Consider the following 57671-nt stretch of genomic DNA (forward strand, 5'->3'; position numbering starts at 1 on the left):
AAATAAAAATGTATATACATTTTTTTAGTACAAAGCACACAAAAAAGCACTCACAACGCCTTTGACGTTTAAGTGCTTTTTAGGAAGTAAGTAAGGCGTGATTTAATTGATCATTTAATGACTCATTTGGGACTTATTCGGCATCATCAAGATTTAAATTACGATCTATCTGCCAAATCAAAAAGCAACCAAGACTCATTAAAGAAAACATAGCAATACCGATTTTAAGTACTGGATTGACCGGAAATAGATTCAACAATAAACCGCCAAAAATACCCACGGAGAACATAAGCGAACCTTGCAATGCACTTGCCATACCTGCGCGGCGTTTTTGGAAGGCTAAAGCAATCGCAGAAGCATTCGGCTGCGTCAAACCAAGACCCGCAATACAAAAGAAAATACAGACCAATACTAGTGGTAGCCAGGCATCAGTACCCAAAAACAGACCTATCACGAATAGCACGCCTGCAGAAATAACCTGCATCATCGCACCAAAACGCAGAATACTCAGGATACGAAAGCGATTGGTGAGCCATTGGTTCAGCTGCGTTAAAGCGACAAAACCAGCCGCATTCATGCCAAAGAGCCAGCCAAAATGGGTCGCCGATACCCCATACGTATCCATGATCAATTCAGAAGCCGAGCTGATATAAACAAACATCGCTCCCATCAACAGACCGCCACCAATCGCAGGATAGCTAAAGGTGCGATCTTTCAGTAAGTCCCAGTATTGACTCAGGACTTCTTTGGCGGGACGCACATTACGGTTTTCTTCAGTCAATGTTTCAAAAAAGAAAAATTTGGTGAGTAATAAGTTGAGCGTGCCAAAAGCGGCTAAAAACCAAAAAATAGAGTGCCATGTAAAAAAACGCAAAAATACTGCACCAAGTGATGGCGCTAATATCGGCGCTAAACCCATCACCAATATCATGATAGAAAAGGCTTTGGCAGTTTGTTTGGCTGTTAGGCGATCGCGAATCGCGGCACGGGTAACCACAGCCCCCACGCAAGCCCCCAGTGCCTGAAGGGTGCGTCCCACAAACAATACATATTCATCATTTGTGGTTGCACAGATGATGGATGCGATGACATACAACGTCATACCTATATATAGAGGTTTGACGCGACCAACACGATCACTAAACGGGCCATAAAACAGTTGACCAAACACCAAGCCCAAAAAATACGCTGGCACAGAATTGGCCATAAAGGCAGTGGATACACCAAAGTCATCTGCCATCGAGGGTAATGCTGGCAAATACATATCAATAGACAGCGGCCCTACTGCCACTATGAGTCCGAGCATCATGATCCATGCTACAGGCAAATCGGCAGAGCGCACTCGTTCAGAGGCAAGTGGTTTATTGGGCAAAGAAGACTTTGGAGCAGACATAGTGAGACCGTTTTGTATAATGGTTATTATTTTATTATTCAGGCTTTGCGTGTGGCCAGTTTTTATTCAGGATAAAGGTATTCAAAATAAAAAACTGGCAGCAAATCAATAATGCATATTTATGCACAGATACACAAGCAGACAGTGTTATATCTTACTGTCTGCTTGTATTTCAATAGCCATATGATGTTAATAAAACAAACACTAACAACTTCTCAAGAAATGTCTAATATTCTAACGGAATTGGCGCTTGGCAAATGCAGTGCTGGCTTGCTTAGCTTTTCTGAGCGCAAGCTTACGGTTGCGACCTAACATCATCTTTAGCTGCCAGACTTTTTCTTGATATAACGTCAACGCTGATTGTTCGTACATCGCATTGATGACACGCTTACTGGCCAGTACGGCATCTGGTGAGCGCTCTGCAAATTCAGCAGCGAGCTGTTGTGCTTGTGCTAAGGGTGTCTCGCTACAGTGACTGACGAGACCTAACTCTTTGCCTTCGGTTGCATCAATCGTACGGGCACTCATCGCCAGCTCTTTTAAGACATCGACGCGAACCACGCCCAATGCCGACTGAGTCAATCCCATATCAGGCACGAGCCCCCACTTGGCTTCCATAATAGACAAGTTACAATCAGGATGACTGATGCGCACATCACACGCCAGCGCCAGTTGTAGCCCTGCACCAATACAATACCCTTCTAATACCGCAATCACAGGGACAGGCACATCACGCCAAACCAAACAGACACGCTGAAAGAGGCTCTGCCAAGGTTTCATTAACTCCCAAAGTGCAAAGGCTTTGTTTTTTGGGTGGTTTAAATCGCTCAAATCGATACCTGCACAAAACGTATCTCCAGCACCATTCAAAATCACCGCACGTATCGTTTTATCTTTACCAATGCGACCTGCTACTTTAATCAACTCATCTATCATCTGAAAACTCATGGCATTCTTTTTTTCAGGACGGTTTAAAGTAACGGTTAAAATATGGTCAGTCACACTCACTTGTAACGTTTTATACTGGTACGTGGCAATCGCGTTCATAACAATCCTTATTAATAAATAAAATAAATATGCTGCTAATGATGCCAATATAACAGGGTTATATCTGTCATATCGCATGAATAACTGACTGTCAGGATACCAACCATCTATCTATCAATAAAAACCAGCCAATTTACAGGCAAAACCATTTGATATATTAGCTGCCTCAAATCATCTTCCACGTCATATCATTTTCACTCAGACGATGATAATTCAGCTGCGCATAAGACGATAAATCTAGCGCTTGTAAGTTATTTAATGCCGTTAATAACGCTTCATAATAGGGCTCAAGCATCACAAACTGTGCAGGCGTAGTGTGCTGAATATTCAACAAGCTCTTGTCTTCCAAATCTTGGCTGGCCTGACGTAGCTCTGGTACACCAGTATAGCGACTACCGCCTAAGATACGATGGGCAATTTGTGCAAGAGCACTACGGTCACGGGCATCCCACGCTTGAGTGAGGGCGCGCTTTTCCTCATTGATCGTATCGAGCATCATAATTATAAGCTTGGCTGCGAGATCCGGTTTATTCGCTGAGCGAGTCAGCGCATCTTGCCAGTCTAAGATATGGGAGGTGCTCGTATCATTAGCGCTTAGGTCGAGGTTTATGTGCTCGTCTAATTTATCCTCGGTACTTGCTAGTACCTCAGGGTTGCTGCTGCCTGATATTTGGTACGGAGGGTACAGTAGCGATGCTTGTCTTTGCTGTTGATAGCGCAAGCTTTCATAGCGTGGCTGGCTTTCGCGCAGCGTTCCTTGTCTATAGTCCTCACGAGGCTGGCTATCCTTTAGATAGTCATCACGGATTTTTTTTAATGATAACGGTCGGGTTACTTTTTGCTGATTGACAGCTTCGGACACCTGACCATGATAATCGTCACTACCTTTAACCATCGGATAAGCCGGTGCTGTAGTGCCTACATACGAACCTAAAGGTTTTTCCACAGCGGTATTCGTTAAGGGGTCACTTTGTACATCAAAACCTTTTGCATCAAAATCTTTAGTAGCGATATCAGTACTGACATCAGTACCGATATTTTGAGTACCAGTATTTTGAGTACCAATCTCTTGCTCTGCATTGGCTTCAGTCACAGCAGTTAACTGCGGCACTGTCGTCGTGCGTCCTAGCCATTTTTGTAGCACTTGTAACAACTGTGGTTGGCTAATGGGCTTACCCACATAATCGTTAATGCCACTCGCCATGAGCTTGTCGCGCTCGTCAGCCAATCCATGTGCTGTCAACGCAATAATGGGAATACGATTATCAGCATTCTCGATATTACGAATCTGTCGAGCGGCTTCATGCCCTGACATCCGCGGCATTTGTATGTCCATAAATATCAAGTCGATGCTGTTTTTATCTTGATTACTGGTTTTACTCTGAGCATTGGTTGTACTCTGAGTAGTGCTTTTGTCTTCATTATTGTTATCTTCAGAGTATAGGGAACTGTTGGCGGCTTTACCCACTTCGTCGCGCGTTTCCGCTTTTGAAATTTGGGTCTTTTTCGATAAACTTTGCTTATCAGCTTTGGCTGTTTTGATGTTTTTGGTTTGTTGCTTGCTGATAAGCTCTATGGCTTCAAAACCACTATTCGCCGTAATCACCTGAATGCCAAGCTCACTGAGTAAGGCATCGAGCACCAATAGGTTAGGCAAATGGTCATCAACTGCCAGCACGGTCACCCCTTTCCAGCGCGGTTCTTGCATATTTTTGGGTGCGTTGCGCTTCTGCGTATCAAGCATACCGTAGAGTTGGCGTTTGTCTAACGGCTCATACAATATATTGGCATGATAACGATTTAACAGTGCTTGATCGGCAGCGACCTGATAACCAAACACCGCCAGCTTGCCTTGATAATGCAGACGAATCTGTTTGAGCAGCGCCATCATATCGTCTTGCGTGTCATCATCGACGATGACCCAATCCCAATAATTGCCGCGCTCTTTTAGTGACTCAAGCACGCCTGGCAACGAATTGGCTTGGGTCAGCTTAATCGGTAAGTATTGCAAGCTGGCTTTGAGTACCTGTATCGAAGCAGGATGATTAATCCATACCAACACATTGAACTCATCGGTGGCACTCGCCAGCGGTGCTAACACGGGTAGCGCAATCGTCTGCCCAGTAGCCGCCTCTAGCACATCGACATGGGCTGGCATTCGAAACCAGAACGTCGCGCCTTGATTGGCAATGTTTTCTTGTGCATTATCATAAAAACCAATATCACCGCCCATCAAACGGGTTAGTTGCTTGGAGATAACTAGGCCTAAACCTGTACCACCATACTGGCGGGTAATTGATGGATCGCCTTGGCTAAAGCTTTGGAACAGCATTTTTTGATCGGCTAAAGAAATACCTTTACCACTGTCTTGTACGCTAATCATCAAGTAATTGTCGCGATGGTCATCTAAGCTGACACGCACCACCACATCGCCACTGTCTGTGAACTTAATGGCATTGCCCACAATATTGGTCAGTACTTGTTTGAGGCGCAAGGCATCGCCATTGACGCGCATGGGCACATCATTATAGAACAGCACCGCCATGCGCAGCCCCTTTTCTGAGGATACCGGTGACAGCATGTCGACCACATCATAGATGGTGTCATACAAATCAAACTCATGGCGGTCGAGCACCAATTTGCCCGCTTCGATTTTAGAAAAGTCCAAGACATCATTCACTAAAGCGAGCAAGTGTGCCGACGATTTGCGTATGGTCTGCACATACAAATCTTGTTCAGGATTGAGCTCGCCATGACGCGCCAGCAAATTAATAAAGCCGTCAATACTATTTAATGGTGTGCGCAGTTCATGGCTGATATTGGCCAAAAACGCAGATTTGGCTTGGCTGGTTGAGATGGCGGCATCACGTGCATTTCTAATAGAAATGTTTTGCATTTCCATCTCATCAAAGGCCAAACGCAAGTCATCTTCGGTTTGCTCAGCATGGTCCTTAAGCTCTTGAAAACTACCATGCAAACGTCGTAGAGTCCTAACTAAATCCTGTTGTAATAAATTCAGCTCACCAGTTGACTCGACCGAAGCGGGTTGGTAGAGATTGTCGACATGGGTACGTTGTAATTGCAGGCGCAACTCATAAATTGGTGCAATCCAACGTTTTGAATAAATATTCAAACTTAGCAACAAGATTAAAATAGTAAACAAGCCAGTAATGACCAGTGCCATGGCGATACGGTAACGGGCGATATAGAGCGGCTCGTTGTCCATATCAATCATTAACCACAGCTGCTGACCGTCAAAATCACCCAGCATGCTGCCATAGGCGGTACCGATAGGTGTTGGCTTTTGCGATAAAAACTCCCCTGTCGTGGCGATCAGAGGCCACGCTTCATTCGCCCCATAGCCTACCGTCACCAGTACTTGATTGCCCTCGTCAATAATCGCAATACGCTGTACATGCTGCTCAGACTGCATACGCCCAAGCCTATCTTGGAGGCCGCTGAGTGTAACAGCCGATTTTTGCGGTGTCTCATTTGCCTCACTTGTATTGATCTCATCTATCGCTTGCTGACGCTGCTGCTCTAGTAGTTCGGGAATACGCTCGGCAATCGTGGGTGTATAACGAATAAGCATCGCCTCTGCTAACGCTTCTTGCTCTGAGTTGCTGGCACGCATGGTTTCGTGAAAGACCAAGATACCACCGACCGCTGCTAATAAACAGATCGGCAAAAACACCAATATAATCAGCTGACCATAAGCGCTACTGGTATCAAAACGTTTCTTGTATGCCATACTGGGGTTACTCTCCACTGATATTTTTGCGATAAATACTCATGCTGCTTTCACGTCTTATGCCGCAGCCAATAACTGGTGCTCGATATTATCTTAACAGTATTTTATGAATGGCTGTTAAACATTCATCGCGCGTACCTCAACCTTTATAATCCCTACGAGAGAACCTCTATCCATTGATAATTTTGACAGTATCCATGTTCAAGTATTTAATATCAGTAGCAATGCATTTACCAATAATATCTGATGTCATCAGCGCGGCTGAAAACAAAATGATATAATGACGCAACTTTTTATTTGTCATCATTTATACCTCGTCATATGACCAGATTAACGGCGTAATTATGACCCTCGCACTGATGATTGACTGGCTGACGATTGAGTAACAACCTTTATAGTAGCAGTCTCAGAATTTATAGGAATGGTCTCAAGCGATTGTTGGACGATAACAACAGTGTGTTAATCAGCAAGCCGTTATTTAAAACGCTGTGCTTCAGACGACTGTTAAATGAATAACGCTCTAAAAAATACCTAATATTAAAGAAATTGTCCTCTAAAAAACCAATAAGGATACCTTATGTCCACGACGACCACGTCAAATGCCAACTTTATCACGCAAGTGACTGCCCTTGCCGATTGCGTCGGTCAAACACCATTGGTGAAACTTCAGCGTCTGCCTGAGCAGGAGCACATTACAAACGACGCGGTTTTGCTCGCCAAACTTGAGGGCAATAATCCTGCTGGCTCTGTCAAAGACCGCCCTGCTTTTAATATGATTTACCAAGCAGAACAGCGCGGCGACATAAAGCCTGGAGATATGCTGATTGAAGCCACCAGTGGCAATACAGGCATTGCGTTGGCTATGGTCGCTGCGATGCGTGGCTATCCGATTACCCTACTGATGCCAACCAACTCGACTCAAGAGCGCAAAGACGCCATGATTGCTTATGGTGCGACGTTGATTGAAGTGGACGAAGGTATGGAAGCGGCGCGTGATTTAGCATTACAGATGCAAACGGATGGCAAAGGCATCGTCTTAGATCAATTTAATAATCCTGATAACAGACAAGCCCATTATCTAACGACAGGGCCTGAGTTATGGGCGCAAACAGAAGGTAAAATCACCCATTTTATCAGCTCGATGGGCACGACTGGCACCATTACTGGTGTCTCGCAATACCTAAAAGAACAAAACCCAGCGATTAAAATCATCGGGCTGCAACCTGACGAAGAAGCGTCTATTGCTGGTATCCGCCGTTGGCCTGCCGCTTATATGCCGGGTATTTTTGATGCAGACTTGGTCGATGAAGTGATGGATATTGACCAACATATCGCTGAAGTTTATATGCGCAAACTGGCCAAAACCGAAGGTATCTTCGCGGGTGTATCTTCAGGCGCCGCTGCATGGGCTGCCGTACAGGTGGCTAAAGAAAATCCTGATGCCGTTATCGCCTTTATTGTCTGTGATCGTGGAGACCGTTATTTATCGACGGGGCTGTATAGTGTCGATGATAGCGTAGACAATGCAGCACCATAATCTCGAAATTAATTAGGTTTATCTATGTCACACGCCCTACCCTCCGACCCTATATTGGTCTTTGATATTGAAACTGTCGCGGATACAGCTGCCGCGCGCCGTATTTACCCGCAGCTGACCGATCTAAATGATGCGGACGCACTGAGCGCATTGACAGCGCTACGTACACAAGAGGCTGGGCACGATTTTATGCGTTTGCCGCTGCAACGTATTGTTTGTATTTCGGCGTTATATATAAAAGATGGCAAGTTGTCGTTATTTTCGTTGACTGCAGATAAGTTCAGCGAAAAGGAAATTCTCGTCAAATTCTTTCGAGCGTTTAGTGACATTGAAAAATTGCCACAGCTGATCAGCTGGAATGGTTCAGGTTTTGATATTCCGGTATTGATTTATCGCGCCATGCAGTATGACCTTTCAGCACCATGGCTGTTTGAAGAAGGCGAACGCATCAAAAACATGCGTTTTGATAATTATGTCAATCGCTTCCATACTCGCCATCTTGATTTGATGGACAGATTTAGCCAATACGGTGCCAGTCGCCGCGAAGCGATGGATATCGTCGCAAGCTTGTATGGACTTCCCGGCAAAACCAGTGTCGATGGCAGTATGGTTGGCGATCTTGTCAGCAATGATGATTGGCAGACGCTGTCTATTTATTGCGAGTCTGACGTGATGAACACCTGGCTAATCTATCTGCGCTGGCTGCGTTTAACGGGTCAACTGTCCTCACAAGATTTTGATGCTTGGCAGCAGCAAAGCCATGACTATCTAGCAAAATATACCCAAGCCGATGGCAGTGCACGTCATCAAGAATTTATTGCTGATTGGTCATTTACGCCGTCAGTATAAGCATGATTCTTTGTACCAATCTCTGTACTCACCTTTTCAGTTATTTATTATTTATTTAAGGCAGGTTTATGCAACCCACCGATTCAAAAACATCTACCGAAGCTGATGCAACGCTGCAGGCGAACGAGACCCAAACCATTACCATTCCGCCTAACAAGAAAAAATCCAAACCGTCATCAAAGACCCGTCGCCGTCTAAAAGAGGCTGAACCCTTACCGTTTAATATTGATGGATTGTCGCATGATGGTCGCGGAGTGGCAGTATATGGCAATGGCTTAGGCGAAGCAGAAGGTCATGCCGTAGACAAGCACGGTAAAAAAGTCTTTGTCAGCTTTGCTTTGCCGGGTGAAAGCGCTTTGGTCAAGCTTACCAATAGCCGAACCAGCTTTGAAGAAGGTGACGCGATCAGCATCACTGCCAACCCAAATCCTGAACGTGTGGTACCGCCCTGCCCGCACTTCGGTGTCTGTGGTGGCTGTAACTTGCAGCATTGGCAGCCAGATGCTCAGATTAATTTTAAGCAGTCTGTCCTTGCTGAAATGCTGATGCATCAAGCCAAAGCCGAGCCTGATCATTGGCTAGCACCTGTAATCGGCGATCGCCTCGGTTATCGCACCAAAGCAAGAATGGGTGTGCGTTATGTGACCAAAAAAGAAACCGCCTTGGTGGGCTTTCGTGAACGCTCAAGTAACTTTTTGGCTGAGCTAAATGAGTGTCATATCCTAGATCCCCGTATTGGCTTTGAGCTTGAAAACTTAAAAACCCTTATCAGCACTCTAGAGAGCCGTGACAAGATTGCCCAGCTTGAATTGGCGATGGGTGAAGAGATGCCAGAGCTACCAGATGGCAACCAGCCAGTCGCCCTCATTGTGCGCAACTTAGCGCCGTTATCTGATGCTGATGTAGAGAAGCTAAAGGTGTTTTTTGCCGCGCGCAATTGGCAGCTGTATTTACAATCGAAAGGCGTTGACAGCATCCAGCGTATCGCCTTGACGGATGCTGATGACCTGAGTCAGAAATTTGGACGTTTGTATTACCAACTGCCAGAGTACGACCTTACTTTTGAATTTATCCCAACAGATTTCACCCAAGTTAATCTATCGGTGAACCGTCAGATGACCAAACTTGCTTGTGATTTATTAGACCTAAAAGCCGGCGAACGCGTACTTGATTTATTCAGTGGTTTAGGTAACTTTAGCTTGCCATTGGCACGATTGGTTGGCGAGACTGGCTCTGTCGTCGGTGTTGAAGGTAGCGAAGCGATGACCGCACGCGCCGCTGACAATGCACGTCGTAATGGTATCAATAACACTGAATTCTATAGCCAAGACTTAACGCAAGACTGTACTGATAAGCCTTGGGCCAATCAAGGCTTTGATGCGCTATTGATCGATCCGCCTCGCTCTGGCGCGTGGGAGATTATGCAGTATCTGCCGAAATTTAACGCCGAGCGTATTGTCTATGTCTCTTGCAACCCTGCAACGCTCGCCCGCGATACAAAAGCATTATTAGAGCAAGGCTACCGTCTGACTCATGCTGGCGTAATGGATATGTTTTGCCATACCGGACATGTTGAGTCCATTGCGCGCTTTGAAAAGGTCGCTAATTAACGTTGGTTTTTTTCGCATATGCCATCGTATGAGTTATTAGGCATGCTATAAACACATTTTGCTTACTCATAGATTAGGTCAAAGTATGCTATTAAAGTAGCCGATATGTTAATCGATATGTTAATCGATATGTTAATCATAGTGACATGAGCATTACAGAGCCTCTCTTGATTTGTCCTCTTAAAATGAGATAATAATAGTCGTTCTTTCTATGCTTATTTAATCAGCATACAGCAGTTATTAACACTCATAATCTTACATATTCTACATACAACTCTATGGCTGCTAAAAATGGATTTTTAGCGGCTGTATTGATTTCTAGTTGCCGACTTATATATTGTATAAGTTTGGGTTTCGTACGTAGTAGATGAGGTTATAATCAATTCGAAATAGCTAAGAGGAGTCGGCTATGGTAAAAATTCGTGAAGGATTACCGTTGGTAGATGGACAGACCACACAAGCCGACAGTGCGACGTTAGCGGCACAACTGGTTGCGAGTCAACGCTCTCATCAGTCTGCTAATAGCTATGCTCAAATTCCACTCGATATCAAATACCAACTGGCCACTCACAAGCTGCATACGACTTTTGATCGCTCTGCACAGCATGCTTACCACAGTCATGACCCAAATCTTGAAAATGAGTATTTGGACAATCAGCTTTTAGATGATGCTCATATTCTCTCAGAAGAAGAGCTTGAAGCAATCGATCTAGACAATGCCAATATCGATGTCCCTGCGTGGTTAGATAACGTGGCCAAGCGTATCGGCCAAGAGTCTGTGCCCAACCTCAGCGCTGCCTGTGACTTTATTCGTAGTCATATGAATACCAGCGAATCTGAACGCTCCGGTGCTTATGTCACTGGTATCGGTATGACCGATATATTGACCTACCTCTATCAAGATGAAGATGCGCTGGTTGCTGCGATGCTCTATCGCAGTGCCCGCAAATCAATCATCAGTCTGACTGAAATTGAGCAAAAATTTGGCAAAGACATATCGACCTTGGTCAAAGATACTTTGGCAATGGGTAAACTGTCGGAAATTATCGAAAGTAACAAACGCTTAGAAGATCACTTCGTAAACAATCAGCGTGACCAATTATCAAACATCTATAGCATGCTCATCTCCGTCACCAATGATGTGCGTGTGGTGCTTATTAAGCTGGCTGAACGTACCTTCGCCATGCGCGAATTGACCTTTTCTCACTTAGAGCGGCAAAATCGAGTGGCACGTGAGGTCATGACGATCTATGCGCCACTGGCCCATAGATTGGGTATCGCCCAACTAAAATGGGAGCTTGAAGACCTCGCCTTTCGATATCTCGCCCCTGAACGTTATAAAGAAATAGCCAAGCTGTTGTCAGAAAAACGCAGCGAACGTGAGTCTTATATTCAGCGTGTGCAAGATAAGCTCAATGAAGCCTTAGCAGAAGCGGATATCGCGGGTGAAGTGTCAGGACGCGTCAAGCACATCTATTCTATTTATCGAAAAATGAAGCTCAAAGGCTTATCCTTCGATCAGCTTTACGATATTCGTGCGCTGCGTGTGTTAGTGACCAATACTTCCGACTGTTACCACGTTTTAGGATTGGTACACGGTCTGTGGCGCTATATCCCTGAACAGTTTGATGACTATATTACCAATCCTAAATCAAATGGCTATCGCTCGCTGCATACGGCGGTGATTGCCGAAAACAAATCGCTTGAAGTACAGATTCGTACCCATGAGATGCACTTTGAGGCTGAGCTTGGCATGTGCGCGCATGTCAACTATAAAGAAGGGCTAAAAAACAAAAAAGACAATTATCTCAACCAGAGAATCAGCTCATTGCGTCAACTGCTTTCTATCAATAATGAAACACGCAATCAGCCACGCTCATCCATGTTGACTGGTGATGAGCTAGAAGAAATAGAGTTCGACGAAGAAGAGCAACTGGTTGATTTTGATGAGCTTGAGCGCATTTACATCTTTAGTCGTGACGGTGATATTACCGAACTTCCAAAAGGCGCGACCGTCCTTGATTTTGCCTACTATGTACATACCCAAGTCGGTAACCGTGCGCAAGCCGCTCGGGTCAATCAACGCTATGTGCCTTTGACTTATCAGCTCAAAACTGGTGAGCAAGTTGAGATTATTACCAAAGCTTCTCGCGAGCCCAATCGTGATTGGCTGGTTGCCTCACTTGGTTATATTCATACCAATCGAGCACGCTCAAAACTGCGCCAATGGTTTAACAAGCAAGACCGCGACAAAAATATTGAGATCGGTCGGCACATGCTGAGTAAAGAGCTGGAGCGTTTATCCGTCCACCCCAACAGTATTGATTTAAATGATTACACTCAGTTTTTTCACGTCAATAATACAGACGACGTCATTGTTGGTTTGGTCACAGGTGATATCAGCCTAAACCAGCTCACCAGCCATATCTCTCGTCAGCTACACTTAGAGCCAGAGAGACCTGAGGAAGATTTCACACCCAGTGTCGATGCTAGAGATGCTGGCAAAATTGATGCCTATAAAATTCATATCGACGGTCTGGACAATATCGAAGTCAACTTAGCAGGCTGTTGTCATCCTGTACACGGTGAGCCGATTGCAGGTTACATCACTTTGTCACGCGGCGTTAGTGTACATAATCGGGGCTGTCCAGAATATTTGCGCCTTATTGAACGTGACCCTGAGCGCCAAATAGATGCTGCTTGGCGCGTAAAATCAGGTCGTTACCAACCCGTAGACATTCATGTAGAAGCTTATGATAGACGTGGATTGTTGCGCGACTTAACTCAAATTATTGACAAAGAAAACGTCAATATTCGTCAAGTTGAGACCCTGAGCAATGATGACAATATTGCCTTTTTAAAGTTTCATATTGAGGTGTCAGGATTGGCGCATTTGTCCAAGCTCTTAGCCAAACTTGAACAGCAGCATGGCATATTACATGCACGGCGTGCGGTTGCTTAAGTAAAACGCTAAGGCTTTGCGCAAACCTATCCATTTAATAATCGAGTTATTACCAAAAATACTATGCCTGAATTGCCTGAAGTAGAAACAACCAAAACCAGCTTAACCCCTTTATTGGGGCAACAAGTGATTGATGTAAAAGTATTCCAGCCAAAGCTGCGCTGGTCTATGCCTGACGACTTAGATGCCTTGGATGGTTATACCTTAGGCAGCATCGAGCGACGAGCGAAGTATTTGATATTAGAATTTTTACCGCCCTTATCTAAGCATAACGCTACTGCTGAGCTTGCTACATTGGCACCGCGGCAGCTTCTCATTCATTTGGGTATGTCCGGTAGTTTACAGCAGCATAGTAAAGGTACAGAGAAGCGAAAACATGACCATTTAGTGATGGTATTTGGTAGCACTGATAAAAAGCAAATACAATTACACTATCATGATCCTAGACGCTTTGGCTCGGTGCTGTGGCATGAGGATTATGGTGCTAAGCTGTTAGATCACTTGGGTACTGAGCCTTTATCAGAGGAATTCACTGCTGATTACTTGTATCAGCTCATCCAACGCACGAATCTATCTGATAAAACCGCCATTGAAACTACGGTTGGTAAAAAAACAGTGAGTAAAGCTACATCGAAAAAGCGTCCAATCATGCGAGCCATCAAATCCGTCATTATGGAGCAGCAAGTGGTCGTTGGCGTTGGCAATATATACGCGACCGAAAGCCTGTATCTATCAGGGATTCATCCTGCGACCCCTGCTCATCAATTATCATATGATGATATTTTTATTTTGGTCGATCATATTAAGAGCATTCTACAAAAAGCGATAGCGCTGGGTGGCTCGACCTTACGAGATTTCACGGTCGCTAGCGGGCAAACCGGATATTTTCAACAGACTCTAAATGTCTATGGTAGACAGGGTGAAGCTTGTCCGCACTGTCAAACGACGCTAGAAAATATCAAGCTAAATGGACGTGCTAGCGTTTACTGCCCCAACTGCCAGCCCTTAGCGTAGTAAGTAAAATGCTACGACATACTTGATAAGTATTAATGCTATCAAGCCTCACTGATACAGTAGAAAATATTTTTTAAGGTGAGTAAGATTGATGATTACCGTGGCTTTATCACACGCATTTTTGTTGCTTATTGGCCTACGTCTTGCTTTAATAGTGAAAGAGCTTACATAAATAGTGCAAACCATTTATTTATCTGTAATAATTAATCTATTTATCGTTGCCGCATTGCTTGTATAGGGAAATTGTCTCTGTATAAAAATAGCAGCAGCCATCCATTATACTGCTTACGAGTTTTAGGATATCATTATGACTGTTAAAGCCCATACACAGCGCACCGTCAAGCGCAAAATTTTTACCCTGATTACAAGCGTAAGCTTGATTGTGGCCAGTATGCAACCTGCTTTGGCAGCGATAGAAATTGATGAAGATGACTTTGGGCCTTCTTATGGCACTATGGCAGTAGATACTATCGTTGGCAAGCCACTGGGTTTAGTGACTGCCGTGGCTGGTACGGCAGCTTATATTGTCAGCCTGCCTTTTTCTCTAATCGGTGGTAACGCTGATCAAGCTCAGCAGAAGCTATTTGTAGAGCCTTGGGATGCGATGGGACGGTGTTTAGGCTGTACGGTTGCCGAAGACAACTACTATAAGTCACAAGTCAGCGATAACAATATCGTACGTATTGTCGTTGATCAACCGTCAGAGATTTTGATCAATACAAATGATTATGTGATAGTTACCCCTTAAGACAATCACTCCATCAAGCGATCATTCTACAAGATGAGCATCTGCTAAATATTCAAATTTATTTCAACACTGTCTAATTACTATTTACAACCAACTAATTACTACCAACAATTATTTATAGACCGACAATAAAAAAGGCTAACATAATGTTAGCCTTTTTTTTAGAAACTTATTGGTACTAATATAAGCTACTAAGCACCTTTCTTACGACCATGACGCTTACGCTCACTTTCAGTCAAGTAACGCTTACGTAGACGAATCGCTTTAGGTGTTACTTCAACCAATTCGTCATCTTGGATGAACTCAAGTGCTTGCTCAAGCGTAAACTTAACTGCTGGAGTCAACGTCAATGCTTCATCAGTACCACTAGCGCGAACGTTAGTTAACTGTTTAGCAGTCGTTGGGTTAACAGCCATATCATCGTTACGTGAGTTAAGACCAACGATCATACCTTCATATACTTCAAGCTGTGGCTCAGCGAATAATTTACCGCGCTTTTGCAAGTTGAACAATGCAAAGCCTAGGCAAACGCCTTTAGCCATAGAAACGAGTACACCGTTAGAGCGGCCACCAACATCACCAATTTTCTGTGGACCATAATGTGAGAAGCTTGACGTCATGATTCCTGAACCTGATGTTAAGGTCAAGAATTCAGAACGGAAACCGATCAAACCACGTGCTGGCATAGTTGCTTCAATACGCATACGACCTTTGCCATCAAGTTCCATGTTAGTCATCTCGCCTTTGCGTAGACCAACCTGCTCCATGATAGAACCTTGATGCTCATCTTCAATATCGAACACAACGTTTTCATACGGCTCTTGTAGTTTACCGTCAACTTCTTTAACGATAACTTCTGGGCCTGAAACACCCATCTCAAAACCTTCACGGCGCATGTTTTCGATAAGTACAGATAAGTGAAGCTCACCGCGACCTGATACTTTAAATTTATCAGGAGACTCAGTGTCTTCTACACGTAGTGCAACGTTATGAATCAATTCACGCTCAAGACGCTCACGAATATTACGTGAAGTCACAAACTTACCATCACGACCAGCGAACGGTGAGTTGTTTACTTGGAAGTTCATTGATACGGTTGGTTCATCAACCGTTAGTGCTGGTAATGCTTCAACGTTAGCTGGATCACAAATCGTATCTGAGATATTAAGTGCATCAATACCAGTGATACAAACGATATCACCAGCTTGTGCATCTTCAACATCAATACGATCAAGACCATGATAGCCCATGATTTTTAGAATACGGCCATTACGCGTGTTGCCATGCTTATCAATGACAGTTACTTGCGTATTAAGTTTAACTTTACCACGCTGGATACGACCAATACCGATAACACCAACGAAGCTATTGAAGTCAAGACTTGAGATTTGCATGCGGAATGGTGCATCTGCATCCACTTGTGGTGGCTGCACGACATCAACGATAGTTTTGAACAGTGGCGTCATATCATCAGCTAAATCATCAGCTTCTAAACCCGCAATACCATTCAATGCTGACGCATAAACAACTGGGAAATCAAGCTGTTCATCAGTTGCGCCTAGGTTATCGAACAAATCAAAAATTTGATCCATTACCCAATCAGGACGCGAACCAGGACGGTCAATTTTGTTGATAACAACAATAGGCTTTAGACCTTGCTCGAACGCTTTTTGCGTTACGAAACGAGTCTGTGGCATTGGACCATCAACAGCATCAACTACTAGAAGTACGCAGTCAACCATCGACATGACACGCTCAACTTCACCACCAAAATCGGCGTGACCTGGGGTGTCAACGATGTTGATACGATACTCTGTATCCGAAGATTTATCTGTCCAGCGGATAGCTGTGTTTTTAGCCAAAATGGTAATGCCACGTTCTTGCTCAATATCGCCTGAATCCATTGCACGTTCAGCAATGTTTGCACGATCGCCAAAAGTGCCAGATTGATGTAATAGTTTATCAACCAAAGTTGTCTTACCGTGATCAACGTGGGCAATAATTGCGATGTTACGCAGGTGTTTGATATCGTTCGCCATATAAAATGCTCTTTTCGTCTTAAAAAAAATGCAGTAGCAGTAAGCACCGCTGGATAAACTTTTACCATCAACCAGAGAGATATGACTACAAGACTTTTAAATGAGTACACAATAGGAGAATTCATTTAATTAATAGTAGTAAAATCAGATACCTATGCTGGAAAATCCATCGTACAGATAGCTATGCTAATGTACACTTTGTCAATCTACAAAGTGTTTGGGTCGATAGTATAACATTATTACACGATAAATTTATGTAATAACTTACTTTTCTCAGTACATAAATAAAAAAAAGCCACCCATTGGGTAGCTTTTTTTGTAACGATATAACTTAGAAGATAACTATCTAGCTATTATTTACTGAACAACCATATCTTTAGTTTGTTCAACAGTCATAGTTTTGTCACCAGTAATGATGGCATAAACACGACGGTTCATAGCGCGACCTTCTTCAGTGTCGTTTGGTGCGATTGGTTGGTCATAACCATAACCAACTGTTGATAGACGGTTTGGAGCAATACCAAATTCGTTAGTCAACATAGATTTCACAGCAACAGCACGGGCTTCAGACAGACGTTGGTTATAACGTGCTGAAGGACCAGTTTTAGAAGCATGACCTTCTACGCGTGCAGTTGAGTTAGGATACTCACGCATTTTCTCTGCTACTTTAGCGATTTCAGGCTTGTATTGGTTTTTGATAGCTGATTTATCGTTATCAAAGAATACACGAAGTTCCATTTTCAGTTCGTCAGTAATATCTACTGGTACTGGGCAACCACGCTCATCAACAACAACATTCATTGGAGTGCCTGGGCATGCATCGATGCTATCAGGTACGCCATCACCGTCAGAATCAAGATCAGATTCAACAACAACGATTGGTGCAGTATCAACCATAGGCTCTTCCATTGGAGGAACAGCTACTGTAGGTGCTAAATGGCCACCAAGTACAACTTCTAGACCGGCTAGAGCCATGCCTTCCCACCAGTTGTTGTCGAAGTTATGAATCGCACGAGCTTCACCACGTAGGCTTAACGCGTCGTTGATGCGATACATAGCACCTAGACCTAGGTTACCGATAGTGTCTTTTGAGCTTGATACTTCAGTACCAGCGTCAACAATGTCGCCATTAGAAGCAGTGTAACGCTCTTGGTTTTCTACTTCGATCTTAGACTGACCAGCACCAACTAATACATAAGGCTTAAGTGCACCATCAGTATAACCAGTAAATTCTTCAGTACCGATTAAGAAGTTACCAGAGATCATGGTTTGTTCAACGTCAAAACGGTTGATACCAGCATCTGCAGAATCTTCAGACGCTTCGCCATTCGTATTTGACACACCATACTCTACTTGGAACTGAGTAGAAGGAGTTAGTTCAATACCTAGTGCAGCACCAGTATATAAACCACTTTCTTTAGCGATGCCGCCGTTGCTGTTACCACGTGAGCCGTCACCGATTTGATTGCCATTGGCATCTTCATAAAGGTTTTTACCAGTACGTAGGATTTCACGCTGTTTGTCAGCTGTATCACTGATATCGTCAGTAACATGATAACCAAGTAACAATGGGCTAATAGTAACGCCAGCGTTAGCTGCTAGAGGCGCAGCTGCTACGGCAACTAGAGCTAGAGCGATTTTATTCAATTTCATGGACTTCCTCCAAAGGATAATTTTAGTGATGCGTTAAGCAAAACCACTTCTCAAGATGCTCCAGAATAGACATCTTTTACGAATTTTAAATGACAAAGCAAAACTAATTTAGAAGTAGCTTAGCGATTATCGATTCAGTTTACAACTTTTTTCGTTAACGAGCTACACATTATTACACGATAATGTCGTAACTAAAACACAATAGCCAGCTTAAGTTACTGAGAACAAACACACCTTACGTTTTTTGCCTTTTGTGTATGAGTTCGCAATAGACTTTCAACCGAAGTGTCTCTGTTGGTTGAGGGTATTTTAATACAACTGGTACTTTTTCTCTATTGTTAAAACTACCTATTCACTAATTGAAACATTTTTTGACAGTAGACATATATTCTGTTTATATTGTAATAACAAACATTAATCTAATTTTTGTTATTGGCTAAAATGATAAGTACATAGAATGATTAATATCTCAGCAACCTAAATATTATTGACGAGAATATTTAAGGACTTGAATGACAGCTATCAGACACACGCATTCTGACATAGAGTCAAATAAATTATCTGTTATAGGTAATACTCGTATGGCTATATTGTATAAAACATCATCAATATACCAACAACTATCTCCTTTTAGTTTACTTAAGTTGGTTTTGGGTAGAAATAAGCTTACTAATCCAGCCGTCATAATGCAAGCGCCAAAGATTTGCTCTATAAGCACTGAACAGACTATTTTAAACGAGAAATCCACACTCGATAAGCGCGTTTTTAAATACTCATATCAAAATGGCTTTACATTAATAGAGCTCATGGTGACCGTAGCAGTATTAGCAATTATCATGATGATTGCCACACCCGCTATCTTGACACAATTGGCACGCATGGAAGCTCAGCGTATCAGGTACGGAATAACAGACACGCTAAAATTAGCGAAAGCGGAAAGTGTCATTCGTCGCCAAAACTTATTAGTGTGTTTGTCGGACGGCAATGGTTTATGTCATAAAAACAGTAATAAAACCTTGTTACTCTTTGTAGATAACAACGATAACCAGAATTTTGATAAAGGGACAGACGATTTGTTAGAAGAACAAACCTTAAACCCTAAATATGGCACTTTGCATCTGCGTGCAGCAAAACGGCATTATGTCAAATTCTATGGTGATAGCGGTAAACCACGTGGGCATTTCGGTCATTTTAAGTACTGTGCAAACTCAACATACAGCCAGGCGATGTATCAAATATCATTCAGTCAAGGCGCCAATATTACTTTTAAGCCTAATGACAGCCATCCGACTGGGTGTGGTGACTGACATGCTTTGAGGTTAAAGCTTTTAAGTTTTTTCATGCTTTAGCTATAACTGATAGCGCTGTTGCTGCTGCCAAAGCAAGCGACTTTGTAGCGGCTGATAATCTAGGAGGTGGTCAATCAGTTGTCGATGCAAACGCGACCAAGCATTAAGCGTGACATCGATTATTCCCTGCTCCACCATCATCACTATCTCACTGCCCTCAAAAACTGCTCGCCCCATATCAGCACTTTCTAAAAACTCACCTTGCACAATCGGCACCAAACCGGCATCGGGTAAGAATCGATAAATACTCTGAGGCTCGATACTATCTTGAACATTATCCTGCGTTAGTGTCAAGGCAAAACCCAATTCGTTAAATAGATACTGCTCAAACTGCCGCAAACACAAGCGCAGCTCATTAGCCATTAATGGCTGTTTTAGCCTATCTAAACTGTCTTGGTAATGTTGCCATAGTTTTGGCATCGGATCTTCGGTGGGCAATAAGCGCCATAGTATTTCGTTTAGATACAAGGCAGCATATTGATGTTGACCAGTGATGTTTTCGTAGGGAACGGCTTTTAACGTTTTCGCGGCATCGTCTTCTGGAAGCACGTCTATTTGTACGACGTGCTGAGGTGCAATATTAATCTGACTGAATGTCTTTAAATCCCGCTTACCCGTGGCAAACAGTTGTAAAGGCATAAATAAAGGCGCGCCTTTTTTACCAATCCCATGTATGACACCATGCTGCTGAGAAAATAAATAGTATAAGGCACGTTTTTCTTGGTAAGGGCGCTGGTGTAACAAATAACCAATCAATGCTTCATTACGCATCTATCATTACCTCAGCGCTGATTATAAAAGGCTAATTTTAATCGCTATTAATAGCCCAAACTGGTCAATGCACGTTCGTCATCAGACCAACCACGTTTCACTTTCACCCACAATGTTAGCATAATTTTTTTATCAAACAACTGCTCCATATCTTTACGAGCATCCATACCAACTTGCTTGATACGCTGACCTTTATCACCAATCACAATGGCTTTTTGACCACTACGCTCGACGTAAATAGTCGCATCAATAAAGGTACAAGCCTTACGTGGACGACCTGTTTTTGGATCAGTATGCGCAGGTTCATCTTTGAAACCGTCAATCTGTACCGTTAAGTCATATGGCACTTCGTCACCGGCGCTACGCATGATTTTTTCGCGGATAATTTCACTGGCTAAGAAACGCTCTGAGCGATCAGTGATTTGCTCGGTATCATAAATAGGGGCAGCAATAGGTAGATGTGAGGCGATTACTTCTTGCAGGCGATCTAGGTTTTGGTTTTTCAAAGCGGAGACCGGGACGATATCGGCAAAATCAAAACTGTCATTAAAGGTTTCCATCAGCGGTAAAACACTGCCTTTGTCCTTTAAGGTATCCGCTTTATTAATCACTAAAACTACAGTTAGATTAGTGTCGCCAAGCTTTTGTAAAACTAACAAATCATCATCACGCCATTGATCTGAATCAACAACGAATAATACCAAATCAACATCTACTAATGCAGATACTGCGGCTTTATTCATACGCTCATTAATAGCACGTACTTCATTGCGATGAATACCTGGTGTGTCAACGAATACTGCCTGCATCTCATGATTGGACAAAATACCGTGGATGCGGTGACGAGTCGTTTGCGGCTTACGTGACGTAATAGATAATTTTTGACCCAATAAATGGTTCATCAAGGTCGACTTACCCACGTTTGGACGTCCAACGATTGCCACATAGCCAGCTTTAAAATCATCAGCCATACTCGCATTATTATTTGGCGAGAAAAACTCTTCGATGGCCATATCGTTTTCTACATCGTTGCTTTCTGCCTCATTATTTTCTGAGTGCTCGGAATTTAAGTCGGCACTTTTTAATTCAGCATTTTCTAGTATTGGTTTTACGTCTGTTTTTTGGGTCATAGCGTTGGTATTATCTTCATTGTTTGATGGCAAGTCAGTATGATTGCTCATAGGTTTATCCTGTGGGGTTTATCATCAGCTCAACAGTTCTACTGCTATCTAAAATAAAGTAGTATCAAATAAGATAGCAGCACCATGCTTGGCTTGAGAATATTTGCGGTTTTAAAATAAGTATTATTTAAAAATAACCCTTACTTAAAAAATATTATAAATTCATTTTTTGGTTAGAACATGCTTGGGATATCTAGATTACGAGCGAGTTTTAGGCAAGCTTGGGAGCTTATGCAGTTGATTAATCATCAGCTCTGCTGCTTTCTGTTCAGCAATACGGCGACTTTCACCCGATTCAGTAATATCAGGGCAGTTACTGATATTTACCTGACAGCGCACCACAAAAATTTGATGCGGTGCATTGCCACGGGTTTCCATAAGCTCATAATGCGGCAAATCAAATTGCTTAGATTGTAGCCATTCTTGCAAGCGGCTCTTAGCATCTTTTAGAGCTTTTTGGTCATTGACATTATCAATCAGGTCTCCATACCATGAGAGCACGCAATCACGAGTAATAGTCATATCCTGACTGTCTAAATAGATAGCACCAATCAGCGACTCTACAGCATCTGCTAATATAGAAGCACGATTACGACCACCACCTTTACGCTCCCCTATCCCTAATATTAAATGATTGGAAAGCTCTAAATTTTGAGCAATGATGACCAGCGATTCTTGGCGTACCAAAGTGGCACGCATACGCGTCAAACGTCCTTCGTTTTGACTGGGATAACGATGATATAGAGCCTCACCCACAATCATACCCAATAATGCATCGCCCAAAAACTCTAAACGCTCGTAGTTTTTTTTGCTATCAAACGAGCGATGAGTCAGTGCCAGCTTGGGAAGTGTTAGATTATTAAACACATAACCCAGCTTGCGCGTTAATATGGCCAAGCGTTGGATGAATTCTGAGCTAACAATAAGCGTGTCGACAGACGTGTTATTTGTTTGGGGAGTAGGAACCGCCTGAGAGTGCTGCGAAGTTGGTTTCATGCGTGGCTTGTGGTTATCCCTTTTGTTTTACTGAGGTAATTGGTTAATAATGACTGGTTAATAACGATTAATTAATAAAAAATATGGTCGTAAATGATGTTTGACGAATAAATAAGAAATGAGCTATATACTCATTCAGGCTACTCTGCCATGGTTGCGTCAATATCACCTTCGAAGCGATTGACAATATCGACATTACCGAAAAGGTTATTGGTTTGTTCGTATTTCTTATAGATAGCTAGCTGACCCGTCTTTTTATTAGTGAAAGTAAACACGTCTTCTGCATTGGTATTATAATCAGCATTGATAGATAACTGACGATTTACACGCTCAACGAATTGCTTAGCCGTTTCACCTTTGTCATTGGCTTCTTTAAGCTCCATTCCTAAGAGCTTAGTCAGCTGATAATCACCGATCTGTGCTGGTACAATAGCAATCATCAACTTGACAGCAATACCGAGAACAATGATAAATAATACAATGCTAGTCACGCTAGCGCCGCGCTGGGTAGACAAACCAGATAACTGCTGCACCATAACACCTCTCAACGGGTAAATTACTATATTTTTATTAGATACCTCAATAACACTAAGTATCCATTTATTAAACTATTAGACAGTCACAACGATTGGATATTTAACATTATCGGATCATCATAATAGTAGCACGAAACTATTGTCCATAAATAAACACGCTGTTGTTCCATGATTTTAATCAATAGAGCCATTACGCGAAAAGGTGGGTACGTTGAGACCAGGTGGCTTATGCATCCAAATATAAACGGCCTTGCCTGCTAGGTTTTCATCAGGGACAAAGCCCCAAAAGCGACCGTCAGCACTGCGATCACGGTTATCACCCATCACAAAGTAATTACCTTCAGGAACCTTAATACGCCACTCATTTCCTTCTGAGCTAACCACTTCTGGTGACTGCTGCTGCAAAAACGGCCCATACTGCGAACTATTCATACCATTCAAGTAGCGAACGAAATGCTCATGCTCACCTTGTGTTTCTTGAAAATACTGCGCCTCACCTTCTTCTTGTTGACCCATTGCTGCAGCGTTTTCTTCCGTAAGTACTTGCCCTGGTGCAATTTGTCCTGGGGGATACAGCTGTGCAGTGAGTTCAGCATTGGCATCAAAATCGATTGATTTGGTTGCTACCGGTACGTCATTGATAGCAAGCGTGCCTTGATCATAGCTGACCGTATCACCCGGTAAGCCAATGACGCGCTTGATATAATAAATACTTGGGTTTTCTGGGTAACGAAATACGGCCACATCGCCATGTTCAGGCGCGCCTGTATCCAATACTTTATTATAAGTCAGAGGTAAACGCACGCCGTAGGCATACTTGTTGACCGCAATAAAGTCGCCTGTATATAACGTCGGCACCATAGAAGATGATGGGATATTAAAAGGCTCAATCAAAAACGAGCGTACTATTAATACCACTGCCAATACAGGGAAAAAATCATAAGCCCAGCGTACCAATAAGCTCTCTTGACCGCGACCACGTGTTTTGCGCTGTTTAAACGCTAACTTATCTAATAGCCAAATAATACCCAAGCCAATAGTTAATGGCACTAAAATCAAATTAAAATCGAAATCCATACTAAATTGCCTATTAACGAGATGCTTATCTGACTATTTAAATTTATAAGACTAGCGATGATTATACGTATATCAATATCTTAATCGACTTGCAATACTGCTAAAAAGGCTTCTTGTGGAATTTCCACATTACCCACTTGCTTCATGCGTTTTTTACCTGCTTTTTGTTTAGACAGCAGTTTCTTTTTACGAGAAACATCACCACCATAGCACTTGGCCAATACATCTTTACGCATGGCTTTGACGGTGCTACGTCCAATGATTTGACTGCCAATAGCGGCCTGAATCGCCACATCAAACATTTGGCGTGGTATTAATTCTTTCATTTTAGTAACAAGCGCATTGCCACGGTAACGAGACTGGGTTTCGTGCACAATCATGGCTAGGGCGTCGACTTTGTCACCGTTAATCAACACATCTATTTTAACCAGTTTGTCGACTTGGTAACGTTCAAAGTTATAATCAAGCGAGGCAAATCCACGTGACACAGACTTTAGGCGATCAAAGAAATCCATCACCACCTCGCCCATCGGAATATCAAATATCAGCTGAACTTGACGTCCCATAAAGCGCATATCAACTTGGACGCCGCGACGCTCAATACATAGCGTCATAACGTTACCCAAATAATCTTGCGGTACTAAAATCTGACAGCGGGCGATCGGCTCACGAAACTCTTCAATGTTATTAGGTTCAGGCAGTCTTGATGGGTTATCGACATAAATAATACTGCCATCTTTTTTTACAATCTCATAAATAACCGACGGTGCCGTGGTGATGAGATCCAAGTCATACTCACGCTCTAGGCGCTCTTGGATAATCTCCATGTGCAGCATACCCAAAAAGCCGCAACGGAAACCAAAACCAAGCGCATCTGAGGTATCTGGCTCAAAAAACAACGAGGCATCGTTAATTTGCAATTTTTGCAACGCTTCACGAAATTTTTCGAAGTCAGTAGATTCGACAGGGAACATACCGGCATAGACTTGCGGCGTTACCTGCTTAAATCCAGGAATACGATCAACGTCAGGCGTTTTGGCATGGGTAATCGTATCACCAACGGGCGCACCAGCAATATCTTTAATACCAGCAATAATAAAGCCAACTTCACCGGCTTCCAAGACACCCGTATCTAGAGGTTTCGGTGTGAAAACACCAATAGAGCCGACCAAGTGTGCCTCTTTGGTGGACTTGATATAGAGCTTGTCACCTTTACGTATGGTTCCTTGACGCACACGTACTAAAGAGACCACACCTAAATAATTGTCAAACCATGAGTCAATAATCAACGCTTGTAGCGGGGCTTCACGGTCGCCAGTGGGTGCAGGAATAAAAGCAACCAAAGCCTCTAGTAATTTATCCACACCAAGACCGGATTTCGCTGACACACGTGGGGCATCGACAGCATCGATACCAATGATGTCTTCAATCTCCTGAATAACACGCTCAGGCTCAACTTGTGGTAGGTCAATTTTGTTTAAAACTGCCATCACCTCTAAGCCTTGATCGACTGCGGTATAGCAGTTAGCGACCGATTGTGCTTCCACGCCTTGCGCCGCATCTACGACCAATAGCGCTCCTTCACAGGCAGCCAATGAACGCGAGACTTCGTAAGAGAAATCAACGTGGCCTGGCGTATCAATAAAGTTGAGCTGATAGCGCTCGCCATTTGGGTGGTCATAAAACAAAGTCACTGACTGCGCTTTGATGGTGATACCGCGCTCACGCTCAATATCCATTGAGTCGAGTACTTGCGCCTGCATTTCACGGTCTTGCAAGGCACCGCACATTTGAATGAAACGATCGGCAAGGGTCGATTTGCCATGATCAATGTGGGCAATGATAGAAAAGTTACGAATATTGGCTAATGCAGTCACAAAGCGCCTACTAAATTAAGGGTGATAGAATAATGATCGGTTCGCAAAAAGGGCAATAACATCCATTACTGCGACGTACCGATATATGCAGGTATTCTAGCAGTTTTCCACTGTAAAGTAAGGCGATTTTATTAGTAGGAATTGGAATGGCTGCTGACACTAACGACTGAATAGCGTTAATGGTTAAATAAGCGCTTAATTTAGCATTTTATAACGCAACGTTAAACGCTGTAATGAATCAAAGAACATTGATAGCCAACTCCTGCTTGATGAGCTATTTAGCCGTATCAGAGATTGCGCTGGTGTCTCTATTTATTTGCTTTAGATATTTGTACATCCATGGCGATCGACCATAAAAAGCCCCATTGATTTGTGTCTGCTCGATCAGATACTCACGGAATCTTAAATAGAACTCATTGTCTGGGTCTTTAGGATGCTGCCAAAAATCATCAAGCGGCTTTGGGTCGGTCAGTTTTGGGGTGTCGTAAATCGCCCGACCCATCACCTTAGTAGGTTTTTTGTGGTATACCGACTGCAATCCTGTTGTACTGTTAATCGTCACCATGCCGATACTATGCTTCATCAAGGTTGGTAGATGCATATCGCAGCCATAAAAGACGCGGTGACTGACCTGATAGCGTGTGGCTAAACTGGAGACCAATTCACGATAGTCTCGATGACCACGATCTAAGGGATGGTGTTTAAATACCAATAGCTGTGTTTGATTCGCATGACCTGCAAAGCTTGCAATGGCTTCATCAATAAACTGTACTATGTCATGATAATCACTATGATGGGTAATCTGCGAGTCATTATGGACTTGTAAGCTGATCAAGAAATAATTATCACTTTCTTGTTTGGTCAGCCTCTTTTGTAGTTGTTTATCAGGTAAATACCCTCGCAATTTACGCCATGGCGCTTTGAGCCACGCGATTGCCTCTTGCCATGCCGTCATGCCACGGTAATGTGAATAATGCGGATAGCGGCTTTTGTATAGCCAAGCGATAACATAATAAACAATAGCGGCAATACTTAGCCGATAAAAGCGATTGTGCGTATAGATTGGATGGTCATTGGCCTTTTTGAGCGCTTTAATATCTTCAGTATTTAGGCGTGAATAGCCATTAATACCATACTCTTGCAAGGTAATATAATCAGGTCGTAAATAGCCTTCTTCGAACACGAAAAATGAGGTGCCTAATTTTTCACTGATACAGGACGCTTGCGTATGATGTGGGCGACAGTCACCAAAACATACAATCGCATCAATATTATGCTCAGTAATAAAAACCTGCAACCAAGATGAAAAGTGCGCCAAAGTACCCGTATATTCATGCGTATTGGGGTGGCTATAAAAAAAAGCATCGCCTGCATTAAAGTTTACTTTACTCACTTGAATATTTTGAGTTTGCAAAAATGTAGAAAAACGGTCAAAAAATCCGCCCATCTTTCCCTGTAACAGCAAAACGTGTCGATGAGTAAGCAAATGAGACATCGAAGCTGCCATAGTATTGAATTACCATTAATTGAAGGATAAAAGATCAAAGCAAGAGTGGTCGTTAGACCGCGTGAATAGACATTAATTATCAATGATTATACCGAAAAAGCCCATACTTGTCGCAGTGGTTTTACATCACGCGTTCAAAGAAAACTAACGAAGCACGCTACGTAGACGCTGCTGCCATTGATGACGCTGCTGCATAAAACGGGTGGCAGCTTGGCGCTTCAACTGACTGGGTACGGCTGAAAGTTTTTTGGAAATAGAGATTGTTTTGACCGAATTATTATTTATTTCATTTTGAGTTGTGGCAAAAGCGTTATTTTTTGGCGGGTACAAGTAATCAATGACTTGCTCAACTTGCGCCAGCCCATAACCATTGGGAAGTCGATATAAAGGATAGTCTATCAACGTGCAATGCAGCAGTTGTTCAAGTGTCAATGCTGTTTCTCGTTTACGCCTGCTTAGATACTCAGCTTTTAATGGTAGCTGTGCATCAATATCAGTCGTTAGGCCCCAGCCTGCATAAAACGGTAAACCGTAGCAAGTCACTTTTAAGCCACGTAACAAGGCTTCAAATCCCGTCAATGAACTCATGGTATGCACCTCGTCGACACCCTCTAAACAGTCCGGCATCGCTGTATCATAAGCGACCGCTTGAACTTGTTTTAGATGCGCCTCTCCTACCTTACCTACACGCAATCCCGCCTCAACATCTGGATGAGGTTTATAAATCAGATAAGCATCTGGATTGTCTCGCTGTACACGCTCAATCAAGCCGCTATTGGTCTTAATTTCTGAACCACAATATTGCACCGATAAATCATCTTCGACTTGTCCAACGATAAGAATGCGGCGTTTTCCAGATACCTTTGCATTATGTACCCAAGAAGTATGCTGGCTATCAGCACTGCCGATATCGGTCCCAACATTGTATTTACTTACCCGCTGATTAAGCAACTTATCTTGAAGTTGTTTTATACGCCTACTTTGCTGTGGGCTCATCGCCTGACAATGACGTAATAACGTTTCCAAATCTGACGGCTGCGTCGCGTCATAGTAGATACCTTGCTTGTCTATAACCACTGACAATGGCGCCAGCAAGGTCGCACCCAAACCGTTTGAGCGAATAAACCCATCTTCCATACAGTAAATAGATGGCATCTGTAAATGCTGCTTGGAAATCTTGGTCTGTAGTTTTTTTTGTACCTGTTGACGCTTGGCTAGACCCCATACCAATAGCGGCTGCTGATAATTGACGCGTAAGTGATCAGGATGCAGCAAATTCTTGAGGCGTGGTTTGGGTTTTATAAAAAGAGTGGTACGGGGCAGATGAACGAAAGCCTTCACAAACGGCAGCTTCCAGCGGCTAAACTCATATACCGTCAAATTACCCTCAAGGCGTCCTTGCCAATAGCGATTAGTCACTAGCCATTCTATCGCTGTATCAATGTCACAGGCTTGCTTGGTGGCTGGATCTACATAGCGGCTGTAATCGATATAGCCGCTATAAAATAACGTTTCTAACGTCGCAGATGTTTTTTTAGCAAATGATGTAGGAAACAACGCAGGATTTGAATGTTCCCGAGCCTCTAGCAGTTTGCTGACAAGTTTTTGACGACGTTTCTCGACCGCTTTAAGCAGATTTTTGGGTGCACCGCTGTCATCGGTCAGTCCCCAGCCACTATACCAATTAACACCAAAGCAATGCACTGTTTTACCGAGCATCAATGCTTCAAAGCCCATATGCGAGCTAACGGTATAAACATCGCTAACTTGCGTTAATAATTCGATAGGGTTAAGCGTTTGGGTTAATAGTCGGACGTTTTTTGGCAGCTTTAAATTGGTTAGATATCCTGATTTTGAGGCAGGGTGAGCCTTGATCCAAATATGAGCATTTGGATGACTGCGGCATGCAGATTTTAACATCTTCTTAAACTGACGTTTGTTCGCACCAGCACCTTTAATAGACGCGTCGCCAACCACTTGGTCAATCAATAAAATATGCGATGTTGAAGCGCTTTCTTTTGGATTTGTATTTTCTTCATCAGCCAACTTGTCCAATGATGGACAATCGATAACTGAGTTGTACTTGCTAAGCTTTTCGTCGCATATACGTACCATCAGTTGTCGAGCGCGTTCTTCATCTATACTTTTATTATTGGTCGTAATAGCATATTTAGTACGCTCAATAATCAGTTGCTCAAGGCGTGAGTGCTGCGTTAAATCAAAGTAGATACCAATATCATCAGTGACGACGCTCAGCCCATAGCGGCTACTAAGTCCTGAATTTAACGACCGTAAGAAGCCATCTTCAATACTTAGCGTTGTAAGCTTCTGCCGTTTGGCAGCATGCTTTGCTCGTTGATAGCTTTTCTTATGACCCCAACCGATAAAGGCATCAGGGGTTTCAACCCCTATATTAAGGCGTTGTTGCAAGCTTGACCAAGGATACCAGCGCTGAATGTCTGCTCGTAGGACACTCGATAGTAAAAGGTTATTACGGCGCATACCTTTACCTACTACCGCCAGACGTTTTGGTGCTTTGGGTTTTAATACCTCAGGTTTCAATACTTCAGGCTTCGGTAATGGCGACAATAGTGCATCATCAAAGGTAGACATTCCTTGCATCTCATCCTTATGCTTTACACTTTTTGCCATTCTCGATACCTTTATTAGTCATTGATGTCTCAATCTACATAACCAGTATGAACCGTTATAGATCTAATACAACCTTAGCCGCAATTGCCAATTGATAGATAATTTGCGATAAGCCACGAGCAATTTCCACACGCTTGGTTTTGACTTTCGGGAGCACCATAATCTCATCACCCTGCTGAATACGGTAGGCAGTGTTGACCACTTCGCTGGCGCCATTTTGATGAATAATCAAAATTTCTTTAACGTCGGCATTATCAGAGAAACCACCAGAATTGGCAACATAATCGCCAACGGTATAATCAGGATTAAAGGTAAGTGCGCCTTGTGCTCGTACTTGACCATTAACTGTAATGACTGATGTTTGCGCGGGTATCTCAATAATATCGCCTTGTTGCAGAATAATATCCTGCCACGAGTTTGGCACAACAACAATCTGACCATCAGTCTGTACATTACGAGCCTTGGCGACGAACTGCTTAACCAGTGCAGCATCATCTTGGCGTAGTGCTGCTTCTTCACGAGTCGTTGACTGAGTGGCTAGTGTTAACTCTTCCAAACGATCAAGCGATTCATTAATCATGCGTTTTTGTTGCTCAGCAACAGATTGACGATATATGGTTAGATGCGTCAGTTTCGCCAGTGGACTCGGCTGCAATTGCGGGACGATATCTTTTAGGCGAGCACCGTATGGTACAACCATCGCGCCATTACCCGTATGCGCACCTTTTACCTGTACAGCAATTGTGCCTGCATAGCGATCTGAGGTCACTACCATTTGATCGCCATTATAGACAGGGACATTCTGCGCTTCTGCAAGCGAATAATACTCTGCCGTTTGCGCTCGTCCTGCACTGCGAGTGATACTAACGTTGGTAGCATTCGCTGCTGGACTGGCCACTTGTAATACGTCACCAATGGTCAAATCATTCACATCAAATTCAAAGGTGTATTCATTCTGAACTTGCCCACCCACTACAAACGTTTTTTTCTGCGGCGCAACCGTAATCACATCACCATCACGAAACGCAAATGATTGCAGTTTACCCGCCAGTAAAAAATCATATAGATTGACTTGCTGTAGCATCTGACCATTGCGCTTGATTTGGATATCAATATAACTACCACGTGTTGGGTCGACGCCACCTGCACGATCTAAATAAGACAATACCGAATCTGCGGCAAGTCCACCGTAGTAACCAGGTTGTTTGACAAAGCCAGTCACGAAAACTTTAACCGGTTGCGCTTGCTCTAAAGATGCATAAACACCAACGTTTGAGCGGTAAATACGACTGACAGCGCTTTTGACCACGTTTTGTAGACTGCCATTTTGCACACCAGAAATACGGACTGGACCAACATTAGGCAAAAAGATATTGCCTTGCGGATCAACAGTTGTCGTTGCAGCATATTGATACGCACCCCACATCCGCACCTGTACATTATCACCGGGGTTGATCACATAGCTGTCGTTAAAGGTGGAGCCAGAAGTCGTCGAGAACGCGCCGCGAAATAACTGTTCGCCAAACATCAAATCTTGGGTATTGATATCTTGATAAGGTCGTGTGGTGTTAATAACCGACTGACTCGGTAAGCTTGCTGCAGCGACTGCCTCTTGAGTCGTTGCTTGACCTGGCACACCGCCAGCAAAAGCTTGCGTTGAGACATTGATATTGCTGCGGTTTTGGTCTTGACTCATGCTATTGCTACTAGTGCCAAAGCTAGATCCTGATATTTGATCCGCATAACTGGTCGCTGCGAGTGCTGAGATGCTGGTCGCAGCCATCGTCAAGCTCATTACCTTAATCATCGTCACGATAGGACGTGGTTTCATGTTCATGCGTTGTATTCCTTTGCAGATCTGTCGATCATTACTGGTATCTGGTTTGTCAAAACTGCCTTGATCAAATCTAGCTACGATGGTCACGAACCACTGCCATCACTAAACGTACGAAGCCATAAAGCATCAAAAGCAATGCAAGCGATGTCCAAATAATATAAATGTGACGTGGATATGATGACTCTTCAGCTTCATAAGGAGTTGAAATCACAATCAAGTTTTTCATCTTTTTAAAGGCTTCTAAACGTGCCTTTTCAAGCGATGATAGTGACAACTTATATAGTTCAGTGGCAAACTCAACGTCGGCTTTAATCGTCTCAAACTGTACCGCTTGACGGTTCAATTTGGTGGTGTTTGGTGACGTCAATTTGGTTTGTTCTTGATTGATTTGTTCTTCAACCGCTTTTATCTGACTTCTTAACGACACCACTTGCGGTGCATCTGGGTTCAAATAGCTGAGCAGTTGTCGCTCTTCTGTGCGCAATGAGCTAAGCTGCGCTTGTAAGCTACCAATCAGCTGATTAACAATTTGCGCATTGGCTTGCGGATCATAAATCTCATTTTCGTTTTGATAGTTAAGCAGCTGCTCTTTGGCATCATTCAAGCGAGCTTGTGACTCATCGAGTTGCGTCTCTGCAAATACTAGCTGATCACGAGCAACCTCTTGTGAGATACGGTTTACAAACTGCTCAGACTCACTCAAAATCGCTTTATTAAGCTCAAAAGCATAAGCCGAATCAAAGGCTTCTGTCGATACCGAAAGCACATAGCTTTGTTCGTCAAGATTGATATGGACACGACTTTTAAAATATTCGAGTAAATCTTCTTGCGAGGCGTCAGGGTCAATTTCATTGAGCGGATCTGAGCCATCAACATGATAAGCTTCTCGGAACTTGAACTTGTTATCGAGGCGCTTCACCATATCGTTAGACAAGATATATTCAGTCAGATAGGTGGCATCTTCTTTACTGGTGCTATTCACACCCAATAAGGCCGATAAACCGCCACCAGAGGGCACACTAGACTCGCTTACTTGTTTCACAACCACGTCAGCGGTCGAGATGAAGCGCGGATGTGCAAGTGTCATGACATAAAATATCACTAGCACCCAAGGAATGATCACTAAGCCGATAAATAACGAGATGTTAGCTATCTTACTTTTTTGCTTTGTGGATATGCTTTTCATAAACCTCAATCGCTTCTGTTGTATCGTCAAACACGTGTGCTGTCTGATCCATTAAAACAATGCCAATATCGCAATTACGCTTAATATCACCAATATTGTGTGACACTATTAAAAACCCTGCTTGTGCGCGTCGCGCTGCCAAAATCTCTTCACTACGCTTACGAAAAGCCGCATCACCAACCGCACCTGCCTCATCGAGCATATAGTAATCAAAATCAAACGCTAAGCTTAAGCCGAACGTTAGACGTGACTTCATTCCTGACGAATAACTCTTAACTGGCATATCAAAATAGCTGCCAATATCAGCAAACTCTTCTACGAAACGAATTTTTTCATCAATATAAGATCCACTTGAATAAAGACGACAAACGAAACGGACATTTTGACGACCGGTCAAGCTACCCTGAAAACCACCTGCCACACCTACAGGCCATGAAATCGTCGAGTCAGTTATGATTTCTCCGTGATCAGGCTGATCTAGTCCACATATAATACGCAGCAAAGTCGATTTACCCGCACCGTTGCGACCGAGCAATCCGACATTCTGTTTATCACCAATAGTCAGGTTCAAATCTTTAAATAGATAATGCCGACCTTGCTTGGTCATAAATGACTTAGAAACATTCTTAATTTCAATCACTTATTTACCTTTTCTTCTGTCTTACATAGCCATATTTAACGCGAACGAATCATGTCACGCTCAGCATACTTATAGAGCAACAATCCTAAAAAATTCATCGCAAACATCCATTTCAAAAAATACCCTATATCAATATGATCTGCTGGATAATTAGGCGCGAATGCATGCCTTATCAGCTCAATGTTATGAATAAACGGATTATAGAGCAGATAGCTAAAATATGGCTCAGGAACGATATGAATTGGATAAATAATACCAGAAGTAAAATATAGTATCGTAAAAAATATAGTTATTACCTTGCTAATTTCGCCGCCGTAGAACCCAACAACCATCATGATTAAAGCAACACCAAAGCTAAATATAAACAGCGTAATCCAGCAAAATAGTACAATATGCAAGTTTTCTAAATTGGCATAAATATCAAAGAAAGCCAAGCCAAGCAACAATAATATTGACGTAAAAAAATAAATAACCAATTCTAAAAATGAGCGCGCAATAATCACATCAATGTGCTTGATCGAACGATACATCAACAGGCCTTTATTTGCCTCAACAGCTCCTAATGCTCTCGTTGCTATTTTCTGAAACATACGGAAGGGAACCATACCCGCTACTAAGAACAAGGAAAAATCCATTCCAGGCACTAAACGTTCACGAATAGCACCAAAAATCACTAAAAATATCAGTACTTGAAAAAGAACCTCAAGCGGTGCCCAGAGGTAACCCAAACGGTAGCCACCAAAGCGTGTTTGCAGCTCACGCATCAATAATGCATGAAATGCGGCACCCATGACTTTGAGGCCACTACGATGCTTAATTGGACGATAAGGAGGTAATTGTACAGACATGGCGTTACAGGACTTTACCGAAAACAGCCCCTATGATAAGTAAGCGCGACATAAGTTACAAGAATTAATCTGTGTCTAGACAGATAAACCTATGATTTAGCAAGAAAACAGTAAGTAAATATAATTGAGCACTCTATTTACATTCCTGCAAAATATCGTTTTCACTGATTTATTTTAGGCAAAAAAAAACCAATCACGAAGGATTGGTTTTTTTTAATGTTACTAGTCTTGCTATAGATGGTGGCGATGAAGAGACTTGAACTCTTGACCTCACGATTATGAGTCATGCGCTCTAACCAGCTGAGCTACATCGCCATTTTAGGCTCGGTATTATGCCCAAGTTGACTAACCTCGTCAACCCCCAAAAGGCATTTTTTCGAAAAAACATGGCATTTTCTGCAAATAAATACTCACCAACATACAGTAAGCATTTTATAAATACAATTTCAGCCATTAAAAAGGTTTGGTAAACCGATAAGCCGGGTTCTGTCGTGGACAATCATTCCTCTAGGCGTACAATCGCTCGTACGCTCAAGCAACCTACCCGCATCGAACGCGGGCCGCGCCATGCCGATGCCTATTTGGTCTTGCTACGCGTGGAGTTTACCATGCCGTGAACTGTTGCCAGCCACGCGGTGCGCTCTTACCGCACCCTTTCACCCTTACCGATGACATGAATATCTTGCGATACCCATATAAGCCAAAGGCGGTCTACTCTCTGCTGCACTGGTCGTCAAGTTACCCTGCCCAGCCGTTAGCTGGCACGCTGCCCTATGTAGCCCGGACTTTCCTCCCCTGCTCATCTGTTGCCAGTATGCAGCGGCGATTGCCTAGTCTACCAAGCGCGCTAGTATAGCAAATCTAATCGCCGTCTAGGAATATCTTTTACGCTTATTTTCATTCACAATGAATACTATTCGTAAACCACTCAAATAAAGCTCTTTGGCAAAGACCATGTCTGATACTTAAACGCTGTTTTAGTATCAGACATTGCATGGTTTTCTAATTGGGGTAACTGTAGCCAGTGTGTCGTTGGATAATGTTGCTGTAGATGGTTCTGTAAAAACTCAATCGTGCTATCAGCTATCTCGACGTCAGTATTATCGGTATCGTCATGGATATGATTATAGACAACAGTATGAACCTGTAAGCCGCGCTGGGTAATAGCTTCGAGACTAAGCAAGGTATGATTAATGCTACCCAAGCGACCCGAAGTAACTAAAATAATCGGATAGCCTTGAGCAGCAATGTAGTCTAAGACGAATAACTGCTCAGTAATGGGCACTAGTAGCCCGCCTGCGCCTTCTAATAACACTACTTCATAATCAACTTGCAAACTTTTTGTAGCGCTCGTAATAACCTCAGGATCGAGTGTTTGTTTGGATAGTCTACTCGCAAGATGCGGTGAAGCAGGTTTTTTATAACGATAAGGACAAGTAGTAAAATCCAAATCACACGGCTGTAGCGGTATGTCCATTAACGCGCGGTGCATGATAATATCGTCAGCAATACCCATTTCACCGGTCATTGGATTGACACTAACGCCCGTTTGGACTAACTTTTGAGTGATAACGTTTGTGCCTTGCTGCATTAAGGCTTTTGCAAGCATACCTGTGGCATAGGTTTTGCCGATATCGGTATCGATACCAGAGATGAATAGCACGCTCATAGCGGAACTCTATCGGTCGTAGGGATTTGACCCAAGTAAGCAGTGACGACGGTTAGTAATGACTGGCATAACGTTACCAGCTCATCATCAGTGATGATGTAAGGCGGCATAATATAGACCAACTTACCAAAGGGTCTGACCCAAATACCATTTTCAATCAGCAATGTTTGAAAGGTTGGCATATCAACGGCTTCTTGCAGCTCAATCACTGCTACCGCGCCTAGACAACGCACCTCGGCAACACCATTTAACATAGCAGCTGGAGCAAGCTGTTGCTCCATGACAGATTGCATATTGGCTGTACGCGCTTCGATATCATAGGACAGTATTAAATCAATTGAGGCACAAGCAACAGCACATGCCAACGGATTACCCATAAAGGTTGGGCCATGCATTAGAGCTGGATAATCGCTTTGGCTAATGGTATCAGCAATATGGCGCGTACATAAAGTCGCGGCAAAGGTCATATAGCCGCCAGTCAAGGCTTTACCAATCGTCATGATATCAGGGCTAATATCGGCATGCTCGCAAGCAAACAGCTTGCCACTACGCCCAAAACCAGTGGCGATTTCATCCGCAATCAGCAACACCTCATGTTGATCACACAGCTGACGTAATAGTTGCAAGTATTCAGGACTATAAAAACGCATGCCACCAGCGCCTTGGATAATTGGCTCGATAATAAAGCCTGCCAGCTGTTCGCTATGCTCATCGAAAAACGTCGTCAGTGCGGTGCGTTCTTCTAACGTTAAAATGCGCTCAAACCCTAATGGCGGGGCAGGAACAAAGTGCTGCATCGGTAATTGTTTGCCATACAAGCTGTGCATACCATTAATAGGGTCGCAAACACTCATCGCGTGCCACGTGTCGCCATAATAACCAGAGTGGGTTGAAGCAAACTGGCATTTTTGTGGACGCTTGGCGGCAATCTGATATTGCAATGCCATCTTAAGCGCAACTTCTACCGCAATACTGCCGCTGTCCGCATAAAAAATAGCCTCTAAACCAGCAGGCACAATATCGAGCAGCTTTTTGCCTAAATCTATCGCTGGCTGGTGCGTCAAACCACCAAACATGACATGCGCCATTTTGCCTAACTGCTCAATCATCGCCGCATTTAGTTTGGGATCATTATAGCCATGTGCACTCGCCCACCACGACGACATGCCATCGATCAGGCGCGTACCATCTTGGGTAATGATATAAATGCCCTCAGCACGATCAATAACGATATTGGGATAAGTCGGTGGTAGGCTGGCATATGGGTGCCAAAGGTGCTGCTGGTCAAAGTCGCTCGTTATCTGGCTTGCATTTATCGTCATTACATTGTCCCTAAAGCGCTTTAAATCCAGATGTTATCAATAGTATATGAGTCACTTATTGACCAGTAATGCGTTTGTATTTAGACATCAAATCACTTTCAGTTTCGACATGGTTAGGATCATGAGGAATACAGTCAACCGGACAAATAACCACGCATTGCGGCTCATCGAAATGACCGACGCATTCCGTGCATAAATCAGGATCGATGACATAGATATCATCGCCTTCTGAGATGGCTTCGTTTGGGCAGGCAGGCTCGCACACATCACAATTGATGCATTCATCAGTAATTAATAGCGCCATAAACTGCTCCTTATTGTTTATTCTTAGCCTATATGCTGTAGCTATGAGCTTATTAAAGGGCTAGCTGTCTTTAATATCCAGCTTTTTTGTAAAAGCCTGTGCCACACACGGAGGGACAAATTTATTGACATCGCCGCCAAGTCTGGCAATTTCGCGAATCATCGTCGACGAGATAAATGAATAATTCTGAGAAGGGGTCAAAAACACCGCTTCAAAGTTTTCATCGAGCTCGCGATTCATATTAGCGAGCTGAAACTCATATTCAAAATCCGACATCGCCCGTAGACCACGCAATACCGCAGTGGCGTTTTTTTCACGCATAAAATCTACTAGCAAGCCTTCGAAACCAATGACCGAAACTTGGGGTAAATCTTCAAACACGGTCTCTACTAAAGTGACGCGCTCTTCAAAATTAAACAACGGTTTTTTATGATGTCCTGATGCAACGGCGATGACGACCTCATCAAACAGCTTAGTTGCGCGCTTGACCAAGTCCACATGACCATTGGTAATCGGGTCAAAGGTGCCAGGATATAAAATCTTGGTGTGCAGCTTTGAGGAATTAGAAGTAATAGAGTGGCTCATAACATGGCTAATATAGTCGGTAATATTACGCCATATGCTAGCAAATTTTGCCCGAACTTAATACTTATCTGCTACATTTGTCCTAACAGCTGACTTACATTTTTGTGAGGTGCTTTGCTACAATAGGCGGTTCGACTCATCCGTCTTATCATTCAAATGTGAGATAATCCAATTAAACGGGTTAGGATGAGGAATTAGTAGGACTGGTCAGATAAGAACACGATACTTTTGAGTGATTCTTATGGAGAAATTATGTCAAAAAAATCAAAAAAACCGGAAAATCAAATTTGTGCGAACAAAAAAGCTAGACACGAGTACTTCATTGAAGAAACGTTTGAGGCAGGATTGTCGTTACAAGGTTGGGAAGTAAAAGCCATTCGCGCGGGCAAAATGACCATTACCGAAGCTTATATCATCTTCCGTAATAACGAAGCATTCCTATTTGGCGCGCATATTCAGCCGCTACTATCCAGCTCGACGCATGTCAGCCCAGACAGTATCCGTACTCGTAAACTGCTGCTCAATCGCCGCGAAATCGAAAAATTGATGGGTGCAGTTAACCAAAAAGGCTATGCCTGTGTGCCATTATCCTGCTATTGGAAAAACTCGCTGGTGAAATGTCAAATTGGCTTAGCACTGGGTAAAAAGCAACATGACAAACGCAAAACGCTTAAGGATCGTGATTGGGAACGTGATAAGCAACGTGGCTTTAAACAGCATTTAGATTAATGGATGAATGAAACGATTCACTTTAATCTAAGGTAAAAAGGACGGCTCGATTAATTGAGCCGTCCTTTTTTATCGCTTATCCATATTGTCAATCGTAGCTTTTACGCAACTTGTTTTTTGACCGAAGACGATAAGTTTTTGCGAGCGCGGCGCAGTTGGCGAATGCCATGAGTAACCAAACAAGCAATACCCAGCCAAATCAAGCCATAGCTATAAATCATCGCTGATTCAAATGGATTGCCCAATACGGTGATGGCCAGTATAAACAATAATGCAGGCTCCAAATAACTCATCATGCCGTAAACATTCACCGGCAGCATTTGGCTGGCATCCACGTTGGTTTTCATGGCTAACACACTCATGACACCCAGTCCCGCCAGCATCATGATAAAAAAACCAGAGCCGCTAACGAGTATTAAACTACTAGGTGCTATCAAAAACAAATAAGCCAAAGCAAATGGTGCGAATATCGTTAAATCGACCAATAATCCAGTCACAGCACCGATTCCTTGCAGACGACGCAAGATATAATAAATAGGATACGTACCGCAGACCCAAAGCGTTGCCCAAGAGATACTTTGCGTACGGATAATTTCAATGCCGACCCCTAGTGCGGCAAAGCCAACCGCCAGCCATTGCAGACGGCTTAACTTTTCGCCAAAAAAGACACAGCCAAATATAACCATCATTAGTGGGAATAAGAAATAACCCATCGCGGTTTGTACACCTTGCCCATTCACGGGTGCCCACATAAATAACCAAAACTGGCTTAAGAATACCGGCGTTGGTAATAACAACCACACCCATTGCTTCACAGTACCTAGCGCTTTTAATTTATCAATATGAACACCTAAGCGCCCACTAATCAGCAAATATCCTATCAGTGCCGCCCACATCGCGAGCATACGCCAGATAAACACTTGCGTACCTGACAATGGCGCTAAAAAGCTGCTGTAAGCATAAAGTACACCAAACAATAAATTCGACAGCACGGCCAACGCTACGCCTAACATTAATGTGCGCTGCTGTGCGCTACCTGCTGTCCAAATAGTAGGCAGTGGCAAGCGCGAAACAGTTGTTGCGAGCGTATTTGCAAAGACAGTAGAAAGGATGGAAGTAGACATAAAAGCACCGTACATTTAAATAGATATTAGGAGAGCAGCTATTAGCTTTGATTTGTCATGACTAAGCTTTTTTGAGCTCTAGGCTCTGATTGCTAAGCTTTGATTGTTGATCTTGATTAACAGCATCTATTTTACGAATTAACGATGAGATATTATTGCTATAACAACCCATTTATAAATAAATTTATCTTTTTGAGCGCTCAAAACTGAATATTTTCTTATCTTTTAATTTATAGTGATAATAATGATAAAAACGGATAATGAAAGCATTTCATAGAAGGTAGAACATAATGAGCCAAATTTTAGATGATATCGATAAAGCGATTTTAAATTTGCTACAAGACGATGCGACCTTGCCATTAAAAACGGTGGCAGAACAAGTGCATGTGTCTATCGCTACTGCCCAGCGCCGTATCCAAGCATTGATAAGCAACGGCGTGATTACTAAGCAGGTCGCTATCGTTGACCCAAACAAGGTGGGTTACGGACTGACTGCCGTGGTGATGATAGAGATGGCGCGCTCTAATACCTCGATGCAGCATAGGTTTGAGCGCTTGATGAATACACAGCCACAGGTCATGAGCTGCTATGAAGTATCAGGTGACGCGGATTTTATGTTGATGGTCAATGCAAAAAATATGAGTGATTACCATCGATTCACGACGGGTTTGCTCACTTATGAGAATAATGTGCGCAATTTTAAAAGCCAATTTGTGATGAATTTTACTAAAAGTGGTACAAAGATTTTATTGGATTGACGCTAGCATGATGATTTGTTTGCGATGAATAGAACTTTTATAAAATATTAGAATTGAGCGTTAGAGCGCGTCATGAACTAGCATAGGAACTCATTCATAACGCGCCCCAGCACTAGATCAAAACAGCTTTTCGACCACTGCTTTTGGATGACTTTGTTTGGCAATCTCCGCCACCTGAAATAAAATGTCATCAGCCTCGACAGGCCCTACAATATTGCATAAGCAGACGTAAGCAAGTTGAAGCACATTATTTAAAATATACATATCATGAGGTACTACAGGACGACCGCCATCTAAAAATTGACTAATGTTAAGCGTATGCCCTTTGAAGGTGCGTTCTTTCGAAACAGCTTGGTGCAAGGTCTGAAACAGACTGCGATTATCTGGTGCGGTCAATTGATTGTTAAACGCTTCCATTACCGTATAAAATGCTTGAACCCCTTCAAATTCAGACTTTTGTCCATTAACAGTATTAGCCTCAGTAGCTGCCTCAGTCGATTGATGACTGGCTGCTTGCATCGCACCCCAAAAATCTTTACGGATATCAGACCGATAGGGTTTTAGCTTAGGATAGCGTTTTGTTGCCTCCAAAACGCACTGTTGCATCATTTTTATGGAAACCGTAGGATACTGTCGCCATTGAACCGTGAGAAGCAATACTTCCTCATGATTTAAATATTTTTCCAATACTTTTGCCATCGCGGACACGGTTTTTTCTACTGATTGAGTTTCGATAGTCATCAGTTTTCTCCTATAAATGCCGCTCTGTTAAACTTTTAGAATCAAACATCTGCTTTTGAAACTCGGGATAGCCTATCTCTGCATGCTCGGTATAGTCAAGGCCACGTTGCTCGTGGAGGCGACTGGCTTTTAAGCCGAAAGTCATATCAATGAGTTTGTACATCACCAAACCTAAGCCCAAGGCCCAAGCGAGCGCCACACCCACACCTAGGGCTTGCACACCCAAGCGTGATAAGTTGAACAAATCCCCTGAATAGAACAATCCAGCCGCCAGTGTGCCCCATGCTCCGCCGAAGCCATGAACCGCAACTGCTGATACCACATCGTCGATTTTTAGCTTCAATAAAGCTTGGGTCGCTAGGATATAGACCACTGAGGCGATCGCACCAATGATAATGGCAAACACAGGCGTCGTCGTTGCACACCCTGCAGTAATGGATACTAGACCGATTAAACTGGCGTTGACACTATCGCTGAGCAAGATAGCTTTGTCTAAAACCCTCGATATGATCATATAGCTCACCACAGCACTGACAGCTGCGACGAAAGTATTGACTGCTATCAACCCAATATTGCCAGTAATTGATAATGTCGAACCGGCATTGAACCCGAACCAACCGAACCACAATATAAAGCCGCCAAGAGCCAGTAACGTCATGTTATGTCCTGCTATCAATCTAGGCGTGCCATCAGGTGCAAAACGTCCCAATCTCGGGCCAATGACCAAAATACCAGCCAGCGCCAACCAACCTCCAATAGAATGCACAACGGTAGAACCCGCAAAATCAATAAAACCAAGCTCGGTAAGCCAGCCTGTACCACCAAAATAACCACCCCAAACCCAACTGGCAAACACCGGATAGATAAGCAGGCAAATAAGACAGGCGGCTACCGCGTACCCAATAAATGACACGCGCTCCGCCATAGCGCCACTAGCAATCGTAACGGCTGTCGCTGCAAACATCATCTGAAAAAACATCAGTGCCCAATCAAGGTTAGACAGCTCTACTGGCATAAAATGATCAGTACCAAAAAACCCAGAGTCATTGGTGCCCATCATTAGTCCAAAACCTACCAAATAAAACGCCAGACCACCAATACACATATCAGTATAGTTTTTCATCATCACATTCACAGCATTCTTCGCCCGTACTGAGCCACTCTCTAGCAAGGCAAATCCTGCCTGCATAAAGAACACCAATACCCCGCCCCATATAATCCAAGCAATGTTTTGATATTCGAGCAATTGCGTCACCGTTAATGTGGCCTCCTCAGCAGCATTGGCACTATTGGTTGCCCCAGCCAGTAAACCGATCATCAACAGGGTCTTGAATAATGACGACTTAAATAAAACAGATATCGCATCCAGCCTAAAAGATAATTTCTTCACACACTTCTCTCCAAACAATTATTCAGCAAATCAACATCTATTAATGCTCTACTCTTGCTAATCCATATAGACAAGTAGGCTCTAATAAAGAGAGAGCAAAACGTATGCCAAAATGCACTTTTCTCGTGAGGGAAATAACACTGCAATACCAAAATAGAAGCCCCCAGTATAAAGACCATCTTTAGACCTACCGTCACCCCTAGTACTAAATCTGGATTAGAACTAATCAACTATCCCATCTTGAATCATATTTATGAGAATAATGTGCGCAACTTTAAAAGCCAATTTGTGATGAATTTCACTAAAAGTGGTACAAAGATTTTATTGGATTAGCAATCTCGACAAGCATTGGTTTATTGAGTTAATTAAAAGTAGCTAAGTCGCGCTCAAACAAGGTACGATACCAACGAAAGTTTGGCAAAAAATAATAGATACCACCTCAATAGTCCGTCGGTATAGTCGATTCAATTTAAAAGTAGTACAAGGCAACCGAGTGTAGATGTATATGTGATACTTCAAGCGAGGTTAACGCTGTAATACTTTTATAGTGGAATGACTATAGTAGACAAGGAAGCCTTAGCATGACTAAAAATACCCGTGCCATTAAAAAAGAAGAAAGTAATAATCCAGCATTAAAAGCATTAAGCTTCAAAACAGTGATAACAGGGGTGTCACTTGCGGCATTGCTCGTCACCTCAGGCTGTGCCACTAGCTCATTATTAGACAGTGACAATCGAGTCAACACCACAACGACTAAGAGTGTGTTGTCTGAAGATCAAATTGTGGCTTTTGGTCGTCCTGCACAGGCATTACCAAAAACGCCAAATGCGACAATGGTAATCATCGGTGAAAAGAACAGCTATGTGCTGACCCAAGGCGGGACGGAAATGGTCAATTTACTCACCAATCTAACGCCAAAGAACATCCAAGTCGATAATGACATGAGCTTTTCTGTGCCCAATAATGACGGCTATTTTCAAGGAGAAATGAAGCTTTCTTACGCCAAACTAAAAGATGAGTTTAAACGTTCTGATTACCAGTTCTTTTTGCAAAATAATGGTAAAGAGTGCACCTCAGCAAGCGATCAACGTATCAATGCTCAGCGCTTTTGCTTTAGCGTTCCTGTCAAAGGCGCTATCTATCCGCAGGTCAGTAATTTAAGCCTGATACAGTCGAACTATCGCGCCTTAACCAAGCCTTATATGGTTAGCTTTCATACAGAAACACAGCAAGACCAAGTCATTCGTAGTGGAGCAAATACGGCGCAAAAATTGGTCTTATTACCCTTTGCCCTAGCTTTTGATGTTGTGACTTTCCCATTGCAATTGTTAGACAATTAAAAAACTTGTCAGCCAATGCATTGATCACCTCCTGACTCATAATCTAAAGCAAGAATGGTTCTGCATTTCTCAAAACCATTCTTGTTGATAGGCTGATAGATTGTCTTACACTATCAATAACTTATCGCCAATCGCCCCTCATAGAATAGGTCGCATAGTGAAGGCAATTCATGTTAAAATGAGCGCTTTTAAATTCGCCTTTATTATCAGTGAGTAATAAAGGACGTCTTTTTAGTGCCAATTTTCTAATTAACAGGTCCGCCCATGTCTGCCGATACCATCGCCCGCACTGCCTTTAAACAAGGCACCAAGCCACTTTATGATTATGACAAACATTGGGCGAGCTGCTACGAGCCTGCGCCTTATCTACCGATGAGCCGTAAAGAGATGGACGATCTGGGCTGGGATGCTTGTGACGTCATCATCATCTCAGGCGATGCTTATGTCGATCATCCAAGTTTTGGTATGGCGATTATTGGTCGCTTGTTAGAAGCACAAGGCTTCCGCGTCGGTATCATTGCTCAGCCAGATTGGAAGAGCAAAGACGCCTTTATGGAACTGGGTAAGCCTGTCTATGCCTATGGCGTGACCGCGGGTAACATGGACAGCATGATCAACCGCTACACGGCAGATCGCAAAATCCGTAGCGATGACGCTTACTCACCAGGTAATGTCGCTAATAAACGTCCCGACCGTGCTGCTATCGTTTATAGCCAGCGCTGCCGCGAAGCTTATCCTGATGTGCCAATTATCCTAGGCGGTATTGAAGGCAGCTTACGCCGTATCGCGCATTATGACTATTGGTCAGACAAAGTCCGTCGTAGTATCTTGCTGGATGCCCGTGCTGACGTCTTATTGTATGGTAATGCTGAACGCGCTATCGTCGATGTGGTGCATGGCTTATCAAAAGGCTATAGCTTTGAGCAAATGAGTAAATTGCGTGGTACGTCTTATCTGTTGACACCGACACGCCGCCATTGGCAAGCTGGCATGACCGAAGTTGCCAGTAATGATGTCGATACCGTCGGCCGTGTCGATCCTATTATTAATCCATATGTGATGACTGAAGATATCGATAGCTGCTCAATCGAACAAGACAAACCAAGCGACTCACCCGTTGGGCAAGCCATGTCATCTATGTCGTCACAATATAAAGGCTTTGTCGCTGAGCCAGTCACCAATAAAGTCATCAACGCTGAACAAGTCGATGAAGAAACGCAAGTGGTACAACTGCGTGGCTTTAATAAGCCCATGACGGCGCGTAAACATAAACTCAAAATGCCACCACGTGAGCAAACGGTGATTCGACTGCCTGATTATGAGCACGTCAAATCTGACCCTGTGCTTTATGCCCATGCCAGCCGTATTTTGCATCTGGAAACCAATCCAGGGAACGCTCGTGCGCTGGTACAGCGTCATAGCAGCGGTGCTGGTAACTCGCATACCTCGATTGACGTTTGGCTGAATCCACCACCGATTCCACTCTCAACCGAAGAGATGGATTACGTGTTTGACTTGCCGTATGCCCGCCTGCCACATCCAAGCTATGGCGATGCGCGCATCCCTGCTTATGACATGATTAAGTTTTCGGTCAATATCATGCGCGGCTGTTTTGGTGGTTGTACATTCTGCTCGATTACTGAGCACGAAGGCCGCATTATTCAAAGCCGCTCAGAAGACTCTATCTTGCGCGAAGTGGAAGCGATTCGTGATACTGCACCCAACTTCACTGGCGTGATATCTGATCTTGGTGGCCCAACGGCTAATATGTATCGTCTCAGCTGTAAAGATGAAACGATTGAAAAGAACTGCCGCAAGCCGTCTTGCGTCTATCCTGATGTCTGCGAAAACTTGATTACCGATCACAGTAATTTAACCAAGCTGTATCGCAAAGCGCGTGATATCAAAGGCGTGAAAAAAATCCTTATTGCCTCAGGTCTGCGTTATGACTTGGCAGTAAAAGACCCTGAATACGTCAAAGAATTGGTCAGTCATCATGTCGGTGGTTATCTAAAAATCGCCCCTGAGCACTCTGAAGAAGGCGTGCTATCGAAGATGATGAAGCCGGGCATGGGCAGCTATGATAAATTCAAAGCCATGTTTGAGCAGTACAGTCAAGAAGCAGGTAAAGAGCAATATCTGATTCCTTACTTTATTGCCGCGCATCCGGGCACGAAAGATGAAGATATGATGAACCTTGCGCTTTGGCTAAAAAGTCACGGCTACCGTGCTGACCAAGTGCAGGCATTTTATCCAAGCCCGATGGCGACAGCGACCACCATGTATCACACCCATAAAGATCCGCTACATAAGGTCAGTCGTGATGAAGGTGATATGGATATCGTCAAGTCTGGCAAGCAGCGTAAATTGCACAAAGCCTTTTTGCGCTTCCATGACCCAAAAAACTGGGTGATGTTGCGTAAAGCATTGCAAGATATGGGTCGTAGCGATTTGATTGGTAAAAATCGTGGTTGCTTGATTCCACCATTTAACGCCAGTTTAGAAGGTCGCGATGCCGCACAAGACAGTTACCAATCGGCGCGCAAAAAGAACAGCCGCTTAGGTAATGATTCGGTGAAGCGCAGCAATGGCTCAACCAATAACAATGTCGTTAGTAAGAATACCAAAAAGAAAGTGAGCAAAGGTAATTTCCAGACACAGCATACGGGTCTGCCGCCACGCAAAACTAAGTAATTAATTCCGCTGACCAAACTTATAAAGTAAGCTTGGTCAACGACAGCTTAGGTATCCTTATCAATAAAAATCGCCCATCGGCTCTCAAGCTGATGGGCGATTTTTATTTGCCTAGTCAACTGTGAGTATCTATATTCAGTGAAAAAGTCAGTGAAAAGTAATATCGACACATGACGCACTGGTGATATCAATTTTTCTTGCTTGCTGTACCTGTGCAGACAAAGGCTACAAAAAATTAATATCAGCAGCATCGTATTTTTTTTGGGGTATTTTGACTATGGGGCGTCCCCTAAATGAATTATTACCCGAATAACGTCCCACTTAAATTAGGAATTACATTAGTCATCGGTTAAGTAAGAAAGCTAATAGGTAACAAACAATTTCTAACATTGCGCTGACTGTATTTTCGCTACTATGGCGCCATATGCTTAACGCATTATTAAGAACAGTTAAATGAATCAAGTTAATACTTTGGAGAAAACGATGAAAACGATAACTAAAATTGTCACTACCCTACCAGCCCTTGCTCTATTGAGTGCTTGCGCCACTACCGCACCGACTACGCCAGATACCACTGATACCCTTGTTCCAGAAAAAGTGACAGCCGCTTATGATCGTATGGCATCAGCGCCTTATACTTGTACTGATGACAGCAAAATCATGGCAAAGCAGTCTATTAATAAAAAACAAGTGATGCTAAACGCGACATTGCCTAAAGCAAATTGGGCAGATCAACCAATCATCTTAAATGGTGAGGTAAAAGGCGATGTAGCAAGTTACGTCAATGAATCAAACCCAGAAGCTGTCTATGCATGGCACATGAAAGGCGACAAAGGTATTTTTGCCATCAAATGGGCAAATGGTAAAGAATACCAAGTAAACTGCCAAATATAATCAGTAGCCACAAGCAAAAGCTAGCATAAATAGTAAATAAATAAGCGAAAAAACAGTCATCCTATGGTGGCTGTTTTTTTGTGCGCATTTTTTAAGAATATGCCAGTTGCTTCGATATTTTCATATTCAATATTTTTACAACAGGCGCTTGTTTCCTCCATTTCGCTAGAGAACCGTAAAGAAAGCTGTCAAACTAGCAGGTAGAGTACATTAATCATGACCAATAATAAAAAGGATAACTCGATGGCTAAGCGTCTGATAAGTATGATGGTAATTGCAACGGCAAGTATGTGGGCGCTGACAGGCTGCAATAACGCTGCCGATTCTGTTGATGCTACCGACCAAACCCCTGAGGCAGCGGCGACAGCAGCAGATTCATCGACGCCAAAAGGCGAGCCAGCAGTCGGTACGATAGACTGGTCATTGGTAGACAGTGGTGAAAAGCCTGCTGACCCCACCAACTATCAGTATCCGTTTGCGCTCGATAGTCAAAACGTCCGTGATTATGCGGATTACTTCAAAGTGGATGCTGCGACTGCTCAACACAACCTCACAATAAGTATGGCAAGTAACGAGGCGCTATCGAAAGCCTTGGATCAGCTGAGTGAGACCTATGTCTCACACGAGGTAACCGATGGCAATGAAATGACGCTTATCATTCATACCACGCCCGATGTCGCTGCTAGCAGCTACGATTATGTGCTGTCTGATGATTTTGCGAAAGGGTTGGTGTTACCTATCGTGATACAGCCAGATGGTAAGAAAGGTGATGCGAAGGCGCATGGGGAAATGGTGGAGTAGAAGGCTAGATGTGTCTTGAAAATTCCTAGCGTGGGTTGGATGTAACCCATGCTACATTTAACTTTAGATGAAAGCAGTAGTTGAAATACCTCATTTCTACTATCATTTTTTAATTTGGAATCTCAGATATAGTCTTTTTTAATAGTTTTTTGAACTCATCATAACAACCTGTCGCCTTTTTGAACTCTTCGATATTTGCCTCGAATAACTCATTTCTATCAAGTGGCTCTGTGCCACCATAACTATAGACAACTGAAAATTCATCTTCGATTTCTACTTCTAAAAAACTACCATCCGCATTTTCTCGCATTTCCGTCATCTTCTTGATGGCTCTATTAACAGGAGATACAACACCAGCTGTTATCCTTGGTGCAATTGAATGGCTGCTTAAGTTTCTATAGTCTTGAGTTGATTGTTTTTGATATAGATAACCATTCAATGCTGACAATTTATCAAAAAACTCAGCATGGTTGCTGAAAGATAAAACTTTTCCTAATATTTTCTCCTTCATTGGTCGAGAAGGATATTGAGGTTTCAGCTTAGGTAGTCTCGCATCGTAATCCGCAATTTTATCTTCATAGTTCTCATCGGTAGCTAAACGGATTTGATGAAAACCCTCGATACCAATATTAATCAGAGCATCTTTGACTCTGCTTGGTGCAAACAAACATTTATCAATAATTAATTTTACAAACTCACTTTCAATTTCCCACTCATCTTGTCTTTCTTCCTTATAAGACTCCAACACTGTATTCCATGAATACCAACGATGAAGTAGGTGATTCCATTCATTAAGAAGATTAGTAACCTCTCTTAAGTCAGCTACTATCATCTCATTACCAAGAACACCTATATTTTTGTCATTAATGAAATCAAATTCGTATTTCAAATAAGATAGACTAGGTTTCAAGTCTTCAGATAAATAAATTTGCAAATATTCTTCATAAGCAGTTTTTAATAGTTCAACGTATTTTATTTGACTTTCTAACATAATAACTCCTCATTTGATAAGTTACGCATTCGCTAACCCACCCTACACAGCTTCCGCAACGTACTTTATTTACAGGCAATGTCTTTGCTTTTGCGCGAGGGACGAGCGCCGAGTAAACCATTAAAGGATAACGGCTCATGACCCGCATATTTGCCCATTTTGAAAGCACTCAATGCTGAGGCCATGCTTTTAAATCTTTATCTTTTGTTCTTGCGCTCGGGACGAGCATGTTATTAAAATATAACCTAACCAGCAAATCCCCTCTAAGGGATTTTCACTTGCAAACCTGAGGAGGAATAAGCAAAACACTGTTTTGCCCGACGCAAGACAAGAGCTATGCTCGCAGTTAGCAGTGCAATTTTTTAACGGTTCTCATCCCCAACCATCGCCAAAAACTCTTCCTCACCCACTATCTTAACCCCTAATTTCTCCGCTTTGGTCAGCTTCGAACCTGCTTTATCCCCTGCCAGTAGCGCTGTAGTTTTTGCTGATATGCTGCCCGATACCTTTGCGCCAAGTGATTGCAGTTTAGCTTTGGCCTCATCACGTGCCATTTTTTCAAGCGCACCCGTAATCACCCACGTTTGCCCATCAAGTGGCAAGTCTCCAGCAGCTTTTTGCTCGACCTTATCCCAATGCACACCCGCTTCAAGCAATGAATTAATCACTTCAATATTGTGAGGTGCACGGAAGAACTCATAAGCCAGTTCAGCAGTGATAGTGCCAACGTCAGGGGTTTTAATTAGGGTTTCGATACTGGCTGCCATTAGGCTATCGAGGTCACCAAATTGCTGAGCAAAGTTTTGCGCTGTGCCCTCACCCACACCGCGAATACCCAGCGCATAGATGAAGCGTGCGAGCGTGGTATGTTTGCTGGCTTCGATAGCACTGATGATATTTTGTACCGATTTTTCACCCAATTTTTCTAGCGTAATTAGCTCGTCTTGATGATTGTGCAATTGATAGATATCAGCGACGGTTTTGACCAATCCATGCTCAAAGAAGCTAATGAGCCAACTCGCGCCAAGCCCATCGATATCCATCGCACGACGCGAGACAAAGTGAATCAACGCTTCTTGCTGCTGTGCGGGACAAAATAGGCCGCCCGTACAGCGTGCCAAAGCCTCATCTTTTGGCAGGACGACAGGAGAGTCGCAGACAGGACAGGTAGACGGCAGCGTCACTGGTTTTGAGTCTGCTGAGCGCTGGTCATGCCACACGCGAGTGACTTTGGGGATGACATCCCCTGCACGGTGGACGCTGACCATATCGCCTGCACGCACATCTAAGCGCTGAATCTCACCAAAATTGTGCAAGGTGACATTACTGACGGTGACGCCGCCGACTTTGACGGGTTCGAGCTTACCCACTGGGGTAATCGCGCCGGTGCGTCCGACTTGCCATTCGATATCGTTTAGACGTGTCATCACCGTTTCGGCAGGGAATTTATAAGCGGTGGCCCAGCGTGGCTCACGTGATAGAAACCCAAGCTGCTGCTGCAATGATAGGTTATTTACCTTAATCACCATGCCATCGATTTCAAACGGCAAATCACTACGCATATCGATCACTGACTCATAGTAAGTCTGCGCCGCGCGTGGGTTTGCGACCACTTCTACCGCACTGACGGTAAAGCCAATGGTTTTTAGCCACGCCAATCCTGCTGACTGCGTTTCGATGGTCTCAGGCAATCCCTGATTGATAGAGTAAGCATAGAATGCGAGTGGACGACTGGCTGCTATAGCTGGATCTAACTGACGTAAGCTACCCGCAGCAGCATTACGTGGATTGGCAAAGGTTTTGTTTTCGCTCTCTTCTGCTAGGCGATTGAGACGATCAAAACCTGCCTTGGGCATCAGCACTTCACCGCGCACTTCTAGCAGCTCAATATCAGCAGCATCCGCGAGCCAAAGTGGCAAGTTGCGAATGGTCTTGGTGTTTTGGGTAATATCCTCGCCCGTTTGCCCATCACCGCGCGTGACCGCTTGCACAAATTTGCCATGCTCGTATTTTAGCGACACGGCCAATCCATCGAGCTTTAGCTCCATTTCATACTCAGGATTTTTTTGCGCGTCATTTAGACGATCGTTGACGCGGCGCATAAAGGCATGTAATTCGTCATAGTCAAAAACATTGCCCAGTGACAGCATGGGGATGTCATGAGTGACTTGAGTAAAAGCAGATAGCGGCATATCACCGACTTGATTGATCGGACTGTCTGGCTGTACCAAATCTGGATATGCTTCTTCAAGCTCCAATAAAGAGCGACGCAACTGGTCGTATTCGCTGTCTTCTAAGATGGGATTGTCGAGCACATAATAGGCATAATTGTGCTGCTTAAGAGCATCGATAAACGTGCGCATTTGGATGACGATATTATCGCCAGTATCATGAGCCGCATTTTTATTGGTTTCAGCTTGAGCAGCGGTCGGTAAGATAGGGTCAGTCATAGTCGGCGTCTTTTATTTGCAATTCAAGATGTCGATATAATAACAAGTTTGCAGGATACTCGGTATAGCCAATCCTATATAAATCAGATACTGTGTCAGGCTCGCTCAGTCTACTATGTGTAGTACTTTCACTCACCTTCCTTGTATCTAAATTATCTTGAAGCGACTCTAGCATTTTGCAGAAACTAAAGCCCATTAAAAAAGGCAAATAACGTTAATCGCTATTTGCCTTTTTTAGTACTACTCATTTAATGCTACTCACTCATTGTATAAACTGGCGTTTAGCCCTCATAGTCGCGGACTTGGTTGCGTAGTTGCTGCTTGTATTCAGAGGTGATTGGTTCGTTCTCTTCATCCAGCATAATGGCATCCAAATCGCTTGCCATCATATAAGCAATGCTCATCATACTATCGAAGCTGCGCAATGCTTGTGGGTGTGGCAACGATAAAAATACCACCACACCAGTATAGGTATTAGTCGCCACGCTATGCGGATCAAATGGTGCGATACCACTGTCGGTGATACCCATCATGCTAAACCAAAGCATACCGGTGCCGTCTTTTTGCTCGTAGCGATGGAACATATTCATCGCGCCATAGCGCAGACCATATTTGTCAATCAGCGCCAATAAATCACGGCCACGGATAGTCGCTGTTGGACGGTCACGATATTGGTGCGGCAAGATGGTGATATTGATATTGTCTTTGGCATTGATCAATGGACCGTTTTGCGCGTCGTCGCCTGACTCTGATAGATGCTGATCAAGTATCGGGCTGTTGTCATCGAAGCTAGGCTCTTCTGCCGTGTCAATCGATGGCATCAGATTATCCGTTGCCGACATGAGGCTTGAAAACGCATCAGGCTCTTGCTCGATATGCATCTGATCAGCGGCTTCTACAAATTCAGCACTATCGGCACGGCGTTGCTCATCTTGCCAGCGCGCATAGTCAGCTTCATCGATGACGTCATGGTCGTCAGTTACGGTACTGCTATGCTCGGCTGTTAGCTGGGCATCAACGTTGGTATGCGTTTGCGTCAAAGGCTCTTCTTCAACGACGGCATCTAAGTAGCTACGATCTGGACCGATGCTCGTCTCGCCAGCGACCGTATCATCAAGGTCTGGCTGATCGACGATATTACGCTCGTGACGCGGTATGATGGGAATACCATTTTTGTCATAATTGACCGCAGCAGCTTCGGTAGCAGCGCGGCGCTTAAAGCTACGAATGACCATAAACAGCCCTGCGAGCACGATAAACGCGGCAATGGCAATCAATATAAACTGAATAACGGTCATGATAAATACATCCTAGTATATATAACAAAAGGGAATACACAAACGAGCATAAATGGCAATATTCTAGCATGGCTGACCTATGTCGTCACCACATTGTGTACTTTATAACCAGTATGCTGGACTGAGGTCAAGCTTATTTGCATTTATGCCAATTGATTGATTATATTTGCATCTCGCTGATTCTCATAGTACTTTTAGTATCAGATTTTTGAGTCTTAGCTCTCTACATAGCGCGCGGCTTCATCTAGCGAGACGCTGACTAATGTAGAAATACCTGCGCTTGGCATAGTAATGCCTTTTAACTCATCAGCAATCTGCATCGTCAGTTTGTTATGACTGATAAAAATAAACTGTAAATCATCTGCCAGCTCATGAATCAAACTGGTAAAGCGTTCGACGTTGGCATCATCGAGCGGCGCATCGACTTCATCGAGCACACAGAATGGTGCGGGATGCTGCTTAAATATTGCAAAAATCAAGCTCAACGCGGTTAGGGTTTTTTCACCGCCTGACAGCACAGCTAGGCGACTATTACGCTTACCTTTTGGTTGTGCCATTAAGGTAAGCCCTGCCCGCCACTGCTCTGATTTTGGCGCACTAACGGGCATATCGTCTGTGTTCAATGTCAAACTTGCTTGACCACCGCCGAAGACTTTGGCAAATAAGTTGGCAAGCTCGGTATTAACGGCATCTAGCGTCTGCATAAACAGGGTCTTAGTTGTCTCATCAATAGACTCAATCGCTGCTGTCAGCGTCTGCATACTGGCCGCAATATCTGCTGTCTGCTGCGCCAATGGCTCTAGGCGCTCATTGACCTCAGCCAACTCTGCCACTGCGGCGAGATTGACTGGGCCAATTTTGCTAAGCTGCTGCTCAAGCGTGGCACGTTCAGCCTCTAATTCAGCGATTTTATCTGGACGCACACGGCGATCATGCGCGATAAAATCCGCAAGCAAGTTTGAGACGCTCATCACTTGTTGCTGATGCTGCGGGTGCTGTGTTGAATGCGACTCCGATTTATATTTATGGCTCACTTTATAGTACGCTTCTAAAGCGTCATGAGTATGAGTGCTCGCATCGTCCAAACGTGCCATGCTTAGTGCCAACTCAGTAGCATGATTTGCAAGCTTACCCTGCTGAACTTGTAGCGTATTTTGCACGCTATCCAACGTTGTCTGCTGCTGAGAATAGTCTTGCTTAAGCAGCGACAAAGCCGTATCACGCTCGGTCAATAGCACCTGCTGCTTATCTCGTGCTGTTTGCGCTGTCTGTAATGCCGCTTGTAAGTCTGGTAGCTTATCATGCTGCTTCTGATGACTCGCTTTTAGCTGCTGCTCGCTCTGTAGCGATTGGTCGTATTGCACAGTTGCTCGTGCAAGGCTACTGACACTATGCTCTAAGCGTATCTCGCTCTGTTGGATACGCAGCTGCAATGCTTGCCATGCATCATCATCGGCTTGGCGTGTACGATTTAGCTCACTCCGCTCAGCCTGTAATTGCTGACTGGTCGCACGAGCATCAGATATTTGCGGCGTTAGCGCTACTATCTGGCTTTGAATATCTTGCTGCTCATGAGTGAGCACTTGTCCCTCTTGTTCTAACTCTTGTTGCTCTTGTTCAAGGGCAGATTTGTCCGCCATGAGACGCTGGCTGTCTGCTTGCAGGCGCTCGGCATTGGCACGCTGAGTCGTTAACTGCTGCTGGTATTTATGTTTATCACGGGTGAGCTGATCCGCTTGTGCACGGGTTTCTTCTAGATTGACCGTTAACGCATCATAGTCGCGTTGATTCTTTGCAATGGTCTTTTGCATTTCTTGTATTTTGGTTTCAAACTCATCTAGCAAATCTTCTAATGCTTGCAAACGGCTGCGCTGCTGCAAACGCTGCGTTAAAAACTGGCTATTGCTCTCACCTTGACTATCTTGCTCACCTGTAAACTTACTCAGATTAATCGTACCCTGACGACTGATGAGCCAACCGTCTGTGGTTAACAAAATAGCTGACGATGGCAATGCTTTTAAGATACTAGCAAAGTCTTCAAGAGTCTGCTGATTGCTCGCTTCTGATTGCGCAATATACAAGTAGCACTGCTGCCAAAGCGCCAATACTGGCTGCTTAATCATCTGTGATAACGGCAAGACTTTATCAATTAAGCTGTCTGGTAAATGGTTGATAAATGGCGTTGTAGCTGACTCATTCTTAGCAGGTAACCACAAGCTATGACCACTCTCTATTGAAGGTTTTCCTTCTGTATTAGCCTGTTCACTCTGTGCTGTTTGATAAGTAATGATATCCGCTATGTCACTCTCAAGCACATGCCATAAGCTGTTTGCTTCCTGAGAAGCATCACTCATATTATCAACGTTTTGCTGATTAGATTGGCTAGAAATTAGTACATGACTATCTAGCCATAATGCCAAGACACTATCGAGTAGCACGGCGTGCTGTTGCCCTTTTTCACTCAGCTCAATCTGCTCGCGCAAGGTGGTAATGGCCAACTCGTTATAGCGATTGACGACATTACTTTCCGAACTAGCTTCTAGATTATCCGCTGTAGAGACAGAGGCTTGCTGTTGATTTTGCGGTGTAGATTTTGGATGCAATATCTGATGCAGGGTATCATATTCACTGGCCAATACCGCGTGACGCTTCTCATGCTCACTCAACTCACGCTGCTGCGTATTCAAGCGCTGCTGTAAATCATGCGCTTGCGGTTGTAGTTCCGACAGACGCTCATCGACGCTGTCTTGTTGGCGCTCTATCTGCTGCAACTGTTTATTCAGCTCTGCAACTTGCGTCTCTAACGTCTGCTGTAGGTTTTGTGCATCCGTTGGCGCTTGTTCATCAGAGCGCTTATCAGAGTCCTTATCAAAACCCTTATTATTGCTAGAGGCTGATAGCGATTGTTGTAGTTGCTGCCATAGATTTTGCCAGTTTTGCTGGCGGCGCTGCCATTTGTCATGGTTTTGCTGATGGCGTTTTTGCGCTTGGCTATTGATGGCTTGCTGCTGCTCAAGCATGCGCGCATTATCTTGTAGACGTGATAGCTGGTTTTGCGCGTCATGCCATGCGCGTTGTAACGGTTGCTCATTACGCTTATGCGTGTCACGTTTATTCGTCAACTCGGTGAGCTGTGGACGTAACGCCTCTAATATATTCTGCTGCTCGGCTTGCTCGGCTTTTAATCGATTAATCTCATCCACTGCTTGCGCGCGCTGCTGATCCAAGCTCGCGAGTTGCTGCTCAATCACGGTCAATTGCGACTTGGCATCGCTCAGCGCGTGCTCAGCTTGTTGATAGCCAAGCTGCTGCTGATAATGAGCGCTTTGGGCATCGTCCTTGAGCCATTGCTCTTGATTAATGTGCGTGGCGAGCTTATCTTGTTGGGCTTTTAGCGTCTCATAGTCGGCTTGCAATGTAGCAACTTCGGCAGTGCTGCGCTCATGGGCGATTTTTTGCTGTTGCTGCGTATGCTTGGCTTGATACAACTGCTGAATAGCCAGTTGCTGCTTGATATCAGC

The 57671-nt window shown here is 43.6% G+C and carries 41 protein-coding genes, 1 tRNA gene and 1 other RNA gene (1 of these 43 running past the window's edge); 13 read left to right on the forward strand and 30 right to left on the reverse strand.

Translation table 11 applies throughout. The features are described from left to right. Window positions 1-133: 133 nt before the first annotated feature. The 3 genes from JMY08_RS07635 to JMY08_RS07645 form a co-directional block, all read right to left on the reverse strand. Window positions 134-1393: a multidrug effflux MFS transporter gene (locus tag JMY08_RS07635; protein WP_189582687.1), complete on the reverse strand. Its 1260-nt coding sequence runs from the start codon at window positions 1391-1393 to the stop codon at window positions 134-136. 234 nt (window positions 1394-1627) lie between these two features. Continuing rightward, window positions 1628-2440: a crotonase/enoyl-CoA hydratase family protein gene (locus tag JMY08_RS07640; RefSeq protein ID WP_201592687.1), complete on the reverse strand. Its 813-nt coding sequence runs from the start codon at window positions 2438-2440 to the stop codon at window positions 1628-1630. A gap of 166 nt (window positions 2441-2606) precedes the next feature. Next, entirely contained in the window at window positions 2607-6191 is a 3585-nt protein-coding gene (locus JMY08_RS07645; protein WP_201592689.1) for an ATP-binding protein, read from the reverse strand. A 577-nt stretch (window positions 6192-6768) separates the two neighbouring features. Here JMY08_RS07645 and cysM point away from each other — a divergent pair. From cysM to JMY08_RS07675, 6 genes are all read left to right on the forward strand, one after another. Further along, window positions 6769-7728, forward strand: a complete 960-nt coding sequence (gene cysM, locus JMY08_RS07650) for a cysteine synthase CysM (RefSeq protein ID WP_201592690.1) — start codon at window positions 6769-6771, stop codon at window positions 7726-7728. 24 nt (window positions 7729-7752) lie between these two features. Further along, a complete protein-coding gene (locus JMY08_RS07655) occupies window positions 7753-8577 on the forward strand; it encodes a 3'-5' exonuclease (RefSeq protein ID WP_201592691.1) in 825 nt (274 codons plus the stop codon). A gap of 68 nt (window positions 8578-8645) precedes the next feature. Beyond that, window positions 8646-10187 carry a 23S rRNA (uracil(1939)-C(5))-methyltransferase RlmD gene (gene rlmD, locus JMY08_RS07660; protein WP_201592692.1) on the forward strand — a complete coding sequence of 514 codons (1542 nt, stop codon included), beginning with the start codon at window positions 8646-8648 and terminating at the stop codon, window positions 10185-10187. A gap of 409 nt (window positions 10188-10596) precedes the next feature. Then, window positions 10597-13149, forward strand: coding sequence for a RelA/SpoT family protein (locus tag JMY08_RS07665; protein ID WP_201592693.1), 2553 nt, complete (start codon window positions 10597-10599; stop codon window positions 13147-13149). A gap of 63 nt (window positions 13150-13212) precedes the next feature. Continuing rightward, window positions 13213-14163 carry a bifunctional DNA-formamidopyrimidine glycosylase/DNA-(apurinic or apyrimidinic site) lyase gene (gene mutM, locus JMY08_RS07670; protein WP_201592694.1) on the forward strand — a complete coding sequence of 317 codons (951 nt, stop codon included), beginning with the start codon at window positions 13213-13215 and terminating at the stop codon, window positions 14161-14163. A gap of 307 nt (window positions 14164-14470) precedes the next feature. Continuing rightward, window positions 14471-14911 carry a hypothetical protein gene (locus JMY08_RS07675; protein WP_189582712.1) on the forward strand — a complete coding sequence of 147 codons (441 nt, stop codon included), beginning with the start codon at window positions 14471-14473 and terminating at the stop codon, window positions 14909-14911. A 191-nt stretch (window positions 14912-15102) separates the two neighbouring features. Here JMY08_RS07675 and typA read toward each other — a convergent pair whose 3' ends face one another. Next, window positions 15103-16950, reverse strand: a complete 1848-nt coding sequence (typA, locus tag JMY08_RS07680; protein ID WP_010201777.1) for a translational GTPase TypA — start codon at window positions 16948-16950, stop codon at window positions 15103-15105. A 357-nt stretch (window positions 16951-17307) separates the two neighbouring features. Continuing rightward, window positions 17308-18603, reverse strand: a complete 1296-nt coding sequence (locus JMY08_RS07685; RefSeq protein WP_201592695.1) for an OmpA family protein — start codon at window positions 18601-18603, stop codon at window positions 17308-17310. Between the two features lie 512 nt (window positions 18604-19115). Here JMY08_RS07685 and JMY08_RS07690 point away from each other — a divergent pair. Beyond that, window positions 19116-19910, forward strand: a complete 795-nt coding sequence (locus JMY08_RS07690; protein WP_227679629.1) for a GspH/FimT family pseudopilin — start codon at window positions 19116-19118, stop codon at window positions 19908-19910. A 42-nt stretch (window positions 19911-19952) separates the two neighbouring features. Here the strand turns inward: JMY08_RS07690 and recO are convergent, their stop codons facing one another. The 18 genes from recO to coaD all read right to left on the reverse strand — a co-directional run bounded on the left by recO (window position 19953) and on the right by coaD (window position 38940). Then, the gene (gene recO / locus JMY08_RS07695; protein ID WP_201592697.1) at window positions 19953-20723 is read right to left on the reverse strand and encodes a DNA repair protein RecO; all 771 of its coding nucleotides are present in this window, start codon (window positions 20721-20723) and stop codon (window positions 19953-19955) included. Window positions 20724-20770: 47 nt separating this feature from the next. Continuing rightward, window positions 20771-21736: a GTPase Era gene (gene era / locus JMY08_RS07700; RefSeq protein WP_227679634.1), complete on the reverse strand. Its 966-nt coding sequence runs from the start codon at window positions 21734-21736 to the stop codon at window positions 20771-20773. Between the two features lie 366 nt (window positions 21737-22102). After that, window positions 22103-22900 (reverse strand): ribonuclease III, encoded by a 798-nt coding sequence (rnc, locus tag JMY08_RS07705; RefSeq protein WP_010201782.1) that lies wholly within the window; start codon window positions 22898-22900, stop codon window positions 22103-22105. Window positions 22901-23040: 140 nt separating this feature from the next. Next, entirely contained in the window at window positions 23041-23436 is a 396-nt protein-coding gene (locus JMY08_RS07710) for a DUF4845 domain-containing protein (protein ID WP_201592701.1), read from the reverse strand. Window positions 23437-23610: 174 nt separating this feature from the next. Next, on the reverse strand, window positions 23611-24513 hold the full coding sequence (gene lepB / locus JMY08_RS07715) for a signal peptidase I (protein ID WP_201592703.1): 903 nt from the start codon (window positions 24511-24513) through the stop codon (window positions 23611-23613). Between the two features lie 80 nt (window positions 24514-24593). Further along, window positions 24594-26390 (reverse strand): translation elongation factor 4, encoded by a 1797-nt coding sequence (gene lepA, locus JMY08_RS07720; protein ID WP_189582726.1) that lies wholly within the window; start codon window positions 26388-26390, stop codon window positions 24594-24596. A 274-nt stretch (window positions 26391-26664) separates the two neighbouring features. Continuing rightward, window positions 26665-27897 (reverse strand): capsule biosynthesis protein, encoded by a 1233-nt coding sequence (locus JMY08_RS07725; RefSeq protein WP_201592705.1) that lies wholly within the window; start codon window positions 27895-27897, stop codon window positions 26665-26667. Between the two features lie 144 nt (window positions 27898-28041). Continuing rightward, on the reverse strand, window positions 28042-30549 hold the full coding sequence (locus JMY08_RS07730; RefSeq protein WP_227679630.1) for a capsular polysaccharide biosynthesis protein: 2508 nt from the start codon (window positions 30547-30549) through the stop codon (window positions 28042-28044). A gap of 55 nt (window positions 30550-30604) precedes the next feature. Next, complete coding sequence (locus JMY08_RS07735; protein WP_201592707.1) at window positions 30605-32386, reverse strand: polysaccharide biosynthesis/export family protein; 1782 nt, start codon at window positions 32384-32386, stop codon at window positions 30605-30607. A gap of 70 nt (window positions 32387-32456) precedes the next feature. Continuing rightward, window positions 32457-33572 carry a capsule biosynthesis protein gene (locus tag JMY08_RS07740; RefSeq protein ID WP_201592709.1) on the reverse strand — a complete coding sequence of 372 codons (1116 nt, stop codon included), beginning with the start codon at window positions 33570-33572 and terminating at the stop codon, window positions 32457-32459. Further along, window positions 33541-34212, reverse strand: a complete 672-nt coding sequence (locus tag JMY08_RS07745; protein ID WP_201592710.1) for an ABC transporter ATP-binding protein — start codon at window positions 34210-34212, stop codon at window positions 33541-33543. Before JMY08_RS07745 ends, JMY08_RS07740 begins: the two co-directional genes overlap by 32 nt. 35 nt (window positions 34213-34247) lie before the next feature. After that, a complete protein-coding gene (locus JMY08_RS07750) occupies window positions 34248-35003 on the reverse strand; it encodes an ABC transporter permease (RefSeq protein ID WP_227679631.1) in 756 nt (251 codons plus the stop codon). 295 nt (window positions 35004-35298) lie between these two features. Next, window positions 35299-35375 (reverse strand) — tRNA-Met (locus tag JMY08_RS07755). Between the two features lie 144 nt (window positions 35376-35519). Then, window positions 35520-35902: RNase P RNA component class A (rnpB, locus tag JMY08_RS07760), an RNA gene on the reverse strand. Between the two features lie 86 nt (window positions 35903-35988). Beyond that, the gene (gene bioD / locus JMY08_RS07765; RefSeq protein ID WP_201592712.1) at window positions 35989-36729 is read right to left on the reverse strand and encodes a dethiobiotin synthase; all 741 of its coding nucleotides are present in this window, start codon (window positions 36727-36729) and stop codon (window positions 35989-35991) included. After that, window positions 36726-38051 carry an adenosylmethionine--8-amino-7-oxononanoate transaminase gene (bioA, locus tag JMY08_RS07770; protein WP_201592713.1) on the reverse strand — a complete coding sequence of 442 codons (1326 nt, stop codon included), beginning with the start codon at window positions 38049-38051 and terminating at the stop codon, window positions 36726-36728. Before bioA ends, bioD begins: the two co-directional genes overlap by 4 nt. A 55-nt stretch (window positions 38052-38106) precedes the next feature. Further along, window positions 38107-38355 carry a YfhL family 4Fe-4S dicluster ferredoxin gene (locus tag JMY08_RS07775; RefSeq protein WP_025651626.1) on the reverse strand — a complete coding sequence of 83 codons (249 nt, stop codon included), beginning with the start codon at window positions 38353-38355 and terminating at the stop codon, window positions 38107-38109. Between the two features lie 60 nt (window positions 38356-38415). Beyond that, on the reverse strand, window positions 38416-38940 hold the full coding sequence (coaD, locus tag JMY08_RS07780) for a pantetheine-phosphate adenylyltransferase (RefSeq protein WP_201592714.1): 525 nt from the start codon (window positions 38938-38940) through the stop codon (window positions 38416-38418). Window positions 38941-39192: 252 nt separating this feature from the next. Between coaD and smpB the strand changes: the two genes are divergently transcribed. Further along, window positions 39193-39669: an SsrA-binding protein SmpB gene (gene smpB / locus JMY08_RS07785; protein ID WP_201592716.1), complete on the forward strand. Its 477-nt coding sequence runs from the start codon at window positions 39193-39195 to the stop codon at window positions 39667-39669. Between the two features lie 101 nt (window positions 39670-39770). On the opposite strand, the gene rarD is transcribed toward smpB, so the two are convergent. After that, entirely contained in the window at window positions 39771-40793 is a 1023-nt protein-coding gene (gene rarD, locus JMY08_RS07790) for an EamA family transporter RarD (protein WP_201592718.1), read from the reverse strand. 290 nt (window positions 40794-41083) lie between these two features. On the opposite strand from rarD, the gene JMY08_RS07795 reads away from it, so the two are divergent. Next, on the forward strand, window positions 41084-41551 hold the full coding sequence (locus JMY08_RS07795; protein WP_189582755.1) for an Lrp/AsnC family transcriptional regulator: 468 nt from the start codon (window positions 41084-41086) through the stop codon (window positions 41549-41551). 117 nt (window positions 41552-41668) lie between these two features. On the opposite strand, the gene JMY08_RS07800 is transcribed toward JMY08_RS07795, so the two are convergent. Together JMY08_RS07800 and JMY08_RS07805 are read right to left on the reverse strand one after the other, a co-directional pair. Beyond that, entirely contained in the window at window positions 41669-42292 is a 624-nt protein-coding gene (locus JMY08_RS07800; RefSeq protein WP_201592719.1) for a hypothetical protein, read from the reverse strand. 10 nt (window positions 42293-42302) lie between these two features. Beyond that, complete coding sequence (locus JMY08_RS07805; protein ID WP_201592764.1) at window positions 42303-43610, reverse strand: ammonium transporter; 1308 nt, start codon at window positions 43608-43610, stop codon at window positions 42303-42305. A gap of 653 nt (window positions 43611-44263) precedes the next feature. On the opposite strand from JMY08_RS07805, the gene JMY08_RS07810 reads away from it, so the two are divergent. From JMY08_RS07810 to JMY08_RS07825, 4 genes are all read left to right on the forward strand, one after another. Continuing rightward, on the forward strand, window positions 44264-45022 hold the full coding sequence (locus JMY08_RS07810) for a hypothetical protein (RefSeq protein WP_201592721.1): 759 nt from the start codon (window positions 44264-44266) through the stop codon (window positions 45020-45022). A 264-nt stretch (window positions 45023-45286) separates the two neighbouring features. Beyond that, window positions 45287-47716 carry a YgiQ family radical SAM protein gene (locus tag JMY08_RS07815; protein ID WP_201592722.1) on the forward strand — a complete coding sequence of 810 codons (2430 nt, stop codon included), beginning with the start codon at window positions 45287-45289 and terminating at the stop codon, window positions 47714-47716. Window positions 47717-48199: 483 nt separating this feature from the next. Next, window positions 48200-48610 carry a hypothetical protein gene (locus JMY08_RS07820; RefSeq protein WP_201592723.1) on the forward strand — a complete coding sequence of 137 codons (411 nt, stop codon included), beginning with the start codon at window positions 48200-48202 and terminating at the stop codon, window positions 48608-48610. A gap of 243 nt (window positions 48611-48853) precedes the next feature. Next, a complete protein-coding gene (locus JMY08_RS07825) occupies window positions 48854-49411 on the forward strand; it encodes a hypothetical protein (protein WP_201592724.1) in 558 nt (185 codons plus the stop codon). 109 nt (window positions 49412-49520) lie between these two features. Here JMY08_RS07825 and JMY08_RS07830 read toward each other — a convergent pair whose 3' ends face one another. The 4 genes from JMY08_RS07830 to JMY08_RS07845 form a co-directional block, all read right to left on the reverse strand. Further along, complete coding sequence (locus tag JMY08_RS07830) at window positions 49521-50402, reverse strand: hypothetical protein (RefSeq protein ID WP_201592725.1); 882 nt, start codon at window positions 50400-50402, stop codon at window positions 49521-49523. Window positions 50403-50764: 362 nt separating this feature from the next. Continuing rightward, window positions 50765-52852, reverse strand: coding sequence for an NAD-dependent DNA ligase LigA (gene ligA, locus JMY08_RS07835; RefSeq protein ID WP_201592726.1), 2088 nt, complete (start codon window positions 52850-52852; stop codon window positions 50765-50767). A gap of 281 nt (window positions 52853-53133) precedes the next feature. Then, window positions 53134-54150, reverse strand: coding sequence for a cell division protein ZipA C-terminal FtsZ-binding domain-containing protein (locus JMY08_RS07840; RefSeq protein ID WP_010201808.1), 1017 nt, complete (start codon window positions 54148-54150; stop codon window positions 53134-53136). 215 nt (window positions 54151-54365) lie between these two features. Continuing rightward, window positions 54366-57671 carry the 3' portion of an AAA family ATPase gene (locus JMY08_RS07845; protein WP_201592727.1) on the reverse strand. The gene runs 684 nt beyond the window's last position, so 3306 of the gene's 3990 nt are visible here — the last part of the coding sequence; its start codon lies beyond the right edge, outside the window — the gene reads right to left on this strand; its stop codon occupies window positions 54366-54368.

Source organism: Psychrobacter sp. Pi2-51, from assembly GCF_904846665.1.
In the GTDB taxonomy this organism is placed as follows: Bacteria; Pseudomonadota; Gammaproteobacteria; order Pseudomonadales; family Moraxellaceae; genus Psychrobacter; species Psychrobacter glaciei.

What these genes read in the sequence shown, in the direction of transcription:
- rnc (WP_010201782.1), bottom strand. Translation starts at nt 22,900, where the DNA reads ATGAAACCAACTTCGCAGCACTCTCAGGCGGTTCCTACTCCCCAAACA.
- typA (WP_010201777.1), bottom strand. Translation starts at nt 16,950, where the DNA reads ATGGCGAACGATATCAAACACCTGCGTAACATCGCAATTATTGCCCAC.
- coaD (WP_201592714.1), bottom strand. Translation starts at nt 38,940, where the DNA reads ATGAGCCACTCTATTACTTCTAATTCCTCAAAGCTGCACACCAAGATT.
- JMY08_RS07820 (WP_201592723.1), top strand. Translation starts at nt 48,200, where the DNA reads ATGAAAACGATAACTAAAATTGTCACTACCCTACCAGCCCTTGCTCTA.
- JMY08_RS07740 (WP_201592709.1), bottom strand. Translation starts at nt 33,572, where the DNA reads ATGAAAAGCATATCCACAAAGCAAAAAAGTAAGATAGCTAACATCTCG.
- JMY08_RS07800 (WP_201592719.1), bottom strand. Translation starts at nt 42,292, where the DNA reads ATGACTATCGAAACTCAATCAGTAGAAAAAACCGTGTCCGCGATGGCA.
- JMY08_RS07725 (WP_201592705.1), bottom strand. Translation starts at nt 27,897, where the DNA reads ATGGCAGCTTCGATGTCTCATTTGCTTACTCATCGACACGTTTTGCTG.
- rlmD (WP_201592692.1), top strand. Translation starts at nt 8,646, where the DNA reads ATGCAACCCACCGATTCAAAAACATCTACCGAAGCTGATGCAACGCTG.
- era (WP_227679634.1), bottom strand. Translation starts at nt 21,736, where the DNA reads ATGGCCATCGAAGAGTTTTTCTCGCCAAATAATAATGCGAGTATGGCT.
- rarD (WP_201592718.1), bottom strand. Translation starts at nt 40,793, where the DNA reads ATGTCTACTTCCATCCTTTCTACTGTCTTTGCAAATACGCTCGCAACA.
- JMY08_RS07815 (WP_201592722.1), top strand. Translation starts at nt 45,287, where the DNA reads ATGTCTGCCGATACCATCGCCCGCACTGCCTTTAAACAAGGCACCAAG.
- JMY08_RS07730 (WP_227679630.1), bottom strand. Translation starts at nt 30,549, where the DNA reads ATGGCAAAAAGTGTAAAGCATAAGGATGAGATGCAAGGAATGTCTACC.
- JMY08_RS07635 (WP_189582687.1), bottom strand. Translation starts at nt 1,393, where the DNA reads ATGTCTGCTCCAAAGTCTTCTTTGCCCAATAAACCACTTGCCTCTGAA.
- JMY08_RS07840 (WP_010201808.1), bottom strand. Translation starts at nt 54,150, where the DNA reads ATGACCGTTATTCAGTTTATATTGATTGCCATTGCCGCGTTTATCGTG.
- JMY08_RS07655 (WP_201592691.1), top strand. Translation starts at nt 7,753, where the DNA reads ATGTCACACGCCCTACCCTCCGACCCTATATTGGTCTTTGATATTGAA.
- mutM (WP_201592694.1), top strand. Translation starts at nt 13,213, where the DNA reads ATGCCTGAATTGCCTGAAGTAGAAACAACCAAAACCAGCTTAACCCCT.
- JMY08_RS07795 (WP_189582755.1), top strand. Translation starts at nt 41,084, where the DNA reads ATGAGCCAAATTTTAGATGATATCGATAAAGCGATTTTAAATTTGCTA.
- smpB (WP_201592716.1), top strand. Translation starts at nt 39,193, where the DNA reads ATGTCAAAAAAATCAAAAAAACCGGAAAATCAAATTTGTGCGAACAAA.
- cysM (WP_201592690.1), top strand. Translation starts at nt 6,769, where the DNA reads ATGTCCACGACGACCACGTCAAATGCCAACTTTATCACGCAAGTGACT.
- bioA (WP_201592713.1), bottom strand. Translation starts at nt 38,051, where the DNA reads ATGACGATAAATGCAAGCCAGATAACGAGCGACTTTGACCAGCAGCAC.
- JMY08_RS07825 (WP_201592724.1), top strand. Translation starts at nt 48,854, where the DNA reads ATGGCTAAGCGTCTGATAAGTATGATGGTAATTGCAACGGCAAGTATG.
- JMY08_RS07675 (WP_189582712.1), top strand. Translation starts at nt 14,471, where the DNA reads ATGACTGTTAAAGCCCATACACAGCGCACCGTCAAGCGCAAAATTTTT.
- JMY08_RS07735 (WP_201592707.1), bottom strand. Translation starts at nt 32,386, where the DNA reads ATGAACATGAAACCACGTCCTATCGTGACGATGATTAAGGTAATGAGC.
- JMY08_RS07690 (WP_227679629.1), top strand. Translation starts at nt 19,116, where the DNA reads ATGACAGCTATCAGACACACGCATTCTGACATAGAGTCAAATAAATTA.
- JMY08_RS07640 (WP_201592687.1), bottom strand. Translation starts at nt 2,440, where the DNA reads ATGAACGCGATTGCCACGTACCAGTATAAAACGTTACAAGTGAGTGTG.
- bioD (WP_201592712.1), bottom strand. Translation starts at nt 36,729, where the DNA reads ATGAGCGTGCTATTCATCTCTGGTATCGATACCGATATCGGCAAAACC.
- JMY08_RS07645 (WP_201592689.1), bottom strand. Translation starts at nt 6,191, where the DNA reads ATGGCATACAAGAAACGTTTTGATACCAGTAGCGCTTATGGTCAGCTG.
- JMY08_RS07810 (WP_201592721.1), top strand. Translation starts at nt 44,264, where the DNA reads ATGACTAAAAATACCCGTGCCATTAAAAAAGAAGAAAGTAATAATCCA.
- JMY08_RS07775 (WP_025651626.1), bottom strand. Translation starts at nt 38,355, where the DNA reads ATGGCGCTATTAATTACTGATGAATGCATCAATTGTGATGTGTGCGAG.
- JMY08_RS07830 (WP_201592725.1), bottom strand. Translation starts at nt 50,402, where the DNA reads ATGTTAGAAAGTCAAATAAAATACGTTGAACTATTAAAAACTGCTTAT.
- JMY08_RS07685 (WP_201592695.1), bottom strand. Translation starts at nt 18,603, where the DNA reads ATGAAATTGAATAAAATCGCTCTAGCTCTAGTTGCCGTAGCAGCTGCG.
- recO (WP_201592697.1), bottom strand. Translation starts at nt 20,723, where the DNA reads ATGCGTAATGAAGCATTGATTGGTTATTTGTTACACCAGCGCCCTTAC.
- JMY08_RS07805 (WP_201592764.1), bottom strand. Translation starts at nt 43,610, where the DNA reads ATGATCGGTTTACTGGCTGGGGCAACCAATAGTGCCAATGCTGCTGAG.
- ligA (WP_201592726.1), bottom strand. Translation starts at nt 52,852, where the DNA reads ATGACTGACCCTATCTTACCGACCGCTGCTCAAGCTGAAACCAATAAA.
- JMY08_RS07750 (WP_227679631.1), bottom strand. Translation starts at nt 35,003, where the DNA reads ATGGGTGCCGCATTTCATGCATTATTGATGCGTGAGCTGCAAACACGC.
- lepB (WP_201592703.1), bottom strand. Translation starts at nt 24,513, where the DNA reads ATGGATTTCGATTTTAATTTGATTTTAGTGCCATTAACTATTGGCTTG.
- JMY08_RS07665 (WP_201592693.1), top strand. Translation starts at nt 10,597, where the DNA reads ATGGTAAAAATTCGTGAAGGATTACCGTTGGTAGATGGACAGACCACA.
- JMY08_RS07710 (WP_201592701.1), bottom strand. Translation starts at nt 23,436, where the DNA reads ATGGTGCAGCAGTTATCTGGTTTGTCTACCCAGCGCGGCGCTAGCGTG.